Origin of the sequence: Bacteroides caecigallinarum (assembly GCF_021531075.1) — a bacterium.
Taxonomy (GTDB): Bacteria; Bacteroidota; Bacteroidia; order Bacteroidales; family Bacteroidaceae; genus Phocaeicola; species Phocaeicola caecigallinarum_B.
Window position 1 is genome coordinate 57,672 of sequence record NZ_JADYTJ010000006.1, and the last position, 42,051, is coordinate 99,722.

A 42,051-nucleotide genomic window follows, 5' to 3' on the forward strand; every position below is an offset into this window, starting at 1 on the left:
AATTGAAAAGATAGAAATCGAGGCTTTGTTACCGCTCTTTACACCTTAATACTATTCCTGAACTACAGGTTTGATTATATCGAGGGAAATGAATTGGCTTTCATAATCAGAACACATAGACAAATCCTAACGAAGCTCCCCTCAGCAAATTAATGGAGAAGGATTTCTGTCCGGAGTTATATCCCAATGCCCCAAGTGACGTAGTAAGATATGTCTTACTGGAAAGGGAAATAAGCAGTCCAGGTGTATATCCAAATGAGAAAGCAAATGCATTTTCGGCTACTCCGAACCCCATACTTAGAGTATTCATCATTCCAATCGTCTTGTTGAACGGAACGTAATAACCTCCACAAGGCCCTATGGCAAATATGCTTGCTCCACCAGGTGCAACTGACAATCCTAATTCTCCACCTACATACCAATTGTCAGTAAGCATATAGTTGACACCCGGAGAAAGAGAAAATGTCACATCTACGTCCGTACTGCTTCTAACTACTCCCCATCCGCTTACAACTTCCGTACTACCGATGTCCAACGTCAAACCGATGTTTCCACCAACGAGGAGGTCTCCTTTTTTCAACTGGGCATTGGCTGCCGATACCATCACTAACAGGCCGATGGCCCACATAATCATTCGTCTCATAATTCGTTATTATTTAAGGGTTAAACAAGTGTCATCCGCTTCCATGCCGTCAGCGCAGCAGTTGCATCTGCTGGTACTCGATGGTTGACCCGATGTTGGGATTGAAGAAGTAGCTGTCCGACGACAGGATGGTACCCGCATCCGAAGTGCTCCACACCTGCGTGCCGCTGCCGATGGGAATGTCCACCACCGTGCCGTCGCTGCTCACGTATGGGTTCACGCCCCGTATGGCCTCGCTGTGCAGTTGCGTCACGCGGTCTTGCATGGCACTGGTGCTCTCGTACATGGACTTCTGTATGTCGCTGATTTCGGCGGCATTCTGCCGGAGCTGCTCGCTGATGCGGGCAGCCTGCTGCTGGTTGCGGATGATGCCCGCCCGCACATTCTGCTTGATTCGCTCGATGCCCGCCTGCTGTATGGCGGCGATGGCCTGCATGTACTGCGGGTTGACCCGAATCGACGCCTTCATGCGCGAGGCTTCACCGCCCGCCGTGTCCAGACTCTTTTCATCGGCAGCCGTGTAGGTGGTCAGCTCAAGCACGTTCCACATGCGGCGGTCGATGGTGCGCATCGTGCCGTAGGGCATCCGCACGTCGAGGATAAAGAAGAAGGCGGTTGCCATGTGATACAGCTCCTCGCCGTTCTCCAGCTTGATGACACAGCCGATGGCCGCCGCATCCGCCTTGGCTCCGAGTATGTTGGCGAAGCTGCTGCCCATCACCGAGTTGGCCAGACCCTGTTGGAAATTCCGCAGGAGTATTTGGCCGTATTTGTCAGCGTATTGTCTCATCGCGTCCGGCAGCTTGTCGTAAGTCTGCACATCCTTCAGTTCGATGGAGCGTGCATGGGGAAACTGCGTCCTTACCACGTATTGCAGGTAGTCTTCGGCGGTGGTGTAGGGCCGCTTCATGCTGCGCAGCAGGGGGTGGCGTTGTCCGGTAGCCACACCGTCGTTCTCGTCGTAGTAAGAGCGGATCGCCTCGGAGTAGAAGCCCAGCTTCCTCGCCCCGTCGCTCCCCTTGATTTGGGTGTTGACCGACCCGTTCGCCTGCTGGAAGTCCTCCAAGTCCACCCTCCCCACCAGCTGCCAGCCGGGCAGGCACTCGATGGTGAGCACCTGGGCGTTCTGCATATAGGGATCCTTCAGGCTGACCGTCCTTGTCTCGTTGTACACCGTTGCGGTGGGCTTGCGCTCGTCCGTCCCTGCCGGGGTCGTCCCCTCGGCAGCGCTTTCGCTTCCTCCTGCCCCTCCGCACCCGGCGGTGAGACAGGCAGTCAACAATAGTATGGGATACATGTTCATGCTGTTGTTATTTATAATTTGGGAGAACAAGAATCAGAAAGCCAGGACAGGACGCACATAATTGCCTTTGGAACCTCTATCTCCATATTTGCGCTGATAATACCGATAGCCCTTCGCTTCAGTTGAGGTGTAGATTTGACGATATTCCCATATTTGTCTGTCATTCCAAGCCGGATCATTTGGGTCATTTATAGTTTCCTGAGAAACATATCTACGAACCGCACGTATATATTCTTTCAAATCCTCTCGCGTGGTCGCGTTCTTGACTTTCTCGAATTGTCCATCCATAAATTTCCAGACACTCATTATGACCATACCCCATTCATCATCATTATATCCAGCAGCGGCGTAAGCTATTTGTCCATAAGATGGCAGGAACCATCCGCTGCTATTCTGAGGAGCAGCGAGCGAAAGTTGCCAGTCGTAAACGTCTCCGATATCTATTTTGACCAAAAGGTCTTGATGATACCCTGTTTCACCATGATATGTATCTTTCCATCCAAAACTCTTTTTACCATAGTTGATGGCAAGTGTCAAGGCAGGGTATTCACAACAAGCATGGTTTGTAGCGGCTATATATTCCAGCATAGCCATGCAGTTGTAATAGCCGTTGAAATCATCCTCGCTATCGATGGTACCCATATATGCTCCCTCATGCTCTTTTCGCGTGCCACTGTCTCTTGTCAAACCAAAATTTTTGTCTTCCCTTAAGGCGTTGCACCACCGGGCGTAGTTCCACCATTCACTAATTAAGGGCTCATCTTCCGGATCATAGGTAACATGACATTGGTTCGGTACATGCGTCAGCGATACGACATAGCCGTGGACGGTGCTGCCCAGCACGGGGCCGCCTGCGGTGAGCGGTCGGGTATAGTCGGACTGGTCGGTCTCATGCCTTCCGGCATAGAACACGATGCCGATGCAGGCATCCGCCAGTTCCGCGCTCAGCTCGCTGTCGCCACGCAGCAGGGAGCCGTCGTTGAGGTAAAAGTCGCCCAAGCGTGCATGGTCGAGCGGTTTGTTGCCCAGCACGCCGGGCAGCGGTTCGTCGGTGATGGTGAAGGTGTACACCTCGCTCCAGTCGGACGATGCCACCGCTGTCACCGCCTTGACGCTCGCGCTGCGTCCGGTCGGAGCATCGCCTTCAGCCAGTGCCTTGACACTCACGCTGTGTTCGCCCGGAGCGTAGTCGAAGAGGCTGAAGCTGATTCCGGGTTCGGAAACGGGCACTTCCTTCCCGTCGTCTATCTTGTAGAGATAGGAAACGGCATTCGTGACGGGTGCCCACGAAACGGTCACGGTGCAGCTTTCCTTATTCACATCGGCATTCAGTGCTTCGGGTGTCTGCAGCTTCGCGCTTTCCACGGTGAAGTCTGCCTTGCCCCACTCCGAAGGGCTGAACAAATCGGGCTGTGCGGTACTGACTGCCTGCACCGTGATGGAGTGGCTGCCTCCCTCGAATTTACTGTACGGCTGGAGTTCGAGGCGCGTCTCCCCGGTTTCGTACAGGGTTTCGTCGCCGGAAATCTTGTAATGGTAGTTGTCCGCATTCTCCACCGCCTGCCACGAGGCGATGATGGTCTTTGCGTTCATATCCACATTCACTGTGACGACCGGAGTGGCGAGTTGCGTCTGCTCGGTCGGTTCGTCGATAGCGGTCGGGTCGTCACTTTCGCACGCCGTCATCAGCGGGAGGACCGCTAAAATGTACATTGCCAAGTAGAAGATTTTCGTTTTCATAATGTCATACCTTTTATAAGTTAATTCATTGATAAGCACCTCCACCCCGAAGTGTTCATGCTGTTGATATTTATCATATTTGGGGAGATTAATAATTAGAAAGCCAGAACAGGACGTACATAGTTTAAACATCCGTAACCATAATATCCATCTCCGTAAATGTTTACTACATAACAATCTCCATATCCATCATTCCTTATAAACTCAGATGAGGAATAATAGGAATGTATAGCAAAAGAATAATACTGTGGATCTATATGTTCTTTCAATTCTTCTCGTGTGGTCGCATTCTTGACTTTTTCGATTTGTCCTCTCACAAATGTCCTGTCAGCGGGAACCAAAGGACTGTAACTATCTTTAGGATAGAAATAATACAGTTGTCCGTAAGATGGCAGGAACCATCCGCTGCTATTCTGAGGAGCAGCGAGCGAAAGTTGCCAGTCGTAAACGTCTCCGGCATCTACTAAATTCCAAAAATCATATCCATTCTCAGTTATGTACTCAACTCTATATCCCCTTTTACCATAGTTGATGGCAACATGCAGGGCCGGAAAAATGCAACAATTAACTGTAGCAGCATAGTTAAGTATAGCCATGCAGTTGTAATAGCCGTTGAAATCGTCTCTGCTTCTGCAAGTACCCCTACACGTATAAAGATGCTTACTTCGCTTGTCACCGTCAGGACTTCCGTCCGCTCTCACGGCATTGCAATGACTAAACTCTACAACGTTTTTATTTGAATTGCTTCCTGCCTGGGTCGGTACATACGTCAGCGACATGACATAGCCGTGGACGGTGTTGCCCAGCACGGGGCCGCCTGCGGTGAGCGGTTGGGTATAGTCGGACTGGTCGGTCTCGTGTCTTCCGGAATAGAACACGATGCCGATGCAGGCATTAGCCTGTCCCTCGCTCAATTTGCTGTCGGCACGCACCAGTGAGCCGTCGTTGAGGTAGAAGTCGCCCAAGCGTGCATGGTCGAGCGGCTTGTTGCCCAGCATGCCGGGCAGAGGCTCGTCGGTGATGGTGAAGTACGCCTCGCTCCAGTCGGAAGCAAGGTGATCGGGCGACATTTCCTCGGCCAGGGCTCTGACGCTCATGCAGTGTTCACCCGGGGTGTAATCGAACAGGCTGAAGCTGACCTCGGTGCCGGCAGCGGCTATTTCTTCGCCGTCGTCTATCTTATAAAGATAGGAAAACGCATTCTCGACAGGCGTCCACGACACGTTAACGCTGCAGTTCTCCTTATCCACATCGCAATTCAGTGACTCCGGCACTCGAAGCTTCGTGCTTTCAACCGAGAAGTCCACCTTGCACCACTCCGATGCGATGAATTGTTCCGGATCGTACGTGTTGACAGCCTGAACCATAATGGAATGGTTGCCTTCCAAGAATTGACTGAAAGGGAGGAGTTCGAGGCTCGTCTCCCGAGTGCCGTGCAAGATTTCGTCGCCGGAAATCTTGTAGTGGTAGTTATCCGCATTCTCCACCGCCTGCCATGACACGATGATGGTCTTTGCGTAAACATCGATTTTAACTGCAACCACCGGAGTCGCAAGCTGCGTCTGGCCGATGGAGGGCTGTTCCTCCTTTTCGCACGCCGTCATCAGCGGGAGGACCGCTAAAATGTACATTGCCAAGTAGAAGATTTTCGTTTTCATAATGTCATACCTTTTATAAGTTATATTCATTGATAAGCACTTCCGCCCCCGGCGGAGAGACAGGCAGTCAACAATAGTATGGGATACATGTTCATGCTGTTGGTATTTATTGTAATTTGGGAAATCAAGAATCAGAAAGCCAGGACAGGACGTACCATATTCTTACTCGCACCCGGTACTCCAGTATAAAGATACTCGCGCAAGGAAGACTCACTGCCGTTCATCTCTTCTGATGAGGTGGTAATTTTATAGTCCCTCCAAGGAGTTTCCATCCATCTATCAATATCATCATCAATATACCTTTCAACCGCACGTATTCTGTCTTCGACTTTCAAACCTTCATTCGTGGTCGCGTTCCTGACTTTCTCGAATTGTCCATCCATAAATTTCCAGACATCGTCACGACCCAAATGATAGCCAGCAGCGGCGTAAGCTATTTGCCCGTAAGATGGCAGGAACCATCCGCTGCTATTCTGAGGAGCAGCGAGCGAAAGTTGCCATTCATCAAAGTCTTCATCTTTTTTTACCCAAAGGTGCTCATGATAACCAACTAAACCGTCATCCCAATTTATCCATCCAATGCTCTCTTTACCATAGTTGATGGCAACTTCCAGGGGTGGGCAAAGACAACAACCCATGCCTTTCAGATATTCCAGCATAGCCATGCAGTTGTAATAGCCATTGAAATCTTCCTCGCTATTACTGGTACCCATATACATTGCATTATGCATTTGTCGCGTTTCATAGTCGGCGGCCAATACCGGGCTTCCAAAACCCCATGGATCCTGGTAGCTTGTGGCGTTGCACACTCTGTAACGGCTTGAGTAGACCCAATAACCCCATACATCATAAGTTCTATCTTTACAGAAATGCCATCGGGTCGGTACAGGCGTCAGCGATACGACATAGCCGTGGACGGTACCGCCCAGCACGGGGCCGCCTGCGGTGAGCGGTCGGGTATAGTCGGAGCGGTCGGTCTCATGCCTTCCGGCGTAGAAGACAATGCCGATGCAGGCATCCGCCAGTTCCGCGCTCAGCTCGCTGTCGCCACGCAGCAGGGAGCCGTCGTTGAGGTAGAAGTCGCCCAAGCGTGCATGGTCGAGCGGCTTGTTGCCCAGCACGCCGGGCAGCGGCTCGTCGGTGATGGTGAAGGTGTACACCTCGCTCCAGTCGGACGATGCCACCGCTGTTACTGCCTTGACGCTTGCGCTGCGTCCGGTCGGAGCATCTCCTTCAGCCAGTGCCTTGACGCTCACGCTGTGCTCGCCCGGAGCGTAGTCGAAGAGGCTGAAGCTGATTCCGGGTTCGTCAACGGGCACTTCCTTCCCGTCGTCTATCTTGTAGAGGTAGGAAACGGCATTCGTGACGGGTGCCCACGAGACGGTCACGGTGCAGCTTTCCTTATTCACATCGGCATTCAGTGCTTCGGGTGTCTGCAGCTTCGCGCTTCCGACGGTGAAGTCAGCCTTGCCCCACTCCGAAGGGCTGAACAAATCGGGCTGGGCGTTGCTGACTGCCTGCACCGTGATGGAGTGGCTGCCTCCCTCGAATTTACTGTACGGTTGGAGTTCGAGGCGCGTTTTCCCGGTTTCGTACAGGGTTTCGTCGCCGGAAATCTTGTAATAGTAGTTGTCCGCATTCTCCACCGCCTGCCACGAGGCGATGATGGTCTTTGCGTCCCCGTCCACATTCACTGTGACGACCGGAGTGGCGAGTTGCGTCTGCTCGGTCGGTTCGTCGATAGCGGGCGGTTCGTCACTTTCGCACGCCGTAATCAGTGGGAGGACCGCTAAAATGTACATTGCCAAGTAGAAGATTTTCGTTTTCATAACTATAATATTAGGTTAATACAATAGGAACACACTTCGTTTCTCTTTAAAGATAAGATTTAATATACTTACTTGCAATAGGTTATAAACCTGCTTTACACGAACATAGACACTGCTTACATGAACGGCACGGCAGGAGACACGAACCATTGTTTTTCTCTTTTATCCTGTTAACACATTGGATAAGTAAACGAAAAGGAATATATTTGCAACAAAGAAACCTTATAGAAAACACATGACACAAAAGAAATATATATGCCACCTATTAGCTAAAATGTCTTTCTTACTGGGACTGCTGCTCCCGATGTCCGCACTATGCGCAACGCATGTAAGTGTAACCGTTACTTCGGGATACTCTTTCCGCCGCTACACCACGCAGGACGGCTTGCCCCAGATGCTCACAGAGTGCATCCACCAGGACAAGATGGGGTACATCTGGATAGGTACCCTTGCAGGATTTGTACGCTATGACGGTTTCGAGTTCGTGCCATATCTCAAGGGGGGAAGACCGGAAAACATAGTAGCCTTTCATGAGGACTCACTTGGTGTCACAGCCTTAGGTTTCCGTCGCAAGCACCTCGCCGGAGAAAACGGACTGACTGACACCAGTCCGCTAAACAACCGAGGGATGTTACTCAACAACCTTAATTCATCATCATTACCACCGGACTACCTCCTGCTGGAAAACGAGCAGGAACAAGAACGTGAAATTTGCCGCCCCACCGCTGAAGATACAGAAACCGTGCTGCGCTCTCCACTGCTCGACGAAATGGATGCCTGCCGACGTGTGTTTGCCGACACAACAGACGGTATCTTCTATATACCTACCGCAGAACGCACTTACCGTGTCAAAGCAGATGGCACGCAGCTGCCTGCCCTTCTTGTCCCACAAGGCTACTCGCTGCTTCGGACTGACAATATGCTTTACCTCTTCGCCGCAGATGGTGTGTATTCCTGCCACGGGGCTTCGACACAACGGATAATACCTTTCCACTTTCTCGCACCCGACTACGGCATCGGAGCCTGTGCCGACAGACAAGGAAACATCTACCTGCACGACGCACATAACCTCTACCGTTTCAACCCCACTAAAAATAAAGTAGAGCAGCTTGTAGATGGCATAAACCTCATCAGGCAGATGTACATCGACCGCGAAGGCAACATCTGGCTTGCCACTTATCAAGGTGTGTACAACTTCTTCCGACTGAACTTCATGAACCACACTTTAACCGACCGTAACGACATCCTCCGCTCCATAGGTATCACCTCTGAAGGACATTTAATATGCGGCACACTAAACGGCAAACTGCTTGAGGGTAACACAGCTAAGGAACTACATCCTGTTCACTACCCAAATAGCAAAGACAACTACTTCCTGCCATACACCGCCCGTATAGGACAAACCATCTACCTGCTTGGTCAAGGTGATGTACTGGCTTATGAAGATACTCGCAGACAATGGCTTAACCTACCATACCTAAACTACCGTTTCCTTGCCGGATATGGTGACAGCCTGCTCGTCGCTACCAAACAGGAATTGTTCGTCACAGACCGTCATGGACACATTCTAAATACCCACAAAGGACTGCGTGACATATTCTGTGCCTGTCCGGATGGATATGGCAACTTGTATGTGGGCACCGCATACGGTCCTGTGCGGATAAGCGGAAACAAACAGGTCGCCATTCACCAGCCTGAAGAAGGGATTCCATGTACCACCATGACTACTACACTACAAGGTGAAATACTAATTGCTTCGGGCGAGAAACTATATACCGTACGCAATGACTCTGCAATCATGATTCATGATTACGAAAGTCCTATTCGCTCTATCTGCCAAACAAAAGACAACTATCTCATTGTGGCAGTGGTAAACGGACTGTACATCACCGATAACAGACTTCTGCAAACAATGTTCTTCAACCGCTACAACGGTTTTACCGGTATCGAACCGCTTGTGGCTCATATAGCCGAAGCGGATGACGGAACAATATGGATACCTTGTGTTGACCGGACTGTTTCATTCCGCTCCCGCGACCTGACATACCAATATACCGTACCAAATCTGGAAATGGTCTCAATAGAAGCATCTGCCGACAATGTTGACTGGCAATCCTTGCCAATATCCTCCAGGCAGATAACGCTCTCCTATCCTATGCGTCACCTGCGCTTTTCTTTCATAGCAGTGTCCCATTCGGCTACGGGCAACGTATATTACCGGTATCGGCTGAAAGGACTCCAGAAACAATGGTCCGAGCCGCAAAGTGCCCGCGAAGTACAATTCAACAACCTTCTGCCAGGCCGTTATAGGCTGGAAGTGGAGGCTTCGATAGGTGCAATCGCCTCACCTGCAATATACATCGACTTACATCTGCGTCCGGCTTTATGGCAACAACCATGGTTTTGGATTATATCAGGACTGCTGATAGCCGGTGGTATATGGGCATTGACCTTCCATTATTACAAGCGCCACGAACAGAAACAGACGCAAAGACTGAAACGTGAAACCATGCTGAACAATCTGCTGTTGAAGTCCATCCGACTAAAGTCTATTCCACACTTCAACTCTAACGTGCTGGCAGGTATAGAATATTTCATATTGAACCATTCTGTGGAGGAAGCCAACAAATACCTCGCCTTATACTCTCGTTTTACCAACACTTTACTGATGGACGTGGATAAGCCATCACGCTCACTTGCGAAAGAACTTGAATACGCCAGCCTATACCTAACACTTGAGCAGTTACGCTATGGGGATAACCTGGCTTACGATATATGCATAGATCCGAAAGCGGATACCTCTGTACAAGTACCTAACATGATGTTGCACACATACTGCGAAAACGCAGTAAAACATGGTCTGCGCAACAAACGTGGTCGCGGACACCTCCTCATTGAAGTAAAAGCCAGAACTGGAGGCATCTGTGTATCAGTCACCGATGATGGTGTAGGACGTGAAGCTGCCGCCATCCTCTCCGGCACATCCACCAAGCAAGGATTAAATATCATGGAACAACAAATTGAACTTTACAACCAGCGTAACGCCGAGCATATTGTACAAACAGTGACAGACCTGAAAGATACAGACGGGAATGGCTGCGGCACTCGTTTTGAGTTATACATTCCCTATAATTATAATTATTTCTAATCAAACCTGCACATGAAAAAATACCGTGCCATAATCGTAGAAGACGAACGGCTTCCACGCTTGTCCCTCATCAGAAAACTTGAAGATTACCACCCGGATATTGATATAGTAGAATGTTGCGAAGATTACAATTCGGCATTGAAAGCCATACTGCGCCACCGGCCGGACATACTATTCCTTGACATTCAGCTGCAAGGTTCCACCACGCTGCAACTTCTGTGTGAACTGAAAGAAGCCATGCCACTGCCACATATCATCTTCACCACAGCTTACAACAACTCGGAGTATCTGCTCCAGGCTATCCGACTGGCTGCTGCCGACTACCTTCTTAAACCGGTTGAAGTGTCCGAACTGGCAAAAGCAATACAGCGCATCAAAGAACGTGACGAACACAATGCCTTACCATACGTACCGGCAAGACCTGATTCAGACAAATTCCCATTCCGAACGTTGAACGGCACATTGTTCATAGGGAAAAAAGAAATCGTATTTGTGCGTGCCAGCGGTAATTATTCGAATGCCACCCTAACAACAGGCGAGGAAATCATCTTAGAACGTCTTGGTGTCATCGAAACCCGACTGGGCGAAGAACATTTCATAAGAGCCGGAAGAAATCTGCTTCTCAACCGACAAATGATCTATAAAGTAGATACCAGGCATAAGTCGTGTACCCTGCGCACTCCAAATGGAAAGGAATACAGTATAGACTTATCTGCTGGAGGATTAGAATCTGTAGAAAAATCCACAAAACATAAAATGACATAAAAATCCATTACAAAAAAATTCCCTCTCTGCAACAGTAAGCCACAAAGAGGGAATAAAGATTCTCTTATAATAAATTATCAGTTGTTTTCAGGACGAAGTTTACGTACTGTAACAGCAGTCTGCCACATTTCGCTTTCACGCAAAGCTTTCAATTCTGCTTCAAGTTTTTCACGATAGTCAGGCTTAGAGTTAGAGTCGATAGAAATCTGAGCTTCGTTACCGCTCTTAACGCTCTGATACAATTTCTGAACTACAGGTTTGATAGCATCGTGGAACGGGCCCATCCAGTCAAGAGCACCACGCTGAGCTGTAGTAGAACAGTTTGCGTACATCCAGTCCATACCGTTCTTAGCGAACAATGGCATCAATGACTGAGTAAGCTCTTCTACAGTTTCGTTGAATGCTTCAGAAGGAGTATGTCCGTTTTCACGCAATACTTCGTACTGTGCAAGAAGCAATCCCTGAATAGCACCCATCAATGAACCACGTTCACCTGTAAGGTCAGAAGTAGCTTCACGCTGGAATGTAGTTTCGAACAAATATCCTGAACCGATACCGATACCAAGAGCGATAGTTCTGTCGAATGCCTTACCTGTTACATCCTGATAAATAGCGTATGATGAGTTCAAGCCGCGGCCTTCGAGGAACATTGTACGCAATGAAGTACCTGATCCTTTAGGAGCAACCATGATAACATCGATGTCAGCAGGAGGAACCACACCTGTACGGTCGTTCCAAGTAATAGCGAAACCATGTGAGAAATACAATGCCTTGCCAGGAGTAAGATATTGTTTGATTTTAGGCCATACAGACATTACAGCCGCATCAGACAAAAGACACATTACGATAGTAGCCTTCTGACAAGCTTCCTCGATACCGAACAATGTTTCTCCTGGTACCCAGCCGTCAGCGATAGCTTTTTCGTATGTTTTGCCCGGACGCTGACCTACGATGACATTGAATCCGTTGTCGCGAAGGTTCAATGACTGACCTGGTCCCTGTACTCCATATCCTATAACTGCAATTGTTTCGTTTTTCAAGATTTCACGTGCTTTTTCCAATGGAAATTCATCGCGGGTGATTACATTTTCCATCACACCGCCAAAATTTAATTGTGCCATGTTTTTTATAAGTTTTTAAGTTTATAAGTTTATAAGTTCTTAAGTTTGTAAGTTTATAGGTTAGTTACGAGTTGACAAGTTGACCAGGTTTCCTTCCGGTCAGTTACCAATAACTAACAACCATCAACTCATTCTTAATTATTAATTTTTAATTCTTAAATATCACTTTGCTTCTTACTACCACCTCACTATCGTTCTTCTTCACTTCTATGTCGTACTCATTATCCGAAATCTGTTCACGATAGAAGGTCAGCTTATCGCCGAAATAACTTTCCGCAACATACGCCATCTCAAAACGATGTATCATTTTTTCGCGGAAGACATCCATATGAAACAAGTCAAGTATATGCTCTATGTATTTTATACTGTTCACATGTCCGTTGCAGTCTATATCGCTGTATTTTGCCACATATTCACCTACAGGCTCTACCGAAGCAACCTTTATTCTTCCTGGCTTCTCGATTGGACATTCCTTCTGGCATATATAGTCAACGATACTGCCACCGTGCAGTGTAAGCAAATCGGCCGGCTTACGTGTTTTAAGATCTATCATCGCCCATATTGAACGCGCATAACCGATAGGTTTTCCATCCTTGTCGAGAATAGAGAAGTTTCGGTCGGTAAACAGGCGGTAAACATTCTCCACCCATGTCTGTACACTGAATTTCTCATACTGCATTGGGAATTCTTCCATCTCTATAGCCAGACGGGATAGCACCCACGTAAAATGGCTTTCATTCAGTTCGGCAATGCCAAAGCCACGTTCTGTGGCATGAAAACCGGCACAGTTAAGCAGATGATTACCCAAAACTCCCATCGTCAACTTTCCTGTAAAGTCAACATGAAATGGTTCTGCGACAAAGTTATATGTGCCAACTTTATTTTCTTCTCCCATAACAAGAAATGTTTTAAAGTCCTTTTTTATATCTTTCCTCACGGTGAGCAAGATACTCGTTCACACGCTCAAAACAACTGGTAGATACAGCAATTCTTCCAGAACGTACAAACTGAAGAACGCAATTAAGCCTTTTCAAATCCTCGTACAGGAATGTTATCTCATCGCTCATACCAACCATCTCTATTATAGAGAACACCGGATTTACTTCAACAATATGTGCATTAAATCTTCTGACTACCTTCGATGCCTCAGGATTGTTCTGAAACTCCGGTGTAGATACCTTGTACATAGCCACCTCGCGCTGAAAGATTTCCTTATCTGTAAAATAGTGTGCCTGAATGACATCCATTTTCTTCTCTATCTGGCGTACAACCTTCTCCACAATATCTGCAGTTGTCCAGCAAGTGATTGTATATTTGTGTACTCCTGCAATAGAGGAAGCCGACACGTTAAGGCTTTCGATGTTAATCTGTCGGCGTGTAAAAACGGCAGTCACCTGATTAAGCAAACCGGCTATATTTTCCGAATGAACTATGATAGTATATAATGTCTTATTTTCCATTTTTAATCCTCCTACTCGTTAGCAATCCAAATCCATCATCATATAGTTAACCGAGCTTCCCGGAGGAGTCATCGGCAATACATTACCTTCTTCCACTACGCATACTTCAAGAAGGAACGGACCGTCTGTTGCAAGCATCTCCTCTATTCCGTCTTTAAGCTCTTCACGCTCAATAATTCTTCTTGAAGGAATACCATACGCCGATGCTATCTGCATATAGTCAGGATTCATCATCGGAGTGAACGAATATCTTCTGTTGAAGAACATTGCCTGCCACTGACGTACATTTCCCAGATAGTTGTTATTCATCAGAATCATCTTAACCGGAGCTTTCTGTTCCATGATAGTACCGAGTTCCTGCATTGTCATCTGCAGACCACCGTCGCCCATTATCGCACATACAGTACGGTCCGGACGACCGAATGTAGCTCCTATGGCTGCCGGGATACAGAATCCCATTGTTCCCATACCGCCTGAAGTAACTACGCTTCTACTCTTAGTAAACTTGAAGTATCGGCATGCCATCATCTGATTCTGACCAACGTCTGTTACCAATATCGCTTCATGGTTTGTAGCCTCACTGACAGCGTTTACTACCTCACCCATATTTATCGGACCATTTTCAGGATAAACCTCGCGTTTTATTACCTTGTCGAATTCCTGTTGCTCGTACTGGCTGAAACTCTCAATCCATGCAGTATGTTTATTAGGCTGGATAAGTTCTGTAAGCAGACCTAAAGTACGTTTGCAGTCACCAAGCACCGGAACATGTACAGGTACATTCTTGCCTATCTCCGAAGGATCAACATCAAGGTGTATCACCTTTGCCTGTTTGGCGTATGTTTCAAGTTTTCCTGTCACACGGTCGTCGAAACGCATACCGACTGCAATAAGCACATCACATTCGTTGGTCTTTACATTTGGACCGAGATTTCCGTGCATTCCCAGCATTCCCTTGTTCAGAGGATGTTCCGAAGGCATTGCCGAAAGTCCCAACAATGTGCATCCACAAGGAATATCAGCTTTTTCTACAAACTTAAGCAACTCTTCCTGAGCATTACCTAATTCAACGCCCTGCCCTACGAGAACCAAAGGTTTTTGAGACTCATTGATAAATCTGACAGCCTCTGCCAAAGCCTTAGGCTCTGTTTCCGGATCAGGATCATAGCTGCGAATGAAATCAACATCTACCGGTTCGTAATCCGTCATTTCTATTTGGGCATTCTTCGCAAAGTCGAGTACCACAGGTCCCGGACGTCCTGAACGGGCAATATAGAAAGCTCTTGCCACAGCCCAAGCCACATCCTCTGCACGGCGTATCTGATAGCTCCATTTTGAAATAGGCTGTGTGATACCAACTAGGTCAACCTCCTGAAAGGCGTCAGTGCCGAGAAGACCTGCTCCTACCTGTCCTGCTATCACCACTATAGGTGTACTGTCTATCATTGCATCAGCTACACCTGTTATGGTATTTGTCGCTCCCGGGCCACTTGTCACCAGACATACACCCACTTCACCGGAAACTCTGGCAAATCCCTGTGCGGCATGTGCAGCACCCTGTTCGTGACGTACCAATATATGGTTAAGTTTATCTCTATGATCATATAAAGCATCGAATACAGGCATTATCGCTCCTCCGGGATAACCGAAGATAGTCTTTACTCCCTGATGCTCAAGCGAGCGCATCAATGCTTCACCACCTGATATTTTCTCTTTCATATGTATATGCTTTTTAGTCAACAATTCTTACTCCACCTTTATCAGCCGAACTTACCATGCTTGCGTAAGCCTTGAGTGCCTTAGACACCTTGCGGTCGCGAGTGACAGGAGTCATCGGACGTGCGGCAAGTTCTTCATCCGAAAGTTTCACATTGATACTGCGGTTCGGTATATCTATTTCGATAATATCACCATCCACAATCTTGCCGATATTTCCTCCGGCAGCCGCTTCAGGAGATATATGTCCGATACTCAATCCAGATGTACCGCCACTGAAACGTCCGTCGGTAATCAGTGCACATTCCTTACCGAGATGTTTAGATTTGATATACGATGTAGGATAAAGCATCTCCTGCATACCCGGACCACCCTTAGGTCCCTCGTGAGTGATTACTACCACATCGCCGCTTACAACCTTTCCGCCAAGGATACCTTCGCAAGCCGATTCCTGAGAATCGAACACCTTTGCAGGTCCCGAGAACTTCCAGATACTTTCGTCCACGCCGGCAGTCTTCACTACACAACCATCCTGTGCGATATTACCTTTCAGCACTGCCAGTCCGCCGTCCTTGCTATAGGCATGTTCCAAATCGCGGATACATCCTGTGGCACGGTCTGTATCGAGTTCCTTATAATAATTGCCCTGCGAGCCAAGTTTGATAGAAAACTTTCCTCCCGGAGCACTTGTATATATTCTTTTTGCTTCTGCATCAACTTTTTCAGCAGAAATATCATATTTAGCAATAGCCTCGGCCAATGTCATACCGTCCACACGCGAAACTGATGTATCGAGCAGACCGCCCTTGTTCAGCTGCGCCAGAATATTCATGATACCTCCGGCTCTGTTCACATCCTGGATATGATATTTCTGAGTGTTAGGAGCAACCTTGCAAAGACAAGGCACACGGCGTGACAACATGTCGATATCGTCCATTGTGAAATCCACTTCCGCTTCATGTGCTATTGCCAGCAGGTGAAGAACGGTATTTGTAGAACCGCCCATGGCGATATCAAGTGTCATTGCATTAAGGAAAGCCTGACGTGTAGCAATGCTTCTCGGCAATACGCTTTCGTCGCCGTCCTGATAATATTTATAAGCATTTTTTACGATGAGAGCCGCAGCATCCTTGAACAACTGCTTACGGTTTTCGTGAGTTGCGACTATAGTTCCGTTGCCCGGAAGAGCCAGACCGATAGCCTCGTTCAGACAGTTCATTGAGTTTGCAGTAAACATACCCGAGCAGCATCCGCATCCCGGACATGCATGTCTTTCTATCTGCGCTACATCCTCATCGCTCACTGTCGGGTCGGCCGACTTAATCATCGCATCAATAAGGTCAAGATGCTGACCGCCCCACTCTCCTGCTTCCATCGGACCGCCTGACACAAACACCGTAGGAATATTCAGTCGCATGGAAGCCATAAGCATACCCGGAGTGATCTTGTCGCAGTTTGAAATGCAGACCATAGCATCAGCCTTATGAGCGTTCACCATATATTCCACACTGTCGGCAATGATATCTCTTGATGGCAGCGAATAGAGCATTCCGTCGTGTCCCATTGCTATACCGTCGTCTATCGCGATAGTGTTGAACTCAGCGGCAAAACATCCTAACTTCTCTATTTCCTCTTTCACCTGCTGACCTATCTCATGCAAATGTGTGTGTCCAGGAACGAACTGTGTAAATGAATTCACAATAGCAATGATAGGTTTGCCCATCATTTCCTTTTTCATTCCATTTGCCACCCATAATGCTCTTGCACCGGCCATACGTCGGCCTTGTGTACTCATCGAACTGCGTAACTCATTTTTCATTTTTATCTCTCCTTATTTAATCAAAAAGCCTTTCTCATACACATGTGAGAAAGGCTTTCATCAATATCATATATATGCAACTACATACATGAACCTTCCTCACCTCTTGGTTCCAGGACCACGACGCGAATAATATGCAGGACTGCCAGGTTAATGATAATGTTAGTTGCTTTCATACTTTTTCTGTTATTTTTGTTATTACGATTGCAAAGGTAAAGGGATTTTCGGAACAAACAAATAAAATGATAGTTTTTTTTGAAGAAAAATATCATTTATCAGAGAAAACGGTAAATTTGCTACATATTATTACATAAAGAGCGCAAGTCACAATCTAAATTCCCTCTCGTAAAAAGGATGAGATTGAAATATCGCAGTCCAGACATAGATAGCGTAACACGTTCGTGCAACGCGTGTAACACAATCGTGCGACGAGAGTAACACGAACGTGCGACGAGCGTGACACGAACGTGTTACTGTAATTATATCAAAACATTATATTTCTGATATATTATCACAAAAACATTATGATTTATTATTAACTTTGTTCCTTACTAAAAAAATATAAACATAAGCATGAAATTCATTTCAAGAATACATCAGCGTTGGCATGACTTCCTTCATAACGATGAACTGAAAGAAAAGATATATTCTATTGTGTTTGAATCGGATACGAAAAAAGGAAAGCTGTTCGACATAATCCTCAATAGCAGTGCCTACAGGTATAGTTTCAGCTACAATGGTGAGCGAGCATAAAAAACTGGAAAAGCGGAAATGCTCACGCTGCAACCGCGACGGGCACGATTTCGAGGCCTTATACTGCAAATACTGTGGCGCGAAACTGAAAATGGAGAAGCCCGGGAGTTTGTGAACGAGAGGCCGAATAATGAGAGATTCTAAAAGACAACAATTCAAACATAATATAATAATGAAAGGAAAAACAATCTTAATCACCGGTGCCACAAGCGGCATAGGTGAAGGCTGCGCAAGAAAATTCGCGGCCATGGGAAGCAGACTTATACTGAACGGACGAAATACTGAAAAACTGGAAAGTCTGAAACAGGAACTTGAAAAGACAGGAACAGAAGTCGTAACTCTTCCATTCGATGTTAGAAACCGTGAAGAAATGCGTAATGCCATAGACTCTCTGCAAGGAGAATGGAAGAATATAGATGTTCTGATAAACAATGCCGGTCTGGTTTTGGGCATTGATAAAGAACACGAAGGTTCATTGGACGAATGGGACGTAGTGATAGACACCAACATCAAAGGACTACTGGCAATGACACGCATGATTGTTCCGGGTATGGTGGAACGCGGATGCGGACACATTATTAATATAGGTTCCATTGCAGGCGATGCGGCATACGCGGGCGGCAGCGTTTACTGCGCAACCAAGGCTGCGGTAAAAGCACTGTCGGACGGACTACGTATAGACCTTGTTGACACTCCTCTGAGAGTAACCAACATCAAGCCGGGAATGGTTGAGACCAACTTCTCCGTTATCCGTTTCCGTGGAGACAAAAACAAGGCAGATGCCGTTTACGATGGGCTGAAACCACTTACAGGTGACGACATAGCCGATGTGGTTTATTACGCAGCATCAGCCCCTGCTCATGTACAGATAGCAGAAGTTCTGGTTATGCCTACTTATCAGGCTACAGGAACTGTATGCCACAGACAAAAATAAATTGCATACACTTACCATAAAAGCTAAGAAGTATAATCCAAAACAGCGTTTAAATACCATTTAAATACTATTTAAACAGTACTCTGATAAGATATAGTAACATGGCAGAACAATTCGGAAAAACATGGTGGGGCAGCGAATGGCTCCGCTCGCTTACTCATATAGACTATGACAACCGTATCCCTCGCGGAGCTACATACGCACGCAAAGGAAACGTTATAGACATAAAACTGAAAGAGAATATCATCACTGCAAAAGTGTCAGGAAGCAGGATAACACCATATAAGGTCAATATCATCATTCCTCCTTTCTTCCCGGAACAGATTGACGCGCTGATGAATGAATTAATCAAGTATCCGGGCATTATATCACGTTTGATGAACAGGGAGATGGCTCCGGAAATCATGTCAATAGCCAGAAGCTGCGGACTCAAGATTTTCCCTGAAAAATGGACCGACCTGAAAATGCAATGCAACTGTCCGGACTGGGCCGTGCCATGCAAACACCTTGCTGCCGTAATCTACATGTTCAGCCGCGAGATTGACAATAATCCATTCATTGTGTTCAGTATGCACAATGTAGATATTATGGAAGAGCTTAAGAAACGCGGAATATCTATCGAAGAGACCAGCAATGATATATCAGTACAGAACATAAAGGAGGTGGTAAGAACAAAAGGCTCTAGGGAAGTGAGCCATGGGGAACCTGTGTTCAAAAGAATAGACTTCTCAAAACTGACAGACAAGTCGGAAGCCTTGCTCATGCTCCTGGCAGAAAACCCTCCTTTCTCCACTACAGGGGATTTCAAAGAAAAATACTCGACTGAAATAATGCGAGCAAAGAAGAATGTACAACGATTCTTCTCAAGGAGGCTTGACGCTTCGGGACTTTTCCCTCAAACGGACATCATATCAGGCAAGGAGATTAAAGCCGATAGAGAATTTTCATTACAGTTTGACAGCAATCTGAAATGGAAAGTAATGAACATCAGCTATGAGGGACAGGAACCGATAACGGACTTTTTTGACGACGGTTCATTGCCTCTGGCTCTGCTAAATATAAACCCTGACTTTCTGCCCGACTATCATCCTTCGGTCATAGCTCTGAACCAGGCTCTGATATGTTCACTGCATCTGCTGTCGAAAGGAGCTGTAGCACCACAGATACTTCAGCTTTCAAGTAAAGAGTATGCCATCAGGTGGATTCCGGCTTATATCGACAGCCAGGTAAGACAACTAATGGATATGCTTGAAGATATTATTCCCGACAAACTGCTTGAATTCAGACCGGTGGAACGTAAAACAGGAAAATTTATTTACAACAAGGGAGAGTGGATTGTGTCGTTCTTCCTAGGAAAACTCATAAACAGACTTACGGCCGACAGCCTGAAATTGCCTGTAGAGGAATTTTTCTTCAAGGAGAGCCACCTTCCCTTCAGCGGTGTAGGAGAAAAAGAAACGCCGGGCGGAATAAAATCATGGATAGCATCATACTCGCTCATCGAATCAGACTACCGACCTGTTCTCTATGTAGAAGAAAGTACCGATGGCGGTTTCGACATTACCGTTGGCGTGGAAAACACACGCAAACCGGAAAAGGAAGTCACAGCACTGTCCGATGTACTCTCACAACCCGAATATGAGCACGAACGCTTCACCATTCTGAGAAGCTTCACCCTGCTGGCAGGAATGATGAAAGACCTCAACGGATATATTGCTAATGGAGCAAAACAAGCTTTACACTACACCGAAAAGACATTCCTGCCCGTAATACTCGAAATAATACCTGCTGTAAAGATTCTTGATTTCAAGGTTTTCATGCCTAAATCGCTTCAGCAACTCATACGTCCGAAAGCATCATTGTTGCTGAAAAAGAAATCCGGAAGTGAGAAAGGCTTCCTGAGCCTTGCCGATTTGTTCACCTTCGACTGGGAAGTGGCACTTGGCAATGAGATAGTGTCGATGGAAGAGTTCATGAAACTGCAGAAGAATGCCGGAGGACTGATAAAATTCAAGCAGAAATATATCTATACCGATGCAGAAACTCTGGAAAAGCTTCATGACGCTTTCCACAAGATGGATAAACTCACTCCGGCACAGTTGCTGCAGGCCGCCCTTACAGAGGAATACAACTCTGCACCTATACGCCTTACAGACGATGTGCGACAACTTATCAAGGAATTGACCGAACAGGAGAACATTGCCCTTCCACGGAAACTTAACGCACAACTGCGTCCGTACCAGGAACGTGGATTCTCATGGATGTACCGCAATATGCGCATAGGCTTCGGTTCCGTGCTTGCCGATGACATGGGATTGGGTAAGACACTGCAGGCTATAACTCTTATTCTGAAACTGAAAGAAGAGGGAGCATTGAAGGAAGGCAAAGTCATCATAGTTGTACCTACGGGTCTGCTCACGAACTGGCAAATGGAGATAAGCCGATTCGCTCCGTCGTTGTCAACATTCGTCTATCACGGTACTGGCAGAGATTTGAAGAGCTTTAAATCAGATATTCTGTTAACTACATATGGAGTTCTGCGCTCTGACAATGCCAAACTTAAAAAAAGACAATGGACTATAATGCTAATTGACGAAGCACAAAACATAAAGAACAACGATACGGCACAGAGTAAGGCTGTGAAGTCAATTCCTGCCACAACTCACATAGCTCTGAGTGGTACTCCGGTAGAAAACAGGCTTACAGAATTCTGGAGCATAATGGATTATGCCAACAAAGGCTATCTGGATACGTTTAAAGCCTTCAAGGAAAACTATACGAACCCTATCCAGCTTTGGAATGACGGCGATTGTGCCAAGCGCTTCAGAAAAGTAACAGCTCCGTTCATGATGCGAAGAATGAAGACAGACAAGAATATCATTTCCGACCTGCCTGACAAGATAGAACTTAATGTATATGCTTCGCTCAAACCTGAACAGGCCGCTCTCTACGAAAAGACCCTGGAAGCTGCCATGAACGAAATAGAGGGAATACCTACAACAGACAACGAATCTTTGTTCAAACGACAAGGACTCATCCTCCAGATGATTATGGCGCTTAAACAAATATGCAATCATCCGGCACAATTCCTTAAAAACGGTGACCGGAGGTCTGAATTGTCAGGCAAGACAGAAATGCTACTCGACAGAATAGAAGGGATTGTAGATGGCGGCGAAAAGGTGCTTGTCTTTACGCAATATCGAGAGATGGGTGATATGTTAGTGGACTTCATAACCGAAAGGACAGGAGAAAAACCACTGTTCTATCATGGTGGATGCAGTATTAAAGAACGTCAGACAATGATTGACCGCTTCCAGAACAACCGCACAGACAAGGTTTTCATCCTTTCGCTTAAGGCAGCGGGAACAGGACTAAACCTGACAGCCGCAACCCATGTAATCCATTACGACCTTTGGTGGAACCCTGCTGTTGAAGCACAGGCTACCGACCGTGCCTACCGTATAGGCCAAAAGAGCAATGTCATGGTTCACCGCTTTATCACCAAAGACACATTCGAGGAACGTATCAATGACATGATACAACAGAAAAAGCATCTGGCTGACATGACAGTTTCGAGCGGCGAAAGCTGGATAGGCAAACTAAGCAATAAAGAATTACGCGAGATATTCGGCTGATAAACAACAATAAAGTATAACAACCAGAAAAACATTTAGCATGATTTAGAGCCAATATGTCGCATAAGAGCAAAAAATATATGAAATATCTCAAGTCCTTCTTGGTATGGTTATGTTTCATACCGGCAGCAATACTTAATGGTGGCTTCAGAGAGTATGTTTTAATCAAATATTTGGATACCGCACTAGCTACAGCCATAAGCGGTATCCTGCTCTGTATCTTAATATTGCTTATCACATGGCTGCTCCTACCCCGGTTAGTCACTCTCAATAATAAAGAGAGTTATATAACCGGCATAATATGGATGATACTCACTATCCTTTTTGAGTTTACATCAGGCATTGGAACAGGTGTACCTATGAAAGAACTCATAGCAGCGTATAATCCGTTATCCGGAAATTTATGGATATTGGTAGTCCTAACAACAATGCTTGCACCGACAATAATATCAAGAATAAACAAACGATATGAATGAAAACAACTTCGACATAACATTCTGGCTGAAAGTTTTTCAAGAGAGACTTATCTCACTATTCGGCAACAGAATTAAGTTTTTCGGACTGCAAGGCAGTTACGGACGAGGCGAACAGACAGCCGACAGCGACATAGATGTGGTAATAATTCTTGACGAAGTAAATTTTAAGGACTTACAGAATTATCAGTCAATGCTTGACTCTTTCGATGAACATGACATGATATGCGGATTCGTATCCGGAGAAAGAGAACTGATTAACTGGGAAAAATCAGATCTCCTTCAACTGGTTCTTGATACGAAGCCCATAATCGGCTCATTAGATTATCTGCAAAAAACATCTAGCGATGACGACATACGCCGCTCCGTTTTGACCGGAGCCTGTAACCTGTATCATGCCTGTTCCCATAATTTTCTTCATGCAAAAGATATAAACACCTTAGTCGGACTCTATAAAGCTGCACGTTTCACCGTACGCATGAAACATTTTCTTGATACAGGCTCTTACATCAGTTCAATGAAACTCCTGTCAGAACATGTCACAGATAAAGACCGTACTATACTGAATATAGCATCTGCAGATTTTCAAGAAAACGACTTTACCAAACGAAGCCACATATTGATTGAATGGGCTAGTGAAATAATAACCGAATATCACGGATAAATTCTTTATTTCATAAAAAATCTATTACTGATTATAATAATTACAACTGTTTTAGTTATATTTGTTTTGGTTCATTAGATTATAAACAATAATATTTCCAATACATATCATTATGAAAAACGACAGAATTTCTTTCCCATGTACATGGAGTATGGGCGTTACGGTCATAACAGCCATAACAGTTATTATTCTGGTTGCATCAACATATTTTATCTGGACAGATGATTTTCCGTCATCAATGCTTTGGCTCAAATACACGCTCATAGTTGTTTTTATAGCTACCATTATAGGTGGATTTGGCTATATGCCGATACGGTTAACTATTGGAAATGATAAAATAATTTTACACAGACTGTTTGGCGATATTAATATACCTATAAAGGATATTATAGCAATAAAAGCCATACCAAACTCAGAAACAGCTTTTTCAATTAGAATATTCGGCAGCGGTGGCCTATTTGGATATTTAGGAAAATTCAAAAATAAAAAATTAGGTAATTACACTATGTATGCAACCAATGTCAATGAATTAATCCTTATTCGTACAGACAGAAAGACGTATGTATTCAGTTGCAAGAACAGGGCTGAATTTATTGAGTCTTTATAACTAATAATAATATAATAAATGATATAGATACATGGCAAGCAACATTGACTTCATAGAGTTTATATGTTCCCAAATAAAAGGAATTGGAACTGTACGCTATCGCAAGATGTTTGGCGATTATATGATTTACCTCAACGAAAAGCCTATAATACTTGTATGTGACAATATAGCTTACGTTAAGAAGCACCCTTCGATTGCCAACTTAATGCAAGACAGTGAAGCCGGCATCCCATACAACGGTGCAAAGGAACACTATATTATGGACGTAGAGCACAAACACCCTTTGATTGATGTGATAAGTACATTGGAAAAGGTATTACCATTGCCAAAAGAGAAAAAAGTAAAAAAGAAAAGTTCAAGAAATAATGTTAATCCTTTCCATAAGATTCCTAATGTAGGACCAAAAACAGAAAAGGGTCTTAAAGCCATGGGCTACACCACCACCGAATCATTAAAAGGTAAAAAAGCAGACGATTTATACCTGGAAGAGTGCTGTTTACTTGGTTACACTATAGACCGCTGCCAGCTTTACCTGTACCGTGCATTAGAATATTACATCAATACGGAAAAACCGGATACCGATAAATGTAAATGGTGGTACTGGAAAGATGAATATTTCCATCCTTCCCCATGCGGTGCAAAATGTGTAGAGTGTCCATCTTTCCCAAAAGACTGCAAGGGATGCCGCAAAATAAAAGGCAAAGTATTTTGGCTTCAATACACAGGTGATGAAGTTTGTCCAATATGGAAATGCTGTAAGGAACAAAAACGTGAAAACTGTGGAGACTGTCCGGAATTACCTTGCACCCGTTTCATGAAAGATCCTACATTATCAGATGAAGAGAATGAGACCAATCTGAATAAGATGATTAACAATCTTACAAAAAAGAATAAATATATGACAAAATATTTCATGGAAACTCAAAGACTTATTCTCCGTCCGTGGATTGAAGCCGATGCAAAATCGCTTTATAAATATGCCAAAGATCCTGCTATTGGACCTATTGCAGGATGGCCACCACATACATCAGTTGAAAACAGTAAAGATGTAATACGAGAAATTTTATCTGCTCCTGAAACATACGCTGTAGTATTGAAAGAAACAAACGAACCAATAGGCAGTGTAGGAATCATGTTCGGTAACGGTGTACATAGTGCGGATATTCAGGAAGGTGATGCGGAAATAGGTTATTGGATTGGTGTTCCTTACTGGGGACAAGGACTAATACCGGAAGCTGTAAACCGTCTTTTGAAACGTTGCTTTGATGAACTTGATATAAAAAGAGTATGGTGTGGATATTATGACGGAAATACGAAATCACGCAGAGTTATGGATAAATGCGGTTTCAAATATCACCATACAGAAGAAGGGAAAATTTCTCCTTTAGGTGACGAACGTACCGAACATTTTACATTACTTACCAAAGATGATTATAATAAAAAGTAAAACCATGGATAGACAAATAAACTATAGAATTCGCCCACTTGAAGAAAAAGACCTCTATGATATGCAGAATCTATTTCGTTCCACTGTATTAAACGTCAATATTAAAGACTATACAAAAGAGGAAGTGGAAGATTGGGCTTCATGCGGTGATGACATAAAACACTGGAAAGAAATCCTATTTAATAATCAATTTATAGGAGCGTTCGACAAACAGGACAACCTGATTGGATATTCTTCAATGAACAAGAACGGTTATATGCATTCCATGTTTGTACATAAGGACTGGCAAGGTAAAGGTGTAGCGACTCTGCTTCTTTCTGAAGTTGAAAAAATAGCAAGACAATATGAAGTAATAGAGATTACATTGGAAGTTAGCAAAACTGCACGTCCATTCTTTGAGCACAAAGGATATGTTGTGGAATGCGAGCAAAAACAGCAGGCAAACCGTTTGAAACTGACGAACTACAAAATGAAAAAGGTTTTGTGAAAACAATCAGCATAATCTGCTGGCAGATATTTTTGTATAAGTTTACCTTTTACCATAACGTCTAAGTAATTTATGCATACAAAACAGATTTATACCACCAAAGATGAAACCTACTACGGAATACGCAATAAACTCTACTGAGGTCAAAATATGATATGTTTCATAAAGTGACCAAATACAGTATGGCGCACATACAACAGTAGATACAATTGCAGGGATATATTTACCCCAAATAATAAATTGCAATAAATGGATTAACAGGTGAATACTGAATGCGGACAAGCCACAATACCAAAAAATAACATTACCTGTCATAACGCTTATTATGGTAAGTACAGATACTATCAGAAATTCTTCTGCCACTATTATTGAGAAACTTCGTGTATCAATTTCTGTCAGCATAGTTATACGATGTGACAAAAAAGGGAAACGCCTATATAAATCAGTACAATATTTCCCCATCCATTTCTCAACCATTATTATTTCCTCAAATTCATGTATCATAAAGAATATTGGGAAAAGTAACATTAAATTACTCATATAACTTCATTTTTATTTTTGGGAACGAACGCCCGTATTCATCAATATCAGACCTTTCATACAGACAATTCTTTTCTTAAATATACCATATCCTTTAATGTTATCCCGTTTTCTACAATAGGATGATCATAATTGGCAGTAAAGAAATCAGGAACAATATGAGAATACTTGAACCCACAGTCTTTATAAAAAGACATAGTCTCTGCACTCTCTCCTGTACCGACTATCATATATTTGAATCTGTCTGCATAACGTTTACACAAGAAATCCATCATTTGCTTTCCGTAACCTTTTCGTTGATATTGTGGAGAGACTGCCAAACTTTTAAGTTCACATACATTATCACCTTCATCAGTCACAACTGCGGAAGAAATAGGCTCTAAATCTGTATTAAACATAACAAACATATCGCCTCTCTCCAAATAAAGGTCAATCATTGACTCCTGTTCATCTGCCAATAATAGCAAATCTAAATATTTCTTCTTATTTGTTTCTATCTTACGTATTTCCATGATGTTACAAAGATACTAAATGATTATATGTAAGCAAATAAAAGAGAAACCGTAATTCTGGTACAATCATCAGTAATCTGTATATAAAGCCTTAATTACAAAGTCAATACCTTTGTATCAGTACAAAATGATAAAGACTATGATTATGAAAAAAGCAAGATTACTATTTTTGATTTGCATCTACTCCATGTTTGCAATGGCGTGCAGTACTGAACCGGAAATACCATCAGGAAGTAATACAAACAACGAAGTTTCAAATGAAAACAGTAACCAAGAACAAAACGGAGAAAACACAAACGACGATAACTCAAATAACACTGAAGAAAGTATGAGCAATTCAACAATTAAAATCGAAGTTAACGGAACGACACTCACAGCCACACTAAAAGACAATGTATCTACTAGAGCTTTAGTAAATCTGCTCAAAGGAGGACCTCTGACCATAAACATGAATGACTATGCCGGAATGGAGAAAGTCGGCCCTATAGGAACTACCCTGCCACAATGCAACGAAAGGCTTACCACACAACCTGGTGACCTGATTCTCTACCTGGGGCAGTATTTCGTGATTTATTATGCTCCGAACACATACTCGCTGACTCCACTTGGGAAAATAGACAATACTTCAGGCGATGAGCTGATTAGAATTCTTGGTAACGGCGATGTAACGGTTACAATTTCATTAAGCGAATAAAAAAACTCTATTTATCCCGCCTCTGTAAATCGTTCTTCATACGGAATTTCAGAGGCGAGACTCCTGTCTTACGCATAAAGAACTTTCCGAAGACGGACTGGTCGGAGAAACCAAGCATGTCCGAAATCTCCTTTATATCCATATCAGTACATTCAAGCAGACGGCGTGCGTCAGAACAAAGCATCTTCGATATATGAAAGCAGACAGTACTGCCTGTGACACTCTTAACCACTCGCGAGAGATAGGTAGTCGTAATGTTCAAACTGTCTGCATAAAAACCTATGGAATGATGTTTGCGATAATTCTCTACCAGAAGTTTTTTGAAATTACGGAAGATTTCATTTTCACGTTTCACAAAAACCGTAGTATCATTGTTTTCTACACACAATGCATCAGCCATTTGTAAAAGGAAGAAATTACACAGGTTTCGTATTATTCCATCGTGATATACATTCATAATGTTCAGCCTGTCACCAAAAAGCGCCATAGTTTGTTTCAAATAAGAAAACCTGTCACTTTCAAGGATAAACACCGGGAGACGATAATTGCCAAGATACCTCGCCACCTGATTATACAGCGGCTGCCCGTCAGGAAGGCAGTCAAAATACGAAGGTACTATATATATGATTTTTAGCGAAAAATCAGCATCAAAGTGTTCGATTGAGCTTGTGGTGCTCGGTGTCAGAACGACCAGATTTCCACTGTTAAGGCCATAATTGCCATAAATATCGGAAAGCTTTGCTGTTCCGTTTATGACGAGAAGAAAGAAAAATCCCCTTTCAAATATAATTCCGCCATAATCACCGGAATGCATATCGATATCACAACAGCAGGTATTTCCTACTGTTACTCCAAGTGATTTCATAACTTCATATATAGAGACATCCATAATCTGAATTTTTACAGCAAAGATACCTTTTGTTTCGTTTTAAACCAAAATAAGTTGTTCTTTTATATCTGTCATTATAGATTTTAGGCTGAACTTTACAGCTGTTTTACAAATGACAAATACAATTATGAATAAATTTCTTCTAAGACGCTATCTCCTGTTCTGCGTGGCACTGTTTGTCAACGCACTGGGAATAGCATTTATCACCAGAGCAGCCTTGGGCACATCGCCCATCACCAGCGTAACATACGTTCTAAGTATGTTCACTCCTTTCACTATCGGTGAATGGACTATCATGCTGAACATACTGTTCGTCGTTCTAGAACCTTTTATGATGACGCGTCAGGACCTGAAAGAAGATCTGCGTATGTTCCTTCTGCAGATACCGATATCTTTCTGTTTCGGAATATTCATAGATATATGTATGCACTATGTATTGTTCTGGCTCAATCCCGCCACATATCCAAGCATGATTATAGCTCTGCTGATAGGTTGCGTAATATTGGCAGTGGGTATTGCACTCGAAGTAAAGGCCAATGCAGCCATGATGTCCGGCGAATACTTCGTAAAGGTCATAACAAAGCGTTTCCGGGGTGAGTTCGGATATATAAAACTCGGATTCGATGTCACTCTAGTAGCCTTGGCATGTCTGCTGTCGCTGATATTCATGTCGGGTGTGTACGGAGTGCGCGAAGGTACTGTAGTTGCAGCCCTGATAGTAGGTCCGATAGTTCATTTCGTCAGTCCATATTACAGGTTTCTCGACAAATGGATTATTCCTGCTAACAACGAAAAGACAGCAGATGTTAAAGACAACAAAAATGTCATTATCACCATTGCCCGTGAATATGGCAGCGGCGGACATCTGCTTGGCGAGATGCTTTCGAAAGAACTTGGAATAAAGTTGTATGATAAAGAATTCATCGGAATGGCAGCCAAACGCAGCGGTATGGACGAAAGTTTCATTGCCAGAAACGAGCAGTCCATTCCGTCATTCTGGCTGAAATGTATCATGTCGAAAAACAGCGAACAACCACTGGAAGGGAGCCTTTCATCGGACGACGTTCTGTTCGTGGCTGAAAGTAAGATTATTCAGGAACTGGCTGAGAAAGAACCGTGTATCATCGTGGGCAGATGTGCTGATTTCATACTGAAAGATTATCCGAAAGTTTTAAAGGTGTTCTGCTATTCTGATATTGAAAACGCCGTTTCACGATGTGTCAGCGAATATGGTATAAAGCGCGAGAATGCAGAGTCGGAAATACGCCGCATAAACCGCAACCGTATACATCACTACGAATATTACACTGGTGGTAAATGGGGAGAGCCTCATCATTATAACCTTATGCTGAATACCGGGACGATAAGCCTTGAAACGGCATGTAAGCTGGTAAAAGATATTTACAGGAATATGTAATAATAAAGAGTCTAAAAAGCAATAACAAAGATGTTCTACGAACTACTGATTTACCAGACCTTGAATTTCATCCATAGTGAGTCTTCCTTCAAGGATTATCACTGTAAATTCCTTACCCTCATCGACCAAAAGGACATACTCATTTATATCATTCTTTTCTTTCATATAGATAAAGACGCGTTCTCCTTCATCTTTTATGCGTAGCAATTCCTCATATCCGTTAGAGGTATTTATAAATGATGTTTCCTTACGCAAAAATGCTGAAGCCTCACTGTTCTCGGACGAAAGGATTTGCAACCCGGTAAGTTTCTTTGCCACCTTATCAATATTTATATCACCGGTATTCGAACCATTCATCATACCAAACATTTTAGGAGACACGTATACGGATGTCACTCCTTCCATTTCTGCTATTTTCTCAAAACGGTTTTGTGCATTAACAGACAATGCTGCTAGCATAACACTTACTATAATAAATAATCTTGTTTTCATTTTCTTAAGTTTGTTATATCGTCAATTTTTTCTTTTACACTAACTGTAACTTCTTTTGCTTTCTCCATCTTGGCATTACCTTTGTTTAAAGCCTCAGCAAAAAGTTGCAAGGCATTCTCCGTAGCCATATATGCTTCCTGAGGATTGTCGAACGTATCTTTCATCGCCGCACCTTCATCCTGATTATTTGGCATAAATAAACTTATACCTATCAGTATAACTACGGCAGCGGCTATTCCCGACACATATTTATATAAGGTATAATATCGCGGTTTATTCGCCTTGCTTTGTTTTTCCCACATGTCTATATTGTCGGATATACGTCTCTGCATACCTTCCGGAACTGTGAAATCGCTGTCTTTTTTCACGGAAGAAAGATGAAGGAACACTTCCTTATCCGTAGAGAACTCTGTTTCTACATCAGAGTCCAGAAAATAATTTTCCAAAATTTTCTCTTCATCAGCATCAGTCTCGCCGTTGTAGAATTTTTCAAGCAAATGTCTGATTGTATCTGTGTTCATATCTTATCCTTTAAATTTAATAAATTGTTCTCTTATTCTCTTTCTGGCCTTGGAGAGTGTGGCACGTATATTTACCTGATTTAAACCGGTAGCCTTGCCTATCTCCTCGAACGAACATTCATTCACATCCCTCAGCCACATGACTTTTTTCTGAACATCGGGCAGTTCGCTTATCATCTTCCTCAGTCTGCCGTTCTCTTCCTTCTTCTCCTGTTCTGTACCAATATCATCGGCAGGCAGACATAACCGTTCATCGTCTATCACATCTTCAAGTGTACTGCGATTACTCCTTATAAAATCCATACAGAGGTTCTTCACCAGAGTGACGCAATATGCTTCACGGCAGACAGCCACATCCAGTTCTTCCCGCTTGTTCCATAACTTCAGATAAGCCTCCTGCACTATATCCTCGGCATCCTGTACATTCCGGAGTATGGAATAAGCCGTTCTGTAGAGTTTTGCATGGTACGGAATGAAGAGTGACTTAAATTCATTTGCGTCCATTTCGTTTCTCCGTTTCCTGTTTCACTAATCCATCTATATCTTCCTGTCTGATATTCCCTTTAATCTGTATCAAGGCACAATCGTCCTTACCACCACACAATATCAGAAGTTCCTTTATTATGTCCTTCTTTTCTTTGACAAGTATCTGTACACTGCCATCCTGATCCTTGGTTCTTACAAGTATTTCGTATCCGTGCCCGTTGAGCGAGGAAACTCGTTTTGTAAACCTGGCTTTTACCCGTTCACTGCATTCTTCCAGATCGAGCACCCGCACACTGTTAAGACGTCTGGCTATATCATTCTTGTCTTCTTTATCCATAAACATGTGTCCGAGTTTCATCATTATCCACGGCACACTCACATACTCTGCTTTTTTGGCATCCTTAAACTCGTTTATAATAGAATTTGCATTTACCGCACATAGCATCTGGGCAGAAAACAACATAACTATAAATAAATATTTTTTCATCACTGACTAATTTTTAAGTGTTATACATAATCTTTGATGCGCATTCTATGCGAAAGACGGAACAACTACATGAAATGTTGCATCAGAAAATCAGTTTTTTTACAAAAATATGAATATCCTAAAAACCTAAGTACATATCTGACTAAAATTAAAAGCTTTTTTACTACCTTTGTGTCCGGATTTTAATACATATATTTAGATTATGGAAAATAAGTACATCACCGTAGCATATAAACTTTATGCTATGATAGACGGCGAAAAAGAATTGATAGAGGAAGCTCCTGCAGAACATCCTTTCCAGTTCATCACAGGTATAGGATATACACTTGAGAGATTTGAAAAAGAAATAACAGCACTTGCAAAAGGAGACAACTTCAACTTTACAATCCCTTGTGCAGAAGCATACGGCGAGGTAGATCCTGAAGGCATCAAGACTCTTCCTAAATCTGCATTCTGTGGTCCTGACGGAAAGTTTGACGAGGATAACGTGTTCGAAGGAAACATCATCATGCTGAACGACGGCGAAGGAAACCAGTTCTATGCCAACGTGGGCGAAATAACTGACAGCACTGTAACTATCGACTTGAATCACCCTCACGCAGGCAAGGACCTGATTTTCGAAGGTTCTATTCTGGAAATGCGTGAAGCTACAAACAAGGAAGTTCAGGACATCGTGAACTCAATGAGTGGATGCGGTGGCGGATGTAGCGGTTGTGGCGGCGGATGCGGCGACCACGATGATGACTGCGGTGGCGGTTGCTGCGGATGTCATTGATTGAAACTTCTAAATTCAATATCAGTGTAAATTACATTTTATTGTAGTTTACACTTTTTTTGTACCGCTTATCATTGCTTTAGCAAAAACAGATATACACAAAGATAAAAATTCTGCTATATGGCATATTTTTTAGAAAAACATTGTGTATCTTCGCATTATATTACAAACAACATAAGTATGAACAAATCAAAGAAATTTATCGGAGCTGCCGTACTGATGGTATTGATGACAGCATGCGGAAACGGCTCTAAGTTTAAGTACGAAACCGTACCTAACGACCCGATGCAGACACGCATCTACACACTTGACAACGGATTGAAGGTTTACCTTACAGTGAACAAGGAAACACCACGTATCCAAACTTACATAGCTGTAAGAGTAGGTGGAAAGAATGACCCTGCCGAAACCACCGGTCTTGCTCACTATTTCGAGCACCTGATGTTCAAGGGTACAGAGAAATTCGGTACTACGGACTTCAGCAAGGAAAAACCTATGCTGGACGAAATAGAACGCCTGTTCGAGGTTTACAGAAAGACTACAGACGAAGCTGAAAGAAAAGCTATCTATCACCAGATAGACAGTGTGTCATACGAAGCTTCAAAAATAGCTATTCCTAACGAATATGACAAGCTGATGGCAGCTATCGGTGCCAACGGAACAAATGCCTATACAAGCTATGACCAGACGGTGTATGTGGAAGATATACCGTCGAACGAAATAGACAATTGGGCAAAAATACAGGCAGACAGATTCCAGAATGCTACAATCAGAGGATTCCACACTGAGCTGGAAACTGTTTATGAGGAAAAGAACATGTCGCTTACAAAAGACTTCAGAAAGGTTTATGAAACATTGCTGAGCGCTCTTTATCCTGACTATCCTTACGGAACACAGACTGTACTCGGCTCGCAAGACCATCTGAAGAATCCTTCTATCACAAATATCAAGAATTATTTCAATACATGGTATGTGCCTAATAATATGGCTATCTGTATGTCTGGTGACTTGAATCCGGATGAAACTATCGAAATAATCAACAAATATTTCGGCGAGATGAAGCCTAATCCAAACTTGCCTGAACGTCCGCAGCCTAAGGAATCGCCTATCAAGGAACCTGTTGTAAAGGAAGTTATGGGTCTTGACGCTGAAAGCGTAGCCTTGGCTTGGAGAATGCCTACTACAGTTGATGATGATGTTATCTCTGCATTAATCAGCTCTATTCTTTACAACGGACAGGCAGGTCTGCTTGACGTAAACCTGAATCAGCAGCAGAAAGTTTTGGGATGTTTCGCAGGTTCACTCGGTTTGTCGGACTACTATACTTATATGATAAGCGGTCAGCCAAAACAGGGACAGACATTGGACGAAGTCAAGGACCTTATGCTGGCTGAGGTTGAAAAACTGCGCAAAGGTGAATTCGACGAGGAACTGCTTCAGGCTACAATCAACAACTACAAGCTTTACTATATGAAACAGTTTGAAAGCAATGAAAGCAGAGCTGATATGTTTGTATCGGCTTTCGTTGACGGCGACCAGTGGAGCGACGTAGTAAACTTCATAGACAAGATGAGCAAGGTAAACAAGCAGCAGGTTGTAGACTTCGCAAACAAATACTTTGCAGACAACTATGCCTTGGTTTACAAACGCATGGGTAAAGACACTAACGAAAAGAAGATGGACAAACCGTCTATCACTCCTATCGTCATGAACCGCGACAGCGTAAGCTCATTCCTGAAAGAAATCCAGGCAAGCAAGGTTACTCCTATCGAACCTGTATTCCTCGACTTTGAGAAGGATATGCAGAAATTCAATGCTAAATCTGATATCGAAGTGCTTTACAAGAAGAATGACATGAACGACCTGTTCCAGATAACATACGTGTTCGATATGGGCAGCCAGAACGACAAGGCTCTGAGCACTGCATTCTCATACATGGAATATCTCGGTACTTCAAAAAAATCGCTTGCAGAAATCAACAAGGAATTCTACCGTCTGGCATGCTCGTTCAGCGTACATCCGGGAATGAAACGCACATACGTTATGTTGTCAGGTCTTCAGGAAAACATGCCTCAGGCTATGCAGTTGTTCGAAGAGATACTTGCTGACGCTCAAGTTGACGCAGACGCATACAAGAATTATGCGGCTGACATTCTGAAAAAACGCGCGGATGCAAAACTTAACCAGTCATCAAACTTCTCACAATTGCTAAATTATGCAATGTATGGAGAAAATTCTCCATCTAAGAATATCCTTTCCGAGAAAGAACTGACAGAAATGGACCCACAGAAACTGGTTGACTGCATACATAAATTCAACAGCTACAAGCACCGTATAATGTATTATGGTCCTGCAACTCAGGAAGAGGTTACTTCTATTATAAACCAGTATCACAATGTTCCTGAACAGCTTGTTGATGTACCTGCATACGACTATCAGTATCAGCCTACAAACGAAAATAAGGTTTACTTTGCAGAATATGACGCAAAACAAATCTATTTCACAGGTATATCTAATTTCGAAAAACAGTACGACGCAGCCCTGCAGCCTACAGTAAGCATGTACAACGAATACTTCAGCGGCGGAATGAACTCAATAGTATTCCAGGAAATGCGCGAAGCAAGAAGCCTTGCATACTCTTCATATGCATTCATAACATCACCTTCATATAAGGAATATCCTTACATCTTCCGTTCGTTCATCGCTACTCAGAACGACAAGATGATAGACGCTATGGAGGCTTTCGACGAGATAATCAACAATATGCCGGAATCTGAAAAAGCATTCAAACTGGCTCAGGAAGGAACCATTAGCCGTTTGCGTACTGAAAGAATTACCGGCATGGATGTCCTTTGGGAATACATCGATCTTCAGGATAAAGGCATAAGCGAAGATCCAAGAAAAGATTTGTTCCAGAAGGCACAGACATTGACACTCAAAGATGTAAAAGACTTCCAGCAGAAATGGGTAAAAGACCGCAAATACACATACTGTGTTCTTGGTCATGAGAAAGACCTCGACATGAAATCACTGGAAAAATACGGTAAGATAACAAAACTGTCACAGAAAGATATCTTCGGATATTAATCCTTTATAGAATTACAAGAATAAATCGAGACCTGTACTTACTCAAGTGCGGGTCTCTTTTTTATTTCATAAAGCCATTGGAATTATTACAGAAACATTACAGACGTATTACATTACACATTGCGCTAACATATCAATGGACAAAAAGCATACAACAACCCGTATGTATATGCTAATTTTGCGCTGTAACAAGATTGACATATATATGAATAAGGTAAAAAATTTGTTTTATATCTGCATTGCGGCAGTTGGAATGCAGAATGTTAATGCACAGACACGTGCAGAAGTGGAAATAAGAGAAAATCCTAAATTGGCTACAGGCAAGTATATGGCTTATAAAGTACCTTCTACCCCAATTACTCAGGCACCGGAAGGATATGTACCTTGCTATATCAGCACTTATGCCAGACACGGCTCACGCTATCTTACAGGAAAAGACAAGTACGAACCGGCTCTGACTGTAATGGAAAATGCCTTGAAAAAAAACGGATTGACCGCAAATGGAGAAAAAACACTGAAAATTCTCAGACAACTGGCCAAAGCCGCAGAAAACAGATATGGAGAACTGACACCAAAAGGTGCGCGCCAACATCGTGAACTCGCAAGAAGAATGTATGAAAACTATCCGGAGATATTTGCAGACGTGGTACACGTGGATGCCCGTTCAACCTACAAGACACGTGCTTTTCTTTCAATGGTTGCTGCCTGCATAGAACTGAAAGGATTAAATCCGAAACTTAATATCACTACGGATGCTAGCCAGCATGACGCATATTACATAAAATACAAAAATCCTATATACTCAGACAGTTGCCAGCATAATGCTGATTCAGTATTTGCGGAAGCTGAAAAACGTTTCGTTCACCCTGAACGTATTATGAAAGTGCTGTTCAAACCGGAATATATTTCAAATATCAAAAATCCGGAAAAACTGGAATGCGACTTGTTTGAATACCACGGCATAAGCCAGAGTTCAGACAATATGCCTGACCTCTCGTTTCTATTCAATGAAAAAGAACTCTTCGACTTGTGGCAACTGAATAATTTCGAATGGTATTACGAGCAGGGACCATCACCTCTAAGCGGTGGCAAGATGCCTAACCTTGCACGAAATCTGCTAAGGAATATAGTAGAGACAGCCGATACAGCTCTTGTCTCAAAGAAACCTTGTGCGACATTGAGATTCGGACACGATACAAACCTGGCTCCACTGGTGGCTCTTATGAATATAGATGAGTTCAACCACGCTACAGCCGACTGGGACTCTATACCCCAATACTATCAGACATACCGAATGATTCCGATGTGTGGAAATATACAGCTTATCTTCTTCCGTAAGAAAGGCAACAAGGATATTTTAGTTAAACCACTGCTAAATGAGAAGGAAATACATCTGACAGGGATTGAAACAGACTGTTTCCCTTTTTATCACTGGAAGGACCTACGCAAAGCATGGATTAAACTTACTAATGAGATTATTCTTCCAGCTCTTCCGGAAGGTATGGAAACGGATTAAACAAACAGTTACACTTCAACACAAAATACACTTGATTACAGTCTTGCTATAATCAGATACTCCATTCTTTTATATGTATATTTATTGAATAAAAAAGACTATAGTTTGGTAATGAAATAATAATAGATTAAATTTGCGTATAACAGAAAGAAAAAGAGACATGATACTGATAGCAGACAGCGGAGCAACAAAAACAGACTGGATGGTTGTTTCAGAAAGCAGTTCCAAGTTAATCGGAACAGAAGGAATTAACCCATTCCACCAGACTGAAGACTACATACACAACATAATCAACTCTTCCCTTTTACCCAAAATGGAAAGAGAGAATATATGCATACACAATATCACTGAGGTCCATTTTTACGGTGCAGGATGCTTGCCACAACCGGCTATAAAAATCAGTAATATACTGAAAGAAGTTTTCCCTGAAGCTACAGTTGAGGCGGAAACAGACCTCACCGGAGCAGCAAGGGCATTATGCGGAAACAAACCGGGAATAGCATGTATATTAGGTACAGGCTCAAACTCATGCATGTATGACGGAGAAAGAATAACCGCCAACGTTTCTCCATTGGGATATATCCTTGGGGACGAAGGTAGTGGAGCATACCTGGGAAAAAGATTTATATCAGACTGTTTGAAGAACCAACTGCCTGAGTATCTTAAAACCGGACTTCTGGAAGAATATGCTCTTACAACAGCGGATATATTAAATAAGGTGTACAGAGAGCCTCAAGCCAACCGTTTCCTTGCTTCCATAACACCTTATATATATAAGGTAAGAAAAGACCCGAATGTCGAAACATTTCTGAATGACTGTTTTACGGAATTTTTCAAACGCAACATAATGGGATATGACACTACACTCGACATATCGTTTGCAGGCTCTATCGCATGGTTTTTTCAGGAAGAAGTCAAGAAAGCAGCGATATCACTCGGTCTGAGAACAGGAGTGTTCATGAAAGAACCGATATGGGGACTAAAAGATTTTCACACTAAAATAAACCAATAATATTATGAAGAATTTAAGATTTGAAGCAGTAGTCATAGCAATAGGATTGCTTCTACTGGGAGTATTCATCGAACGCGGTATAAGCAGTTTTGCCAACAAAGACCGTAGCGTGAACGTTAAAGGGCTTGCAGAAATGGAAGTTGAAGCAGACAAAGTTACATGGCCTCTGGTTTACAAAAGTATAGGAAACGACCTAGTAGGACTTTACGAACAAATAAACAAATCCAACAAAACCATAACCCAATTCCTTAAAGGAAAGGGAATAGAGGAAAAAGAGATAAGCATAGATGCTCCTGAAATAATAGACATGAAAGCAGAGAGATACAATAACCAGGAAAGTTCATACAGATATAATGTGACATCTGTAATAACCGTTACCTCAGACAAAGTAAATCTCATCAGAGAGCTTATCAGCAGTCAGGGAGAACTTTTAAAACAAGGCGTTGCAATCACATCGGGCGATTACAGATACAGCGTACAATATGAATATACCGGACTCAACAAAATCAAACCACAGATGATTGAGGAAGCCACAAAAAACGCAAGACAGGCAGCAGAAAAATTTGCCGAAGATTCTGACAGTAAACTTGGAAAAATCAGAAATGCATACCAAGGACAATTCAGCATAACAGACCGTGACGCCAATACTCCTTACATCAAGAAAGTAAGAGTTGTAACCACTATTGATTATTCGCTTGAAGACTGATAATTATACATATTGACTTTAAAGGGGGTGAGTTTACACTTGCCTCCTTTTATTTTTTTACATATAATCTTCTATTTTTCAGCATAAAAGCGGACAAAATGTTGCATATATGGACAGAACTTAATATCTTTGCGGCCGATTTAGATAAACAACATAAAGTCTAACACAATTAATTATTTAAAAACAATTTTTTATTTTAATGGAAAACTTAAAGAACATTGCTCCTATTGAAGATTTCAACTGGGATGCGTATGAAAGTGGTGACACACTAACAAATGTAAGCAAGGAAGAACTTGAAAAAGCTTACGACAGTACTCTTAACAAAGTAAATGACCGTGAGGTTGTTGATGGTACTGTAATCGCAATGAACAAACGCGAAGTTGTAGTTAACATTGGCTACAAATCAGACGGTATCATTCCTTTGAATGAATTCCGTTACAACCCAGACCTGAAAGTAGGTGATACTGTAGAAGTATATATCGAAAATCAGGAGGACAAAAAAGGTCAGTTGATCTTGTCTCACAAGAAAGCACGTGCTACTCGTTCTTGGGATCGTGTTAACGCTGCTCTTGAAAACGAAGAAATCATTAAGGGTTACGTTAAGTGCCGCACTAAGGGTGGTATGATTGTTGACGTATTCGGAATCGAAGCATTCTTGCCAGGTTCTCAGATCGACGTTAAGCCTATCCGCGACTATGACGTATTCGTAGGTAAGACTATGGAATTCAAAGTTGTTAAGATCAACCAGGAATTCAAGAACGTAGTTGTATCTCACAAAGCTCTTATCGAAGCTGAACTTGAACAGCAGAAGAAAGAAATCATAGGTAAACTTGAAAAAGGTCAGGTACTTGAAGGTACTGTTAAAAATATCACATCTTACGGTGTATTCATCGACTTGGGTGGCGTAGATGGTTTGATCCACATCACAGACTTGTCTTGGGGCCGTGTAAGCGATCCACGCGAGGTTGTTTCTTTGGATCAGAAGTTGAACGTTGTTATCCTTGACTTCGATGATGACAAGAAACGTATCGCTCTTGGTTTGAAACAGCTTACTCCACATCCATGGGATGCTCTTGATCCAAACTTGAAAGTTGGTGATCACGTTAAGGGTAAAGTAGTTGTTATGGCTGACTACGGAGCATTCATCGAAATCGCTCCAGGTGTAGAAGGTTTGATCCACGTTTCTGAAATGTCTTGGTCACAGCACTTGCGTTCAGCTCAGGACTTCATGAAGGTAGGTGACGAAGTAGAAGCTGTTATCTTGACTCTTGACCGCGAAGAACGTAAGATGTCACTTGGTATCAAGCAGTTGAAAGCTGATCCATGGGAAAACATCGAAGAAAAATATGCTGTAGGTACTAAGCACATCGCAAAAGTACGTAACTTCACTAACTTCGGTGTATTCGTAGAAATCGAAGAAGGTGTTGACGGATTGATCCACATCTCTGACCTTTCTTGGACTAAGAAAATCAAACACCCATCAGAATTCACTCAGATTGGTGCTGAAATCGAAGTTCAGGTATTGGAAATCGACAAAGAAAACCGCCGCTTGAGCCTTGGTCACAAGCAGTTGGAAGAAAATCCATGGGATGTATTCGAAACTGTATTCACTGTAGGTTCTATCCACGAAGGTACAATCATCGAACTTTTGGACAAAGGTGCAGTAGTTTCATTGCCTTACGGCGTTGAAGGTTTCGCTACTCCAAAACACCTTGTAAAAGAAGACGGTTCTCAGGCTCAGCTTGACGAAAAACTTCCATTCAAGGTTATCGAATTCAACAAGGAAGCTAAGCGTATCATCTTGTCACACAGCCGTGTATTCGAAGACGCTGCTAAGGCTGAAGAAAAGGCAGAAAAGAAAGCTGCAAAGAAATCATCTAAGAAAGAAGAAGCTCCAATGATTCAGAATCAGGCTGCTTCTACAACTCTTGGTGACATCGATGCTCTTGCTGCATTGAAAGAACAGTTGGAAGGTAAGAAATAATTCATACCTCTTACGATAAAGATTTTAAGGCTGAACCCCGAAAGGGATTCGGCCTTAATTTTATATATGTATTCCATAATCGTGCTTTATCACATCCATAACGAACACACTCTCCAATGATGCAAGGGTATCTATCCTGCCAAGTACATTCAGTATAAATCCCTGGTAATATTTCATATCAGGAGCATGTATCTTCAGAAGATAATCAAAACTGCCTGAAATATTATAACATTCCGTCACTTCAGGAATCTCCGCTATAATATTGGAAAAGCTACGGGCTATATCATAATTGAGATGCTGCATCTTTACCTTACAGAAGACAATAAAACCCTGATTAAGTTTCTCTGCATCAAGCACCGCAATATATTTCTTGATGTACCCGCCTGCTTCCAGACGTTTCAAACGTTCAAAAACAGGAGTTGATGACAGACTCACCTTGGCGGCAAGTTCTTTGGTTGTCAATCGTGCATTCTCCTGCAAAGTACGAAGTATCTGCAAATCTACCTTATCTAATTTCTCTACATTACTCATAAGATAAATATTCTGTTTTATTCAATTTTTGGCACTAAAATAAGAATTAAATCACAGAAAACAGATATATTATTATTACTGTCCGCTAAAGACGTGAATTCCCTCCCAACTTGCTGAAATAGATAAGTTGGGAGTTATTTTCATATCAGACAAGCCCCTCTTATGAGCTTATTACCTCCTTAGGTGGTGGTTCTGCTGCC

At 43.1% G+C, this 42,051-nt stretch carries 35 protein-coding genes and 2 pseudogenes; 19 read left to right on the plus strand and 18 right to left on the minus strand.

Annotation, left to right across the window (positions count from 1 at the left end):
• Positions 1-106 precede the first annotated feature (106 nt).
• From I6E11_RS03000 to I6E11_RS03020, 5 genes are all read right to left on the minus strand, one after another.
• Positions 107-643, minus strand: coding sequence for a hypothetical protein (locus I6E11_RS03000; RefSeq protein WP_235336333.1), 537 nt, complete (start codon positions 641-643; stop codon positions 107-109).
• Between the two features lie 49 nt (positions 644-692).
• Entirely contained in the window at positions 693-1,775 is a 1,083-nt protein-coding gene (locus I6E11_RS03005) for a hypothetical protein (protein ID WP_235336334.1), read from the minus strand.
• 204 nt (positions 1,776-1,979) lie between these two features.
• Positions 1,980-3,686 (minus strand): hypothetical protein, encoded by a 1,707-nt coding sequence (locus tag I6E11_RS03010; protein WP_235336335.1) that lies wholly within the window; start codon positions 3,684-3,686, stop codon positions 1,980-1,982.
• Between the two features lie 95 nt (positions 3,687-3,781).
• Positions 3,782-5,230 carry a hypothetical protein gene (locus I6E11_RS03015; protein ID WP_235336336.1) on the minus strand — a complete coding sequence of 483 codons (1,449 nt, stop codon included), beginning with the start codon at positions 5,228-5,230 and terminating at the stop codon, positions 3,782-3,784.
• Between the two features lie 245 nt (positions 5,231-5,475).
• Positions 5,476-7,173 (minus strand): hypothetical protein, encoded by a 1,698-nt coding sequence (locus tag I6E11_RS03020; RefSeq protein WP_235336337.1) that lies wholly within the window; start codon positions 7,171-7,173, stop codon positions 5,476-5,478.
• Positions 7,174-7,447: 274 nt separating this feature from the next.
• On the opposite strand from I6E11_RS03020, the gene I6E11_RS03025 reads away from it, so the two are divergent.
• Together I6E11_RS03025 and I6E11_RS03030 are read left to right on the plus strand one after the other, a co-directional pair.
• Positions 7,448-10,321, plus strand: a complete 2,874-nt coding sequence (locus I6E11_RS03025; protein ID WP_235336338.1) for a sensor histidine kinase — start codon at positions 7,448-7,450, stop codon at positions 10,319-10,321.
• Between the two features lie 12 nt (positions 10,322-10,333).
• Positions 10,334-11,086: a LytR/AlgR family response regulator transcription factor gene (locus I6E11_RS03030; protein WP_154042857.1), complete on the plus strand. Its 753-nt coding sequence runs from the start codon at positions 10,334-10,336 to the stop codon at positions 11,084-11,086.
• Positions 11,087-11,163: 77 nt separating this feature from the next.
• On the opposite strand, the gene ilvC is transcribed toward I6E11_RS03030, so the two are convergent.
• From ilvC to ilvD, 5 genes are all read right to left on the minus strand, one after another.
• On the minus strand, positions 11,164-12,207 hold the full coding sequence (gene ilvC, locus I6E11_RS03035; RefSeq protein ID WP_235336339.1) for a ketol-acid reductoisomerase: 1,044 nt from the start codon (positions 12,205-12,207) through the stop codon (positions 11,164-11,166).
• 148 nt (positions 12,208-12,355) lie between these two features.
• A complete protein-coding gene (locus I6E11_RS03040; RefSeq protein ID WP_154042859.1) occupies positions 12,356-13,102 on the minus strand; it encodes an acyl-[acyl-carrier-protein] thioesterase in 747 nt (248 codons plus the stop codon).
• Positions 13,103-13,115: 13 nt separating this feature from the next.
• Entirely contained in the window at positions 13,116-13,667 is a 552-nt protein-coding gene (ilvN, locus tag I6E11_RS03045) for an acetolactate synthase small subunit (protein WP_154042860.1), read from the minus strand.
• An 18-nt stretch (positions 13,668-13,685) separates the two neighbouring features.
• Positions 13,686-15,386 carry a biosynthetic-type acetolactate synthase large subunit gene (gene ilvB, locus I6E11_RS03050; protein ID WP_235336340.1) on the minus strand — a complete coding sequence of 567 codons (1,701 nt, stop codon included), beginning with the start codon at positions 15,384-15,386 and terminating at the stop codon, positions 13,686-13,688.
• 13 nt (positions 15,387-15,399) lie between these two features.
• Entirely contained in the window at positions 15,400-17,202 is a 1,803-nt protein-coding gene (gene ilvD, locus I6E11_RS03055) for a dihydroxy-acid dehydratase (RefSeq protein ID WP_235336341.1), read from the minus strand.
• A gap of 573 nt (positions 17,203-17,775) precedes the next feature.
• Between ilvD and I6E11_RS03060 the strand changes: the two are divergent.
• The 9 genes and pseudogenes from I6E11_RS03060 to I6E11_RS03100 all read left to right on the plus strand — a co-directional run.
• Positions 17,776-17,904, plus strand: a pseudogene (locus tag I6E11_RS03060) (ion transporter); the annotation flags it as partial.
• Between the two features lie 223 nt (positions 17,905-18,127).
• A complete protein-coding gene (locus tag I6E11_RS03065) occupies positions 18,128-18,889 on the plus strand; it encodes an SDR family NAD(P)-dependent oxidoreductase (protein WP_235336343.1) in 762 nt (253 codons plus the stop codon).
• A gap of 101 nt (positions 18,890-18,990) precedes the next feature.
• Entirely contained in the window at positions 18,991-22,524 is a 3,534-nt protein-coding gene (locus I6E11_RS03070) for a DEAD/DEAH box helicase (protein WP_235336344.1), read from the plus strand.
• A gap of 80 nt (positions 22,525-22,604) precedes the next feature.
• Complete coding sequence (locus I6E11_RS03075) at positions 22,605-23,000, plus strand: hypothetical protein (RefSeq protein WP_204404997.1); 396 nt, start codon at positions 22,605-22,607, stop codon at positions 22,998-23,000.
• On the plus strand, positions 22,993-23,661 hold the full coding sequence (locus I6E11_RS03080; RefSeq protein ID WP_235336345.1) for a nucleotidyltransferase domain-containing protein: 669 nt from the start codon (positions 22,993-22,995) through the stop codon (positions 23,659-23,661). The genes I6E11_RS03075 and I6E11_RS03080 overlap by 8 nt, the downstream gene beginning before the upstream one ends.
• A 112-nt stretch (positions 23,662-23,773) precedes the next feature.
• Positions 23,774-24,268: a PH domain-containing protein gene (locus I6E11_RS03085; RefSeq protein WP_235336346.1), complete on the plus strand. Its 495-nt coding sequence runs from the start codon at positions 23,774-23,776 to the stop codon at positions 24,266-24,268.
• A 259-nt stretch (positions 24,269-24,527) separates the two neighbouring features.
• Positions 24,528-25,073, plus strand: a pseudogene (locus I6E11_RS03090) (helix-hairpin-helix domain-containing protein); the annotation flags it as partial.
• Positions 25,074-25,181: 108 nt separating this feature from the next.
• Positions 25,182-25,715 carry a GNAT family N-acetyltransferase gene (locus I6E11_RS03095; RefSeq protein ID WP_235336366.1) on the plus strand — a complete coding sequence of 178 codons (534 nt, stop codon included), beginning with the start codon at positions 25,182-25,184 and terminating at the stop codon, positions 25,713-25,715.
• A 4-nt stretch (positions 25,716-25,719) separates the two neighbouring features.
• Entirely contained in the window at positions 25,720-26,202 is a 483-nt protein-coding gene (locus I6E11_RS03100) for a GNAT family N-acetyltransferase (RefSeq protein WP_235336348.1), read from the plus strand.
• A 42-nt stretch (positions 26,203-26,244) separates the two neighbouring features.
• Here the strand turns inward: I6E11_RS03100 and I6E11_RS03105 are convergent, their stop codons facing one another.
• The gene (locus I6E11_RS03105) at positions 26,245-26,742 is read right to left on the minus strand and encodes an HXXEE domain-containing protein (protein ID WP_235336349.1); all 498 of its coding nucleotides are present in this window, start codon (positions 26,740-26,742) and stop codon (positions 26,245-26,247) included.
• Positions 26,743-26,798: 56 nt separating this feature from the next.
• On the minus strand, positions 26,799-27,254 hold the full coding sequence (locus I6E11_RS03110) for a GNAT family N-acetyltransferase (RefSeq protein ID WP_235336351.1): 456 nt from the start codon (positions 27,252-27,254) through the stop codon (positions 26,799-26,801).
• Between the two features lie 145 nt (positions 27,255-27,399).
• Between I6E11_RS03110 and I6E11_RS03115 the strand changes: the two genes are divergently transcribed.
• Entirely contained in the window at positions 27,400-27,948 is a 549-nt protein-coding gene (locus I6E11_RS03115; RefSeq protein ID WP_235336352.1) for a cyclophilin-like fold protein, read from the plus strand.
• 7 nt (positions 27,949-27,955) lie between these two features.
• Here the strand turns inward: I6E11_RS03115 and I6E11_RS03120 are convergent, their stop codons facing one another.
• Positions 27,956-28,813, minus strand: a complete 858-nt coding sequence (locus tag I6E11_RS03120) for a helix-turn-helix domain-containing protein (protein WP_235336353.1) — start codon at positions 28,811-28,813, stop codon at positions 27,956-27,958.
• Positions 28,814-28,964: 151 nt separating this feature from the next.
• On the opposite strand from I6E11_RS03120, the gene I6E11_RS03125 reads away from it, so the two are divergent.
• The gene (locus tag I6E11_RS03125; protein WP_235336354.1) at positions 28,965-30,254 is read left to right on the plus strand and encodes a cytidylate kinase family protein; all 1,290 of its coding nucleotides are present in this window, start codon (positions 28,965-28,967) and stop codon (positions 30,252-30,254) included.
• 42 nt (positions 30,255-30,296) lie between these two features.
• Here the strand turns inward: I6E11_RS03125 and I6E11_RS03130 are convergent, their stop codons facing one another.
• From I6E11_RS03130 to I6E11_RS03145, 4 genes are read right to left on the minus strand one after another with little or no spacing between them, the layout of a single operon-like run.
• Complete coding sequence (locus I6E11_RS03130; protein WP_235336355.1) at positions 30,297-30,746, minus strand: DUF4252 domain-containing protein; 450 nt, start codon at positions 30,744-30,746, stop codon at positions 30,297-30,299.
• Complete coding sequence (locus tag I6E11_RS03135) at positions 30,743-31,267, minus strand: PG0215 family putative anti-sigma factor (protein ID WP_235336357.1); 525 nt, start codon at positions 31,265-31,267, stop codon at positions 30,743-30,745. The genes I6E11_RS03130 and I6E11_RS03135 overlap by 4 nt, the downstream gene beginning before the upstream one ends.
• Before the next feature lie 3 nt (positions 31,268-31,270).
• A complete protein-coding gene (locus I6E11_RS03140; protein WP_235336358.1) occupies positions 31,271-31,771 on the minus strand; it encodes a GFO_1088 family ECF-type sigma factor in 501 nt (166 codons plus the stop codon).
• A complete protein-coding gene (locus I6E11_RS03145) occupies positions 31,758-32,240 on the minus strand; it encodes a DUF4252 domain-containing protein (protein ID WP_235336359.1) in 483 nt (160 codons plus the stop codon). The genes I6E11_RS03140 and I6E11_RS03145 overlap by 14 nt, the downstream gene beginning before the upstream one ends.
• Before the next feature lie 202 nt (positions 32,241-32,442).
• Between I6E11_RS03145 and I6E11_RS03150 the strand changes: the two genes are divergently transcribed.
• From I6E11_RS03150 to rpsA, 6 genes are all read left to right on the plus strand, one after another.
• Positions 32,443-33,015 (plus strand): FKBP-type peptidyl-prolyl cis-trans isomerase, encoded by a 573-nt coding sequence (locus tag I6E11_RS03150; RefSeq protein WP_204402760.1) that lies wholly within the window; start codon positions 32,443-32,445, stop codon positions 33,013-33,015.
• Positions 33,016-33,195: 180 nt separating this feature from the next.
• A complete protein-coding gene (locus tag I6E11_RS03155; RefSeq protein ID WP_235336367.1) occupies positions 33,196-36,102 on the plus strand; it encodes a M16 family metallopeptidase in 2,907 nt (968 codons plus the stop codon).
• A 205-nt stretch (positions 36,103-36,307) separates the two neighbouring features.
• The gene (locus tag I6E11_RS03160) at positions 36,308-37,618 is read left to right on the plus strand and encodes a histidine-type phosphatase (RefSeq protein ID WP_235336360.1); all 1,311 of its coding nucleotides are present in this window, start codon (positions 36,308-36,310) and stop codon (positions 37,616-37,618) included.
• Between the two features lie 160 nt (positions 37,619-37,778).
• Positions 37,779-38,630 (plus strand): ATPase, encoded by an 852-nt coding sequence (locus I6E11_RS03165; protein ID WP_235336361.1) that lies wholly within the window; start codon positions 37,779-37,781, stop codon positions 38,628-38,630.
• Positions 38,631-38,634: 4 nt separating this feature from the next.
• Positions 38,635-39,336 (plus strand): SIMPL domain-containing protein, encoded by a 702-nt coding sequence (locus tag I6E11_RS03170; protein WP_235336362.1) that lies wholly within the window; start codon positions 38,635-38,637, stop codon positions 39,334-39,336.
• Between the two features lie 199 nt (positions 39,337-39,535).
• Complete coding sequence (rpsA, locus tag I6E11_RS03175) at positions 39,536-41,320, plus strand: 30S ribosomal protein S1 (protein WP_235336363.1); 1,785 nt, start codon at positions 39,536-39,538, stop codon at positions 41,318-41,320.
• A 60-nt stretch (positions 41,321-41,380) separates the two neighbouring features.
• Here rpsA and I6E11_RS03180 read toward each other — a convergent pair whose 3' ends face one another.
• On the minus strand, positions 41,381-41,851 hold the full coding sequence (locus I6E11_RS03180; protein WP_235336364.1) for an Lrp/AsnC family transcriptional regulator: 471 nt from the start codon (positions 41,849-41,851) through the stop codon (positions 41,381-41,383).
• Between the last annotated feature and the right edge of the window lie 200 nt (positions 41,852-42,051).

Excerpts from the sequence above, each read along its gene's own strand:
- I6E11_RS03100 (WP_235336348.1), top strand. The coding sequence starts at position 25,720 with ATGGATAGACAAATAAACTATAGAATTCGCCCACTTGAAGAAAAAGAC.
- I6E11_RS03030 (WP_154042857.1), top strand. The coding sequence starts at position 10,334 with ATGAAAAAATACCGTGCCATAATCGTAGAAGACGAACGGCTTCCACGC.
- ilvC (WP_235336339.1), bottom strand. The coding sequence starts at position 12,207 with ATGGCACAATTAAATTTTGGCGGTGTGATGGAAAATGTAATCACCCGC.
- I6E11_RS03085 (WP_235336346.1), top strand. The coding sequence starts at position 23,774 with ATGAAAAACGACAGAATTTCTTTCCCATGTACATGGAGTATGGGCGTT.
- I6E11_RS03120 (WP_235336353.1), bottom strand. The coding sequence starts at position 28,813 with ATGAAATCACTTGGAGTAACAGTAGGAAATACCTGCTGTTGTGATATC.
- I6E11_RS03160 (WP_235336360.1), top strand. The coding sequence starts at position 36,308 with ATGAATAAGGTAAAAAATTTGTTTTATATCTGCATTGCGGCAGTTGGA.
- I6E11_RS03110 (WP_235336351.1), bottom strand. The coding sequence starts at position 27,254 with ATGGAAATACGTAAGATAGAAACAAATAAGAAGAAATATTTAGATTTG.
- I6E11_RS03180 (WP_235336364.1), bottom strand. The coding sequence starts at position 41,851 with ATGAGTAATGTAGAGAAATTAGATAAGGTAGATTTGCAGATACTTCGT.
- I6E11_RS03065 (WP_235336343.1), top strand. The coding sequence starts at position 18,128 with ATGAAAGGAAAAACAATCTTAATCACCGGTGCCACAAGCGGCATAGGT.
- I6E11_RS03000 (WP_235336333.1), bottom strand. The coding sequence starts at position 643 with ATGAGACGAATGATTATGTGGGCCATCGGCCTGTTAGTGATGGTATCG.
- I6E11_RS03080 (WP_235336345.1), top strand. The coding sequence starts at position 22,993 with ATGAATGAAAACAACTTCGACATAACATTCTGGCTGAAAGTTTTTCAA.
- I6E11_RS03005 (WP_235336334.1), bottom strand. The coding sequence starts at position 1,775 with ATGCAGAACGCCCAGGTGCTCACCATCGAGTGCCTGCCCGGCTGGCAG.
- rpsA (WP_235336363.1), top strand. The coding sequence starts at position 39,536 with ATGGAAAACTTAAAGAACATTGCTCCTATTGAAGATTTCAACTGGGAT.
- I6E11_RS03150 (WP_204402760.1), top strand. The coding sequence starts at position 32,443 with ATGGAAAATAAGTACATCACCGTAGCATATAAACTTTATGCTATGATA.
- I6E11_RS03140 (WP_235336358.1), bottom strand. The coding sequence starts at position 31,771 with ATGGACGCAAATGAATTTAAGTCACTCTTCATTCCGTACCATGCAAAA.
- I6E11_RS03105 (WP_235336349.1), bottom strand. The coding sequence starts at position 26,742 with ATGAGTAATTTAATGTTACTTTTCCCAATATTCTTTATGATACATGAA.
- I6E11_RS03070 (WP_235336344.1), top strand. The coding sequence starts at position 18,991 with ATGGCAGAACAATTCGGAAAAACATGGTGGGGCAGCGAATGGCTCCGC.
- ilvB (WP_235336340.1), bottom strand. The coding sequence starts at position 15,386 with ATGAAAGAGAAAATATCAGGTGGTGAAGCATTGATGCGCTCGCTTGAG.
- I6E11_RS03165 (WP_235336361.1), top strand. The coding sequence starts at position 37,779 with ATGATACTGATAGCAGACAGCGGAGCAACAAAAACAGACTGGATGGTT.
- I6E11_RS03135 (WP_235336357.1), bottom strand. The coding sequence starts at position 31,267 with ATGAACACAGATACAATCAGACATTTGCTTGAAAAATTCTACAACGGC.
- I6E11_RS03115 (WP_235336352.1), top strand. The coding sequence starts at position 27,400 with ATGAAAAAAGCAAGATTACTATTTTTGATTTGCATCTACTCCATGTTT.
- I6E11_RS03125 (WP_235336354.1), top strand. The coding sequence starts at position 28,965 with ATGAATAAATTTCTTCTAAGACGCTATCTCCTGTTCTGCGTGGCACTG.
- I6E11_RS03020 (WP_235336337.1), bottom strand. The coding sequence starts at position 7,173 with ATGAAAACGAAAATCTTCTACTTGGCAATGTACATTTTAGCGGTCCTC.
- I6E11_RS03095 (WP_235336366.1), top strand. The coding sequence starts at position 25,182 with ATGGAAACTCAAAGACTTATTCTCCGTCCGTGGATTGAAGCCGATGCA.
- I6E11_RS03010 (WP_235336335.1), bottom strand. The coding sequence starts at position 3,686 with ATGAAAACGAAAATCTTCTACTTGGCAATGTACATTTTAGCGGTCCTC.
- ilvN (WP_154042860.1), bottom strand. The coding sequence starts at position 13,667 with ATGGAAAATAAGACATTATATACTATCATAGTTCATTCGGAAAATATA.
- I6E11_RS03130 (WP_235336355.1), bottom strand. The coding sequence starts at position 30,746 with ATGAAAACAAGATTATTTATTATAGTAAGTGTTATGCTAGCAGCATTG.
- I6E11_RS03075 (WP_204404997.1), top strand. The coding sequence starts at position 22,605 with ATGAAATATCTCAAGTCCTTCTTGGTATGGTTATGTTTCATACCGGCA.
- I6E11_RS03145 (WP_235336359.1), bottom strand. The coding sequence starts at position 32,240 with ATGAAAAAATATTTATTTATAGTTATGTTGTTTTCTGCCCAGATGCTA.
- I6E11_RS03025 (WP_235336338.1), top strand. The coding sequence starts at position 7,448 with ATGTCTTTCTTACTGGGACTGCTGCTCCCGATGTCCGCACTATGCGCA.
- I6E11_RS03040 (WP_154042859.1), bottom strand. The coding sequence starts at position 13,102 with ATGGGAGAAGAAAATAAAGTTGGCACATATAACTTTGTCGCAGAACCA.
- I6E11_RS03170 (WP_235336362.1), top strand. The coding sequence starts at position 38,635 with ATGAAGAATTTAAGATTTGAAGCAGTAGTCATAGCAATAGGATTGCTT.
- I6E11_RS03155 (WP_235336367.1), top strand. The coding sequence starts at position 33,196 with ATGAACAAATCAAAGAAATTTATCGGAGCTGCCGTACTGATGGTATTG.
- ilvD (WP_235336341.1), bottom strand. The coding sequence starts at position 17,202 with ATGAAAAATGAGTTACGCAGTTCGATGAGTACACAAGGCCGACGTATG.